Annotated in this window: 41 protein-coding genes and 1 riboswitch (1 of these 42 only partly in view); of the genes, 21 read left to right on the top strand and 20 right to left on the bottom strand. The window is 68.0% G+C overall.

Annotation, left to right across the window (positions count from 1 at the left end; genetic code table 11):
• The first annotated feature begins 298 nt into the window (after positions 1-298).
• Positions 299-2,350 carry an MDR family MFS transporter gene (locus C5H89_RS16160; protein ID WP_104107978.1) on the top strand — a complete coding sequence of 684 codons (2,052 nt, stop codon included), beginning with the start codon at positions 299-301 and terminating at the stop codon, positions 2,348-2,350.
• Positions 2,351-2,817: 467 nt separating this feature from the next.
• On the opposite strand, the gene C5H89_RS19400 is transcribed toward C5H89_RS16160, so the two are convergent.
• The 4 genes from C5H89_RS19400 to ychF form a co-directional block, all read right to left on the bottom strand.
• Entirely contained in the window at positions 2,818-3,060 is a 243-nt protein-coding gene (locus C5H89_RS19400; RefSeq protein WP_104107977.1) for a hypothetical protein, read from the bottom strand.
• On the bottom strand, positions 3,057-3,416 hold the full coding sequence (locus C5H89_RS16145) for an Imm8 family immunity protein (protein WP_162799421.1): 360 nt from the start codon (positions 3,414-3,416) through the stop codon (positions 3,057-3,059). The genes C5H89_RS19400 and C5H89_RS16145 overlap by 4 nt, the downstream gene beginning before the upstream one ends.
• 2 nt (positions 3,417-3,418) lie before the next feature.
• Positions 3,419-4,018, bottom strand: coding sequence for a hypothetical protein (locus C5H89_RS16140; protein WP_104107975.1), 600 nt, complete (start codon positions 4,016-4,018; stop codon positions 3,419-3,421).
• A 278-nt stretch (positions 4,019-4,296) separates the two neighbouring features.
• A complete protein-coding gene (ychF, locus tag C5H89_RS16135) occupies positions 4,297-5,370 on the bottom strand; it encodes a redox-regulated ATPase YchF (RefSeq protein WP_104107974.1) in 1,074 nt (357 codons plus the stop codon).
• Between the two features lie 115 nt (positions 5,371-5,485).
• On the opposite strand from ychF, the gene C5H89_RS16130 reads away from it, so the two are divergent.
• The 3 genes from C5H89_RS16130 to C5H89_RS16120 are packed head-to-tail and all read left to right on the top strand — an operon-like array spanning position 5,486 to position 8,535.
• A complete protein-coding gene (locus C5H89_RS16130; RefSeq protein ID WP_240181910.1) occupies positions 5,486-6,034 on the top strand; it encodes a PH domain-containing protein in 549 nt (182 codons plus the stop codon).
• Complete coding sequence (locus C5H89_RS16125; RefSeq protein WP_104107973.1) at positions 6,031-7,665, top strand: PH domain-containing protein; 1,635 nt, start codon at positions 6,031-6,033, stop codon at positions 7,663-7,665. Before C5H89_RS16130 ends, C5H89_RS16125 begins: the two co-directional genes overlap by 4 nt.
• A 9-nt stretch (positions 7,666-7,674) precedes the next feature.
• Positions 7,675-8,535: an exodeoxyribonuclease III gene (locus C5H89_RS16120; RefSeq protein WP_104107972.1), complete on the top strand. Its 861-nt coding sequence runs from the start codon at positions 7,675-7,677 to the stop codon at positions 8,533-8,535.
• Between the two features lie 72 nt (positions 8,536-8,607).
• Here C5H89_RS16120 and C5H89_RS16115 read toward each other — a convergent pair whose 3' ends face one another.
• A complete protein-coding gene (locus tag C5H89_RS16115; protein ID WP_104107971.1) occupies positions 8,608-9,531 on the bottom strand; it encodes a hypothetical protein in 924 nt (307 codons plus the stop codon).
• Positions 9,532-9,548: 17 nt separating this feature from the next.
• On the bottom strand, positions 9,549-13,154 hold the full coding sequence (locus tag C5H89_RS16110; protein WP_162799420.1) for an N-6 DNA methylase: 3,606 nt from the start codon (positions 13,152-13,154) through the stop codon (positions 9,549-9,551).
• Between the two features lie 106 nt (positions 13,155-13,260).
• Here C5H89_RS16110 and C5H89_RS16105 point away from each other — a divergent pair, with 106 nt between their 5' ends.
• Positions 13,261-13,911: a hypothetical protein gene (locus C5H89_RS16105; RefSeq protein WP_104107970.1), complete on the top strand. Its 651-nt coding sequence runs from the start codon at positions 13,261-13,263 to the stop codon at positions 13,909-13,911.
• A gap of 448 nt (positions 13,912-14,359) precedes the next feature.
• Here the strand turns inward: C5H89_RS16105 and C5H89_RS18995 are convergent, their stop codons facing one another.
• The 3 genes from C5H89_RS18995 to C5H89_RS16095 form a co-directional block, all read right to left on the bottom strand.
• Positions 14,360-15,112, bottom strand: coding sequence for a hypothetical protein (locus tag C5H89_RS18995; RefSeq protein WP_162799419.1), 753 nt, complete (start codon positions 15,110-15,112; stop codon positions 14,360-14,362).
• Between the two features lie 443 nt (positions 15,113-15,555).
• Positions 15,556-16,710 (bottom strand): hypothetical protein, encoded by a 1,155-nt coding sequence (locus C5H89_RS16100; protein WP_104107969.1) that lies wholly within the window; start codon positions 16,708-16,710, stop codon positions 15,556-15,558.
• 1,982 nt (positions 16,711-18,692) lie between these two features.
• Entirely contained in the window at positions 18,693-20,279 is a 1,587-nt protein-coding gene (locus C5H89_RS16095) for a recombinase family protein (RefSeq protein WP_162799418.1), read from the bottom strand.
• A gap of 3 nt (positions 20,280-20,282) precedes the next feature.
• On the opposite strand from C5H89_RS16095, the gene C5H89_RS19395 reads away from it, so the two are divergent.
• From C5H89_RS19395 to C5H89_RS16075, 4 genes are read left to right on the top strand one after another with little or no spacing between them, the layout of a single operon-like run.
• Positions 20,283-20,573 carry an endonuclease/exonuclease/phosphatase family protein gene (locus C5H89_RS19395; protein ID WP_240181909.1) on the top strand — a complete coding sequence of 97 codons (291 nt, stop codon included), beginning with the start codon at positions 20,283-20,285 and terminating at the stop codon, positions 20,571-20,573.
• A 39-nt stretch (positions 20,574-20,612) separates the two neighbouring features.
• On the top strand, positions 20,613-20,984 hold the full coding sequence (locus tag C5H89_RS16085) for a VOC family protein (RefSeq protein WP_104107967.1): 372 nt from the start codon (positions 20,613-20,615) through the stop codon (positions 20,982-20,984).
• A gap of 60 nt (positions 20,985-21,044) precedes the next feature.
• Entirely contained in the window at positions 21,045-22,202 is a 1,158-nt protein-coding gene (locus C5H89_RS16080; protein ID WP_104108017.1) for a DNA recombination protein RmuC, read from the top strand.
• 23 nt (positions 22,203-22,225) lie between these two features.
• Positions 22,226-22,729, top strand: coding sequence for a DUF6542 domain-containing protein (locus C5H89_RS16075; protein ID WP_205305073.1), 504 nt, complete (start codon positions 22,226-22,228; stop codon positions 22,727-22,729).
• Here C5H89_RS16075 and C5H89_RS16070 read toward each other — a convergent pair.
• Both C5H89_RS16070 and C5H89_RS16065 read right to left on the bottom strand, forming a co-directional pair.
• The gene (locus C5H89_RS16070) at positions 22,675-23,298 is read right to left on the bottom strand and encodes an L-threonylcarbamoyladenylate synthase (RefSeq protein WP_104107966.1); all 624 of its coding nucleotides are present in this window, start codon (positions 23,296-23,298) and stop codon (positions 22,675-22,677) included. The genes C5H89_RS16075 and C5H89_RS16070 overlap by 55 nt on opposite strands.
• Positions 23,298-24,302: a 4-hydroxy-3-methylbut-2-enyl diphosphate reductase gene (locus tag C5H89_RS16065; protein ID WP_104107965.1), complete on the bottom strand. Its 1,005-nt coding sequence runs from the start codon at positions 24,300-24,302 to the stop codon at positions 23,298-23,300. The genes C5H89_RS16070 and C5H89_RS16065 overlap by 1 nt, the downstream gene beginning before the upstream one ends.
• Positions 24,303-24,450: 148 nt before the next feature.
• Between C5H89_RS16065 and xseA the strand changes: the two genes are divergently transcribed.
• Together xseA and C5H89_RS16055 are read left to right on the top strand one after the other, a co-directional pair.
• A complete protein-coding gene (gene xseA, locus C5H89_RS16060; protein WP_104107964.1) occupies positions 24,451-25,770 on the top strand; it encodes an exodeoxyribonuclease VII large subunit in 1,320 nt (439 codons plus the stop codon).
• Positions 25,763-25,981 carry an exodeoxyribonuclease VII small subunit gene (locus tag C5H89_RS16055; protein WP_101523743.1) on the top strand — a complete coding sequence of 73 codons (219 nt, stop codon included), beginning with the start codon at positions 25,763-25,765 and terminating at the stop codon, positions 25,979-25,981. The genes xseA and C5H89_RS16055 overlap by 8 nt, the downstream gene beginning before the upstream one ends.
• Positions 25,982-25,988: 7 nt before the next feature.
• On the opposite strand, the gene C5H89_RS16050 is transcribed toward C5H89_RS16055, so the two are convergent.
• Positions 25,989-26,537, bottom strand: a complete 549-nt coding sequence (locus tag C5H89_RS16050; RefSeq protein ID WP_104107963.1) for a DUF4245 family protein — start codon at positions 26,535-26,537, stop codon at positions 25,989-25,991.
• 111 nt (positions 26,538-26,648) lie between these two features.
• Here C5H89_RS16050 and C5H89_RS16045 point away from each other — a divergent pair, with 111 nt between their 5' ends.
• The 10 genes from C5H89_RS16045 (at position 26,649) to ugpC (ending at position 36,354) form a co-directional block, all read left to right on the top strand.
• Positions 26,649-27,044: a TOBE domain-containing protein gene (locus tag C5H89_RS16045; protein WP_104107962.1), complete on the top strand. Its 396-nt coding sequence runs from the start codon at positions 26,649-26,651 to the stop codon at positions 27,042-27,044.
• Positions 27,041-27,817: a molybdate ABC transporter substrate-binding protein gene (gene modA, locus C5H89_RS16040; protein WP_205305072.1), complete on the top strand. Its 777-nt coding sequence runs from the start codon at positions 27,041-27,043 to the stop codon at positions 27,815-27,817. Before C5H89_RS16045 ends, modA begins: the two co-directional genes overlap by 4 nt.
• Positions 27,814-28,614 carry an ABC transporter permease gene (locus tag C5H89_RS16035; RefSeq protein WP_104107961.1) on the top strand — a complete coding sequence of 267 codons (801 nt, stop codon included), beginning with the start codon at positions 27,814-27,816 and terminating at the stop codon, positions 28,612-28,614. The genes modA and C5H89_RS16035 overlap by 4 nt, the downstream gene beginning before the upstream one ends.
• A 56-nt stretch (positions 28,615-28,670) precedes the next feature.
• Positions 28,671-29,735 carry an ABC transporter ATP-binding protein gene (locus tag C5H89_RS16030; RefSeq protein ID WP_205305071.1) on the top strand — a complete coding sequence of 355 codons (1,065 nt, stop codon included), beginning with the start codon at positions 28,671-28,673 and terminating at the stop codon, positions 29,733-29,735.
• A gap of 10 nt (positions 29,736-29,745) precedes the next feature.
• Positions 29,746-30,768 carry a class II fructose-bisphosphatase gene (gene glpX, locus C5H89_RS16025; RefSeq protein ID WP_104107959.1) on the top strand — a complete coding sequence of 341 codons (1,023 nt, stop codon included), beginning with the start codon at positions 29,746-29,748 and terminating at the stop codon, positions 30,766-30,768.
• 137 nt (positions 30,769-30,905) lie between these two features.
• Positions 30,906-31,823 (top strand): alpha/beta hydrolase, encoded by a 918-nt coding sequence (locus C5H89_RS16020; RefSeq protein WP_104108015.1) that lies wholly within the window; start codon positions 30,906-30,908, stop codon positions 31,821-31,823.
• A 243-nt stretch (positions 31,824-32,066) separates the two neighbouring features.
• Positions 32,067-33,308: an extracellular solute-binding protein gene (locus C5H89_RS16015; protein WP_162799417.1), complete on the top strand. Its 1,242-nt coding sequence runs from the start codon at positions 32,067-32,069 to the stop codon at positions 33,306-33,308.
• Positions 33,305-34,249 carry a sugar ABC transporter permease gene (locus C5H89_RS16010; protein ID WP_240181908.1) on the top strand — a complete coding sequence of 315 codons (945 nt, stop codon included), beginning with the start codon at positions 33,305-33,307 and terminating at the stop codon, positions 34,247-34,249. The genes C5H89_RS16015 and C5H89_RS16010 overlap by 4 nt, the downstream gene beginning before the upstream one ends.
• Before the next feature lies 1 nt (position 34,250).
• Positions 34,251-35,090, top strand: coding sequence for a carbohydrate ABC transporter permease (locus tag C5H89_RS16005; protein ID WP_104107957.1), 840 nt, complete (start codon positions 34,251-34,253; stop codon positions 35,088-35,090).
• Positions 35,091-35,094: 4 nt separating this feature from the next.
• On the top strand, positions 35,095-36,354 hold the full coding sequence (ugpC, locus tag C5H89_RS16000) for a sn-glycerol-3-phosphate ABC transporter ATP-binding protein UgpC (protein WP_104107956.1): 1,260 nt from the start codon (positions 35,095-35,097) through the stop codon (positions 36,352-36,354).
• 94 nt (positions 36,355-36,448) lie between these two features.
• On the opposite strand, the gene C5H89_RS15995 is transcribed toward ugpC, so the two are convergent.
• The 8 genes from C5H89_RS15995 to C5H89_RS15960 form a co-directional block, all read right to left on the bottom strand.
• Complete coding sequence (locus C5H89_RS15995; protein WP_104107955.1) at positions 36,449-37,102, bottom strand: DUF1707 domain-containing protein; 654 nt, start codon at positions 37,100-37,102, stop codon at positions 36,449-36,451.
• Between the two features lie 42 nt (positions 37,103-37,144).
• On the bottom strand, positions 37,145-38,002 hold the full coding sequence (thiD, locus tag C5H89_RS15990; RefSeq protein ID WP_104107954.1) for a bifunctional hydroxymethylpyrimidine kinase/phosphomethylpyrimidine kinase: 858 nt from the start codon (positions 38,000-38,002) through the stop codon (positions 37,145-37,147).
• The gene (locus tag C5H89_RS15985; RefSeq protein WP_104107953.1) at positions 37,999-38,622 is read right to left on the bottom strand and encodes a thiamine phosphate synthase; all 624 of its coding nucleotides are present in this window, start codon (positions 38,620-38,622) and stop codon (positions 37,999-38,001) included. The genes thiD and C5H89_RS15985 overlap by 4 nt, the downstream gene beginning before the upstream one ends.
• Positions 38,619-39,383 carry a thiazole synthase gene (locus tag C5H89_RS15980; RefSeq protein ID WP_104107952.1) on the bottom strand — a complete coding sequence of 255 codons (765 nt, stop codon included), beginning with the start codon at positions 39,381-39,383 and terminating at the stop codon, positions 38,619-38,621. The genes C5H89_RS15985 and C5H89_RS15980 overlap by 4 nt, the downstream gene beginning before the upstream one ends.
• Entirely contained in the window at positions 39,380-39,568 is a 189-nt protein-coding gene (gene thiS / locus C5H89_RS15975; RefSeq protein WP_104107951.1) for a sulfur carrier protein ThiS, read from the bottom strand. Before thiS ends, C5H89_RS15980 begins: the two co-directional genes overlap by 4 nt.
• The gene (locus C5H89_RS15970) at positions 39,565-40,632 is read right to left on the bottom strand and encodes an FAD-dependent oxidoreductase (protein ID WP_104107950.1); all 1,068 of its coding nucleotides are present in this window, start codon (positions 40,630-40,632) and stop codon (positions 39,565-39,567) included. The genes thiS and C5H89_RS15970 overlap by 4 nt, the downstream gene beginning before the upstream one ends.
• 10 nt (positions 40,633-40,642) lie before the next feature.
• Positions 40,643-41,245: a thiamine phosphate synthase gene (gene thiE, locus C5H89_RS15965; protein WP_104107949.1), complete on the bottom strand. Its 603-nt coding sequence runs from the start codon at positions 41,243-41,245 to the stop codon at positions 40,643-40,645.
• Positions 41,244-41,353: riboswitch (TPP riboswitch) on the bottom strand. (Overlaps the previous gene by 2 nt.)
• Before the next feature lie 39 nt (positions 41,354-41,392).
• On the bottom strand, positions 41,393-41,815 hold the 3' portion of the coding sequence (locus C5H89_RS15960; protein ID WP_104107948.1) for an ABC transporter ATP-binding protein. 633 nt of this gene lie beyond the right edge of the window; 423 of the gene's 1,056 nt are visible here — the last part of the coding sequence; its start codon lies beyond the right edge, outside the window; its stop codon occupies positions 41,393-41,395.

Raw genomic sequence — 41,815 nt, 5'->3', positions numbered from 1 at the left:
CTGGCCATTGGCGGGAGCCGCTCGCGGCGACAAGAGGAACACTAGCACCACCTCGCCGCCCACCCCCAAATCGGGGGTCCCTAACCACGTTTGCCCAGGTCAGAGGCTTGCCCGTTGCCGCGTGCGCACCAGAGGAGGCTCTGGACCTCGTCGGCCCCGTACGGCTGAGTGGGAGCACGGCCGTCCCGGCGTCGCACGCTCCCCGTCGTGCGTCCCAAGGAATCGGGCACAAAGGCACGTTCCTCAATCCACTACCAGCTTGAAACTGTTGGTGCCCCGTCTCGAAGGAGGCGCCCCTTTGTCCGCCACCACCGCCACGCCGGCGCCTGCGCCGGTCGCAACACGGGCGCTCACCGGCCGGCGCCGGATCGCGGCGTTCGCGACCATCGGCCTGGGCATGCTCCTGGCCGCGCTCGACGCGACGATCGTGTCCACGGCGCTGCCGACCATCGTCGGCGACCTCGGCGGCGGCACCCACGTGTCCTGGGTGGTCACCTCCTACCTGCTCGCCCAGACCACGGTCACCGTGCTGGTCGGCAAGCTCGGCGACCAGTTCGGCCGCAAGCTCGTCTTCCAGCTCAGCGTCGTCGTCTTCATCGTGGGTTCGGCACTGTGCGGCCTGGCCGACGGGATGGTCTGGCTGATCGGCTCCCGGGCGCTGCAAGGGATCGGCGCCGGCGGTCTCACCGTCACGGCCACCGCCCTGATCGCCGACATCATCCCGCTTCGCGAGCGCGGAAAGTTCCAGGGTGCGCTCGGCGCCGTCTTCGGCCTCGCCACCGTGATCGGACCGCTGGTCGGCGGGCTGCTGACCGACAACGCCAGCTGGCGCTGGTGCTTCTACGTCAACGTCCCGCTCGCCGCCATCGTGGTCGTCGCCGCAGCCTGGACCATCCCCCGCGTGGCCGGCGGGGCCAAGCCACGCATCGACTACCCCGGCATGGTCGCAGTCGCAGTGGGCGCCTCGATGCTGGTGCTGGCGACCAGCTTCGGCGGCACGACGTACGCCTGGGGCTCGTGGCAGATCATCAGCCTCCTCGTGGGCGGCGTCGCGGTCCTCGGGATCTTCGTGCTCATCGAGCGGAGGGCGGCGGAACCGATCCTGCCCCCGCGCCTGTTCGGTGCCAGGGTCTTCACCGTCTGCTGCGCGCTGAGCTTTGTCGTCGGCTTCACGATGCTCGGCGCGATGACCTTCCTGCCGACGTTCTTCCAGTACGTCGAGGGCGTCTCCGCGACCGAGTCGGGCTTCCGCCTGCTGCCGCTGGTGGTGGGGCTGCTGATCACCTCGGTCACCGCCGGCAACATCGTCAGCAAGACCGGGCGCTACAAGGTCTTCCCGGTCCTCGGCAGCCTGGTGATGGCTCTCGGGCTCTTCCTGCTCTCCCAGATGGATCCGTCGACCCCCCTCGCAGTCTCCTCGCTGTACCTGTTCGTCCTGGGCCTCGGCATCGGCATGAGCATGCAGGTGCTCACGATCGTCGTGCAGGGCTCGGCCCAGTACAGCGACCTCGGGGTCGCCACGTCCGGGGTCACCTTCTTCCGCACCATGGGCAGCGCGTTCGGCGCGGCCATCTTCGGGACCCTCTATGCCAACTTCCTCCAGGACCGGCTGCCCGCCGCGGTCGCCAGAGCACGCGGCGTCACACCCGCCGACCTAGCGACGCCGGAAGCGCTCCATGCGCTCCCCGACCGGGTGATCGCGCCGATCGTCGGCGCCTACTCCGAGTCGCTGACCCACGTGTTCCTCTGGGCGGTCCCGGTCGCCGTGGTCGCCTTCGTCCTGGCGCTCGTGCTGCCGCAGGTCAAGCTCGCCGACAACGTGGCTGACGCTGCCCAGGACCTCGGTGCCGGCTTCGGTGCCCCTGACTCGCCGCCCAACGAGGAGGTGCTGTCTCGCCGGATCACGAACCTGCTCTATGGCCGGCGCCGCGACCGGGTGCTGGACCTCTTGCAGTCCTCCGAGGAGGATCTCGACGCGGCCGGGGTCTGGGCGGTCGTCCAGGTCTACGGGCTCACCGCCGCCGGTCATCGCGCCGACGTAGGTCAGATCGCGTGGTCGCGTCAGCTGCCGACCGCGGTGATCGAGCCGATCTTCCGCCAGGTCATCTCCGCCGGGTACGTCGAGGGCGACCTCGAGAACTTGACCGTGACCGCCCGGGGCTCGGGCGCGGTCGACCGACTCCGGGACGACCTCACGGCGTGGATCGCGGCCCATCTCGAGGGGGTGAGCGACACCTCGCCGAAGGTCATCAGCACCGCGATCGCCTCCGTCGTACGGCGCGTCGTGGTGGAGCGGGCGGAGGCGGACTACTCCCCGGCCGAGGAGCCGGTGGTCGGCGCCGGCCGGTGACCGGGCTGCTGCCGGTTACCTACACCCGCTCTGCCTGAGCAGACGGTTGTCCATCAGACGTTGAAGCGGAACTCCACGACGTCGCCGTCGTCCATGACGTAGTTGCTGCACAAGCCAGCAAGTGACGGGAAACGTGTTGTTCGTCGACCGGCAACGTCGACCAGATGGGCACCTCGCATCGTCTAAGACGACCGGCCCTGTCGTCCTACCGGACTGGCTTGCCAATCGCTACCGCGACCACGACTTTGAGCGAGCAGCGAACACGGTGTACGTCGGCATCAGGCGGGCTGGCAGACGGGCACAGCTTGAACTCCGACCCCACATGCTTCGACATGCCTTCGCTACGAACCTCGTCGCGGCAGGAGCTGCGCCCGAGGTACTACGTCGCCAGATGCGTCACCACGACGTGGCGTCAGCCTTCGCTACTACGTCCAGACGACCACCGACGACGTTGCCGCGACCGTCGTTTAATGTACGCCGTCATCTCGCACCCGCGCTCTCGCGCTCGCCAGCAAGTCGGCATAGTCGGGTCGAAGAGGCGCCGACAAGACCTTCTCCAACATTGCTTCGAGGTCCCAGAGCACCCGCTGCTCGGCTTGGTCCTCGAACGCGCTGTCCCCGTTGTTGAACCTCGCTAGCCACTCGAAGAGCACCAACGCCTCGTCGCCAGTCAGGCCCAAGGCCACGTCTGACTCGCGCTTCTCGGTCATCGCCGGTAGTCCTCGAACTCCCACAAGCCGAGACGGCTCAGTTTCTCCCCTACCTCAGCCCAGTTGTCACCCGAGACAGCCTTAACGCGCTTCTCCAGCCATGAGCGCAAGGCACCCTGGTCGAAGTGCGCCACATCAACCACAAGGTGATGACGCGCATCGAAGAAGCCGCCGTCTCGACAACGTGCAGCAAGCCACTCTGGAGAACACACCGTGACGTCGAATGACTCCTCGCCAGGACCATCAGCAGGACCGGCGTACAGACGAGCGAGGAGGCAGAACTCCTCCGCCCTGGCGAGCAGCGAAGACGGCTCCGGCTCCAAGTCGATGCTCCTCAGCAGTGCGTGCACAGTCATACTCACCATCCGTTGTCGAGACTCGTTCGCAGCGAGCGCCACGACGTGTATGTCCTCGCTGCGAAGCTGGCATCTCCTGAGGAGGGCGTCACCCGGCCGACCAGCGTGAACCCAACCTCCCGCCAGTCCTCATCCTTCTTGCGATGCCGCGCGACCCGGAAGAGGGCGAACTTGCCGTCAGGCAACGTGTAAGCGAGCACGTCGCCCGAACTTAGGTCGGTCACATCAGACCAAGGGCGGCGGACCTTCGTCGGAGGCTTCTGCGGTCCTGTGAGGGTGGCCCGCAACTTGCTCAGCACAGCCTTCCTCTTGGCCAGCTCCTGGTCCCCGGCCTCCGCCCACAGCTCCAACCCAACCCCCGCATCGATGACTCGAAGAGCCTCGAGCTTCACCGAGTCTTCAAGGCGCCCGAGGCCCGACTGTGCAGCCGCAAGGGCCAAGTACGGGACGTGTGCCTCGTCGTGGGCCAGGTGCTGGTAGTCCGCGATGACCCGCTGCGTCGCCTCTGCGTCATCGACACCATCCTCGAGCAGTTCGCGGTAGTCGGACCTGATGTCGCATGCCGTGTCGTCGGAGAAAATGGCAGGACCCCAAGCACCCATGCGTGGATTCCACCATGAACGCGAGGTCCCGTGCGCACTAACCAGAGCGGTCGAGGCCGATTGAGCGACTGTTCATGCGTGGTCGACGTGTTTATGCATTCTGGCCCTCGAAAGAAGACCCTTAGATGGCGTTAAGAGAGGGCGACTACAACGACCAACCAGCAACGTCGTACGGACGGAGCCCAGAGCGTCCAAACCGCCTGAAACCCGCACAGAACTGGCTAGAATCGGCCAAATCCATCCGGAGTACCCCTCCAACGTCACATGAAGGCAAACCCTCAGACGTTGAAGCGGAACTCCACCACGTCGCCGTCGGCCATCACGTAGTCCTTGCCCTCCATGCGAACCTTGCCGGCCTCCTTGGCCTTGGCCATGGTGCCCGCGGCCACCAGGTCGTCGAAGGAGACGATCTCGGCCTTGATGAAGCCCTTCTGGAAGTCGGTGTGGATGACACCGGCGGCCTCGGGGGCCGTCGCCCCCTTGGGGATGGTCCAGGCGCGAGTCTCCTTCGGGCCGGCCGTCAGGTACGTCTGCAGCCCCAGGGTGTCGAAGCCGACCCGGGCCAGCACTTCGAGACCGGGCTCGGTGACGCCGGCCTCGGCAAGGAACTCCGCGGCCTCCTCGTCGTCCAGCTCGATCAGCTCGGACTCGAACTTCGCGTCGAGGAAGATCGCCTCGGCGGGCGCGACGAGCTCACGCATCTTGGCCTTGAGCTCGTCGTCGTTCAGCTCGTCGGCGTCGCAGTTGAAGACGTAGATGAACGGCTTCGCGGTGAGCAGCGACAGCTCGCGCAGCAGGGCCCGGTCGATCTTGGTGGCGATGATCGGAGTGCCGGACTCCAGCGCCTCCTTGGCCTCCCGCGCCGCCTCCAGGTTCGCGACCAGGTCCTTGACCTTGCGCGACTCCTTCTCCAGGCGGGTGATCGCCTTTTCGACCGTCTCCAGGTCGGCCAGGATCAGCTCGGTCTGGATAGTCGAGATGTCGCTGCCGGGATTCACCTCGCCGTCCACGTGGGTGACGTCGTCGTCGCGGAAGACCCGGGTCACCTGGCAGATGGCCGAGGACTCCCGGATGTGGGCCAGGAACTTGTTGCCCAGGCCCTCGCCCTGGGAGGCGCCGCGCACGATGCCGGCGATGTCGACGAACTCCACGGTCGCGGGCAGGATCTTCTCGGACCCGAAGATCTTGGCCAGCGTGGCCAGCCGCGAGTCGGGGACACCGACCACGCCGACGTTGGGCTCGATCGTCGCGAACGGGTAGTTCGCCGCGAGCACGTCGTTCTTGGTCAGGGCGTTGAAGAGGGTGGACTTGCCAGCGTTGGGCAGTCCGACGATTCCGATGGTGAGGGCCACGGGCGCCGAGTCTAGGTCCGGCGGGCGCGGCGCTCCCAATCAGTGGTGCCGCCCCCAACAGCAGGCCGCGACGAGACACCGCGAGCCGTCGGCACGCTGTGCAAGGCTCTGCGTCGTGACGCTCCCCCACGCCGACGCGCCTGCCCCGGATCCCGAGCCCGCACGGGACGACCTAACGCCCGTCGCGCTTCGCGAACCCGCCAACCAGGTCTCTCGCCGGGCCATCGGCTACTGGCTGGTCACCGCGTTGCTCGCCACCGCGGTGGAGGTCGCCGTGGGCGTCACCATCTACGTCCTGGTGCCCTCTCGCCCGTGGTGGGCGACCGCACTGCTGGTGCTCCTGATCGTCGTCAACCTGGCCTACAGCGCGCTGATGCCCCGGATCAGGTACCGCGTCCACCGCTGGGAGGTGAGCCCGGAGGCGATCCACACCCGGACGGGATGGCTCACCACCGAGACCCGCATCGCTCCGCTCAACCGGGTGCAGACCGTCGACTCCCAGCAGGGCCCGGTGATGCGCCTGTTCCGGCTCTCCTCGATCACCGTCACCACGGCCTCGGCGGCGGGACCGATCACGATCGACGGTCTGGACCAGCAGGAGGCCCGAGAGCTGGTGGCCCGGCTGACTGCGATCACCGCTGCCAGTGAGGGTGACGCCACGTGAGCCTGGACGAGCCGTCGGCGCCACCGCCTGAAGGAGACGTCGCCGTACCGTGGCAGCGGCTGGATCCGCGCAAGCTCCTGCTGGACCCGGTCAAGGCGCTCGGGCAGCTGATCGTGCCGATCCTGGCCATCGTCGTGGGCGTGGGCAGCCGTGACTCCCGTTTCTTCCTGGCGACTCCGGTGATGATCCTCGGAGCGCTGGCCGTCGGCGCCATCCCCTGGCTGACGACGTACTACCGGATCACCGACGGCCAGCTGCAGCTGCGCCGCGGACTCCTGAACAAGAAGAGCTCCACGGTGCGCCTGGAACGGGTCCGCAGCGTCGACCTCGAGGCGTCGCTGCTGCACCGGGTCCTGGGGCTGCGCAAGGTGGAGATCGGCACCGGAGTCGATGACGAGCGGATCGTCCTCGATGCCGTCTCGGTCCAGCACGCGGCCTCCTTGCGCGCGCTGCTGCTCACCGCACGTGCCTCCGCGGGCGAACCAGCGCAGCCCGGAGCTGCCACCGGGCCCGGCACGGCTCAGGACCCCTGGGGCCAGGGGCTCGCCGGGGCGGCGTCCTCATCGCCGGCAGACGCCGAACCGACCGGGATGCCGACGCCGGTCGAGTGGCGGGCCCACCCCGAGGAGGAGCTCGCCCGCATCGACTGGACCTGGCTGCGGTTCGCCCCGTTCAGCCTGGCCCGCCTGGTGATCGTGGTGGGCGCCGTCGGCTTCGTCTCCCAGTTCACCGACGACCTCCCGTTCCTGGACGGCGAGCACATCCGCGACGCGTGGGGCTGGATCACGGGGTTCGCGCTGGCCTCGGTGGTGGCCGGGCTGCTGGTGGCCGGCCTGCTGGGCTGGCTGCTGATCTCCGTCACCGGGTACGTCGCCCAGTGGTGGGGCCTGCGACTCACCCGGGGAGACGGCTCCCTGCACCTGACCTCGGGCCTGTTCACCACCCGCTCGATCAGCGTCGAGGAACAGCGGGTGCGTGGGGTGCTGCTCACCGAGAAGGCGCTGCTGCGGCTGGTTGGCGGGGCGGAGCTCGCAACCCTCGCCACCGGGGTGGCTGGCGGCGTCACCACGATCCTGCCTCCGAGCCCGGTCCGAGTGGCCGCCGATGTGGCCGGCACCATCGTCGAGGACGAGCAGGCAGTACGCACGCCGTTGCTCCCCCACGGGCCGGCAGCGCGGCGGCGGACCCACGTGAGAGCCCAGTTCACCAGCGCAGGCCTGGCACTGCTGCTGGTCGCCCTGGCGGTCCTCAACCGACCGTGGGAGTTCCGCGACCTGGTCCCGGGCTGGGTGCCGCTGGCTCTGGTCCCGGGTTGCGTCGCGGTCGCCGCCGCCTGCGCGGAGGCGTCGTACGCCCACCTGGGCAATGCGCTGACCGAGCGTCATCTGGTTGCAGGCAGCGGGATCACCGCCCGCAACCGCACCGTCCTGGAGACCGACGGGATCATCGGCTGGGTGGCGCGGCAGTCGCTGTTCCAGCGCCGGGCCGGTCTCGTCACGCTGACCGCGACCACGGCCGCCGGCAACGAGCGGGTCGTGCTCCGCGACGTGCCGCACGACCGCGCCATGGCGCTGGTCCACGCCTGCACTCCGGCCCCCCTCGCGCCGTTCCTCGTCGCGGCTCACGACTAGGCTCCCCTGGTGCGCATCGCGACCTGGAACGTGAACTCAATCCGCTCCCGCATCGACCGCGTCGAGGCCTTCCTGCAGCGTCACGACATCGACGTCCTGGCCGTGCAGGAGACCAAGGCGAAGGTCGACCAGCTGCCCCTGATGGGCCTGCAGTCCCTGGGCTACGAGGTCGCCGCGGCGGGGACCAGCCAGTGGAACGGGGTCGCGCTGATCAGCCGGGTCGGCCTCGAGGACGTGCAGGTGGGCTTCGAGGGCATGCCCGGGTACGGCGACCCCGTGGTCCCCGAGGCCCGCGCGATCGGCGCCGTGTGCGGCGGCGTACGCATCTGGTCGTTGTACGTCCCCAACGGGCGCAAGCCCGACGACCCCCACTACCGCTACAAGCTCGCCTGGCTGGCCCAGCTCCGCGCCCAGGCCGTCGACTGGCTCGGCGAGGACTGCGCCCTGGTCGGGGACTGGAACGTCTGTCCCACCGACGAGGACGTCTTCGATCCCGCCCAGTTCAAGAACTCCACCCACGTCACCCCCGCGGAGCGCGCGGCCTTCCAGGCCTTCCTCGACGACGGGTACGTCGACGTGGTGCGCCCCTACACCCCCGGGCCGGACGTCTACACCTACTGGGACTACTACCGTAACCGATTCCAGAGGAACCGAGGGCTGCGGATTGACTTCATCTTGGGTTCCCCCAGCCTCGCCAAGCGCGTCACACACGCCTTCATCGACAGGGACGAGCGCGACCCAGACCAAGGGACGAGTAATCCGTCAGACCATGCACCGGTTGTCGTGGACCTGGACAAGACAACCTTGTGCTCGGCCGGGGCGAGCAACGAATCGGCAGGAACATTGCCTCCTGCGAACGTTCGGCGCTAGAGCCATACCTTCTTTCCGGTTCGGATCTAAGCGTGTGCGCGCCTACCCTTGTCCCACTCATGCGTCGTTGACTCAGAACGAAACCCCAGGGAAAGTCATGCTAATCAAGGCAACTATCCCGGTATAGGCGGCATTGCCCGAGATACCACCTGCCAAGACGTAAGCCCCGCCCCGCACGCGATCCAGCACGGATCGGGTCGCAGTCGCGGGTTCGCCCCCGTCTCCCTCCAATGCCTCCGCTAGTGCCTCAACCCCTTCGTCAGTTAGCAGGGACCGAGCTGCCTTTAGCAGGCCGCTCATATCGCCTACCTTTACATGCGTCAGAGAGGCGTTGTCCCCGATCACGACCGAAGAGTCGGTGGCGTAGATGCTCTGCATATGGACCGTCACGGCGGCCTGCAATCCAGGTTCCGTGGCCACCGTGGGACCACCCGCTGCCCCAGCTTCCAGTGAGACGTCCTCAAGGCCCAGGGCCAAGTCCAATGCGACCGACTTAACCCGGTCCAGGATGCCGCGAAGGTGCGTCCTAGGTAGCGTGAGGCTGGCGCCATTGAGGACCATCATCGGCATGTACGGGACAAGATCCTGCTGCACCAGGCCTCGGTACACCTCGACCCATGCCATGGGTAGTTGCATGCGCGGCTCGGACTCAGTCGACGGGTCGCAGAGAGCATCCAGTTCAGCGACAGGCTGCCTCAATGCGCCATCCGAAAAAGCGGACCTGAGGGGATGTGGCAGATCCCCTGGTGACACGCTGAGCGTGTTGTGGGTCCCCCCGTAGCCGTCGAACTTCAGGGCAACAGGCAGATGGCCAGTTTCCCGATACTGCGGGACATCTTGGCCCTCGGTGTAGCCGTCGAGTTCGGACCTAAGCCAAGCTGAAAGGTCGTGCGCAGAGATGCGGCGACTCACCACGAACAGCCCGCGTAGGGCGTCGGCGATAGAGACGTTCGGGTCGGACAGTGAGTCGATTGCGCGCTCAAGTGGCGTGGACATTGCTTGCGAACCGTCCTCTACGCCTGAGCCCGCAGGTGGTCCCGAAGCGCCTTGGTGGCCCTCGTGTCGTCTTCGTTGTAGCGAAGCAATGTGTCCCAAGCACCGTCATCGCCATTACGAGCCCGAGCAATGAGGTCGTAGGTGTCAGCACCAGTCATGCCGTCCGCAGACCACTGGAAGTCCGCCAGCGGCGCGAGGCGCTTGAGGGAGTACCCAAGACCTGAGAAGTAGTTGTCGCGCACGACACTGAGCAGGTCCGTGGCAATCGTCAGGAGCGGAGCCGCGTCGCTTCCCAGCAGGTTGGCGAGGTGAGTCGGCTCAACGTGGCCGTAGTGATAGAGCCGCACTGATCGACCGGCGTCGTTGGCCTGCTGCACGAGAGCGCTCAACTCGTCCTTGAATTGGCGTGCAAGCGATATGGCGTTGAGGCCAGCCTCCGGGTTTCCGACTGAGTGATAGGTCGGCTCGTCCGGCCCTGACTGCGAAACCAGATAACCCCACAGGTACACCTGCCGGGCATGGTCAAACTCAATGTCAAGGTCAATCTCAATGTCTGCAGAGTCAATGGACAGTGGGGATGACGTGAGACGGATTAGGCCAGCGGGGGGCAGTTCGCCCCGCTCCCCCAGCGGGGGTTCCCCCAGAAGTTCAGCAACGAGCTCATCTAGCCGCTGTCGCTGGGAAACCAGCCCACGCACTACCCGTCGCTGGGTTACAAAGTTGCTGGAATCGAAGTGCAGGTCCGCGACCTGCTCCGTCAAAGACTTCCCAATCTCCTCAATCTCAGCGTGAACTGGGTCGGTCGGATCGAACAACGGAATAGGCAGTTTCCAGACGTGCTTGTGGATGTCTCGCTCGTCTTTGCCATACGACATCAGCGGTCGCACAAGGACGGTCGCGATCGGTGCGTTCAGCACCGCTGTTAGGTAATAGCCCTCGGCCTGAGTGGCGACGGTGGCCCAATAGAGTTTCGAGTCGATGATCGCCTGAGGGTCCTCGATCATAGCGGCCGCGATGTGCATGCCCGAAGTGGCGTAAACCACACGCCTAGGAGCGATCGGAACTTGTTGGGACAGTTTGCCCATGTAGTCGATCTGTTCAATGAGCGTCAGGTTGCCAGTGCCGTGGGCATTCCAGATGCTTTCGGCGTTCCTAACCCAAGCAGCGAGCCCCGGGTACCCATCGATCTTCGAGTGATCGCCTCCCATCACGTCACCAGCTCCGGTGATGGGGATGACGAAGGTGTCCGGGGTCAAAGTGCGAAACGGCAGAACATGTTCACCGAGGTAGGTGGGATAGAGGAACTGTCGTTCGACCGTGCCTGTCACGTCGGGCAATGGCTTCCATGGCTTCTTCTCTGACACAGAACGAGCCGACTTGATCGACGTCATGCCACCAGCAACGCCTAGTGCGCCACTGGTGACCTCTTGGACCCGCATGAGCATGCGTGGGACGAGGATCGCCCCTTGGGCGAACCGTGTGTGGTACGGGGACAACTCGTCTTCGTCGCTGACGATGCGCAACGCCTGCAACTCTTGGGTAAGTCCGGGCGCATAGTCGGACGCAGCGTGACGCCTTGGCACGCGCCCCTTCCACACGACCGCCGAGCGGGGCATCTCACGTGCTTCGGTCGAGCGTTCCCCAAAGATGACCGCAGACCCCCGAGGGAACATGTGCGGACGTACCCGCCGAAGATCCCAGGGCGTATCGAAACGCACTCCAGCAGCGTCAAAGCGTCCGCGACGGAAGCCACCCCAGTAGTCCCGGTCAACGACCGAGTTCGGCACGACGAACCCCAAGCGCCCCCCTGCCTTCAGGTAGCGCTCGACTGCACGAGCGACAAATAGTCCTGCTAGGTCCTGATGCGTAGCGGTGTTCTCTCGACGCCAGAAGCCACGGGCGCGCGAGAGTGCCTTGAACTTACGCTGCATTTCGCCCGTCATGTGGCGGTACGAGAGCCACGGAGGGTTACCGACTAGCACATCAACGCGGTTCTCAACGCGGCTGAGCCAGGTGGGCCGCGAGACATTTCGCACGTAGTAGGACCAGATGTGGTCTCGATTGTCCTCATGCAGTTGCTTGAGTCGCCGGAAGTTCTCATCAAGCAACAGAAGGTCCTCCTCGGTGAGCCCTAGTCGCCGCGCTGCGCCGGAACTGAGGCCCGTGGTTCCTGTGCCCTTCGCACGGCCAGACTCCTCCACCAGGGTCTCGACGATGCGGTCGAACCGCGCCGCATCCTGCAACAACTCGTCAGGAAAGCGCAGTGGCTCTGAGAACAGTTGATCACCGACCTCTGTTGGAATGACGAGCATGTCCACAGAGAGAATGTCCTCGGCTTGCTGCCAGCCGAGAGAGTCCCCTAGGTAGACGGGCACCGAAAGGGTCCCGCGATCCTGAGCAGTCAGACGCTCTCGTCCAATCGCGAGCAAGTAGGTGACCCGCGCCAATGCGACGGCCACGGGGTGCAGGTCAATCCCCATCACCCGCGAGCTGACGAGACTCATTGAATCCGCAAGCGACAATCCCGCCGCGTCTGCCGCCTCAAGGAACCGGCGAACGCCGTAGAACACGAACGTCCCTGAGCCGCAGGATGGGTCTAGGACCCGCTGGTTGAGGGGGTCCGTCACAACCTCTTGGACCACGCGGTTCGCCAGCCAATCAGGGGTGTAGTACTCCCCCAGGCTTTTGCGGACCTCCGCCGTGATGACCGACTCATAGAGAACCTTCAACACATCGTGCTCGACTGCCGACCAGTCGAACCGAGACAGACGTCGAGCAAGCGCCTTAATGAACCCGTCGCCCCCAGGAACCTCGAGAACCCAGTCGAAGAAGTCACGGTCGACAACGCCATAGAGACCAGCAGCCGTGAACTGGTCCCCCGCCAGCAGCGTGGTCGGGGACAGCAGTGACGTATCCACACCCAAGACAAGGTGAGCAATGATTTCTGCTGAGTTGACCAGCAACGTGTGCTCAAGGAAGAGGTCGTCGTCGTCGGTGAATTGCGTACCCAATGCCGACTTGAGCAGGTTGGCCCAGAGTTCCCGCTTGAGCATCACGGTCGGCTCGTTCCCGTGATCTTCGTACAGCGCCTTGAGCGTTGCGAAGTCGAGGGCGTGACTCGAGCTAGACGCCCCCAGCCGATCGTGAATCTCATCCGGCGTCGGACGCACAGAGGTCTTCGTCGCCAGCACACCTTCCAGCCAGGTCACAAGGGGTTGCAGCCCCGACGCACCGGCACCCGCCGCGTGGCGGGTGGCCTCAACCAGTTCCCCATCCACCTCATGGAAGGCGATCCACAGCGCCCCGTCCGTCAAGATGCCGACGTATCGCTGACCCATCTCGGATTGGCGTGTCACGACGTAGCCAGCCAGCTGACCGCGGGCCGCCGCAACGGCGGTCTCGCTGCTCAATGACCGCTTGACCTCAATGACGGTGCAGCCGACCTCAACGTCAATGCGCCGGTGCTGCTCCCCGACCTGAGCCTCAAGTTGGACGTCCGCGAGACCCAAGTCGCTGTCGAGCAGGAGCATCCGAACATCGCTTTGGATGGTCGCCTCAGAGCGCACGCCACCAGACTTGTTCACCAATCGGTCCATGAGGTCCGCGCGCGCATCTGTAGTCACGGGCTCACCGTACCGACGACCACAGGCGTAGACGTGTCTTCGTCGCAGACTCGTCGGTTTTGACCACAACGGCGGGCATCCCCGTCCGGTGCGGCACAGTGGCGCAATGAACTGGTGGCAGACCCTTATCGTCGCGGTCGTACCCGTGCTCGTGACACTCATCATCACGAACGTTGCCGAGAGCAAACGGCGCAAGCAGGACGCTGCTCAACGCGAGCAGGACTGGGCCGCCGAGCGGAACGCCCACGCGGACGCGCGTCGCGCCAGCATTGAGGATCATTGGCGTAATGAAAGACTGACGCGAATGACGGCACTCGTGGATGTCGTCAGCGACCTTACTCGCCTCGCCATCGACGCGAAGACCACCGTCACGTGGGCAGACGGCGAGCACCAGGACCTACTGGCCCCGCTCGCTACGGAAACACGCGGGGCCGTGCTGATGTTCTCGAAGCGAAAGGAGTCCGACCTTCCGCAAGCAGTAACGCAGGTTGCAGTAATCGCAAGCCAGCGGTTTTATGTTCATTCCATGGCGATGCTCGACGAGATCCGCCAAGGATTCAAGCCGGTGCTAACGACAACCGTCAACAACCTGCGTACCGCCCAAGACTTTGCGACCGCATCCCCCACCCTCGTAGATTTCGCGGACGACATGGCGCTAATCAACACCCGGTTGATAAATTTGGTTCGGGAGGAATTGACTGGGGACTCGGACTCTTTCATCCGGAACAGTAGTCAGGCTCTAGAACAACTGCCGTGAGCGTGTTGGCGTTTCAGAGGGATGACTGGGGGTATGACCCCCTTCGCCTCACCCTCCGGGATCGGCAGTTGATAGCTGGGCGCATTACGCCCCATAAATAGGGTATATCCACGCTTATTGCCGTACTCGACCTCGAACCCAATAAGGCCCCCACCCGAGATGGGTGGGGGTACTTATTGCTAGCAAACCGTTTCCAATTGCGGAGTGACCTGCCAAAAATTAGGGCATGGTCAGGATGTCTCATCCTCGATTAGTGCAGGGTGGCCCTTGTGCGCTCCGCATGAACGGGTGCGCCCTCGCCTAAGGTCGCGTGCCTCTACAAAGCGCGTCTCGCTACATTCACATACAACCTGGATGACGCCATTGGACATTACGTCGGTCACCTCCCATAGGCCGAACTCCATTCCGACCTCGACGGGGAATTTGGGTGCTGGTCCACGCCTACCCACTAGGCAGCCCTCGGAGCGAGCATCTTGTAATCCCCAATCGAAATGACCATTAGATTGTTGCTATCAATGATTGCACTGTGACAGTTGCGGCACGCAGGCTCGTAGCATTCGGCGTGCGTGCAGAAAGCCATTCCGTCACCATCGCCACCCATCTGAACTCGGGCATCGGGGCAAGCGTTGCTGAATGCCCAGTCTTTGGCCTGATTGCCACAGTTGAAACACGGGTACTTCTTCGCGGCCCCCTGCCAGCGTTTGAGCCGCGAATGGGCACCGGAGTACGAAACCGTGTCGCCCTTCCAATTGTGATGAACTTCTTTCTTGATCCCGTAGGACGGGTGCAGCGCACCAGTCTTCCCCTTGTTGGTACTGGCTCCCATTGCGGACGCCTGCTCACGGTTGAGACAGCCGCAGGAGCGGCGCATGCCGTAGCGGACCCCCTGCGCCCTGACACTCACGCCAGTACGGCCACAGGTGCAATCCACAAACACATTGCCGTCATTTTCCGTGTCGAGGCCCGTCACGATCAGACCGCCGAATGTCTGCCTAAGCATCATTCGATCTTGGTGCCCCTTTCTGCAGGTCATGTTAGGCCGACGACGAATGTCGCTGCCCGCCGCCTCAAAGGTCTTGCCGCAGTCGCACTCAAGCACCCAGCGAGTTGCACCCCCGCCTGTATTTCCAGAGCGCGTGACGACGCGCGCGTTCTGGGTTCTATAGCCGACCATGTCGCGGAAATTGCCCCGTCCAGCCACTACGCGGCCCTCGACTCAGAATTGACGATGTGGTGGGCACGCTTGCCCAGACCACTTCCATCGGGCCGGGAGCGCAGCGACCAAGCACCGCCTGAGTGTCTATACGTCTTGACCGGTGCGACCACGAGTCCGCGAGTATGCAGGTGTGTAATCGGCGGCTCAGTCAGGCGGTTACGCCGGACGCCTTCCTCAATGGCGATGCGGTGACGCGCAGTCAGCGCTAGGTGGTTGCTAGGAACCCTGCTAGGGGTGATTGCTGTCATTAATGTCTCCTCTATTGAATGGTTTACATACGGGAACCACCCTCGTTGAATAAGGTGCCCGGATAAGGGAATGCATAGACGTGCTAGGAGACCCGTGGCGAGGCCTCCAAGACGCGCACAGCCTTAGCCAGGGGAATCCCCCAGCCTGGCACTAGTGCGCGTCTAGAGCCGCATAGAGCCTTACTCGATAGCGCTCGCGAAGACCGTCACGACGGCAACAACGTTGTTCCCGTTCAGGACACTGCCCGAACTACTCGGCTCAACCGACACGGAGGTTAATACGCCCATTCCGACATAGGAGCCGCCCACGTAGCCGTCGCCGCACTCCTGCAGTTGGTCCGCGAAGCCCATGGGTTCAATGTTGACGAGGTTGATCTTGTGGCGGACCGTTAGGGTGCGCTCATTGCCCTCAATCTCCTCGGTCACCTTCGGATGAGCAGACCGAGCAGTTGACCCCACACCATAGGCAAGTGCGAATGCCTCATGGTCACTCTTCGGCCTGTCGGAGACGCCAGCGGTCGCAATGCTCCCGGGGACCGTGAAGCCCGAGAGGACGTTCATGACCCACGTCTTGGGAAGGCCGCTGTTGGCCTTGGGCTCACGGATGACGGGGAGTCCGTCAAGGACGCCGGAGACCTTGACTGTCAGGTGATCAAACACGAGGGCGTTGACGTCGGTCTGGTTGCCGGTCGTGTCACCAGCAAGAGTTGCCCAACCGCCTTCGTCCCCGACGCGGTTGTTCGAGACCGACATTGAACAGGTGACCTTCCCGTTCCGGTGCGCGGCTTCAAGACTGGCAACGCTGATCGGTCGCATGAGGCCGGACCTGATGTAGTAGGCCTCCACAGTGCCCGAGAATGTCTGACGGAACGGGTCGCGCTCCACCTTGGGAGCGACACACAGGATCACAGCCGTTGTGCCCTCTGGGACGTTACTGCGCCAGGTCTTGAGGGGGGCCACGGTAGTGATCAGCTCCACTCCAGGGATGACCGACTTGAACGCGGGAGCGATCCTGTCCGCTAGGACTGTGCTCGGCGCCGGGAGGCGGCTCTCAAGTGCGTCAATGCGAGCCTCCGTCGTGGTCAGTCGGTACTCGGCAATCTCGTCCTCTGCCCTGGCAAGGACAAGGTCGATTGCTGGGACATCTTCCCCGCGCTTGAGGCGTACCTTGACGTCAGCCTCAGCGGAGAGATCGTCCTTGAGGTCAGCGACCTTCTCACGGAGCTCCGGGAGAGCCTCGGAGGTCTTAGTTAGTTCGGACATGACGATCGCCGCGTCCTGGTTGATCTTCTGCTCGGCGGTCGTGATGACGCGCTGGATCCTCGTGTGACTCATTCTTTGCTCCTTAATACGTACAGGCCCGCCCTGTTGACGGGCCTTCCTAGTGGTTCGGTAATTGCTCAGTGAGTACCGCCACGCCGGACTGGCAGGGCGGTCGACACTGGTCAATACCTCTACGGCTCTCATACGCCGGAGATAGAGATGGGGCTGGGCGCCAGCCCCAAGCCCCCAACAGACACCTTTGTTCAGAGGTGTAGATGAGCGCCCCTGGCGGGGCGCCTCGGAGCACATGAAGTTCCTTACGAAATAGGTCGGGCGGACCGTTAGGTCCGTCTCAGCCCTCTATTTCTTTCATTGTGCTCCGGCGACTTAGACCAAAGGTCGATTGGCAGCAATTACTGACCGACTGGCGAACCGGAGGGGCGCGCCGTCATAGCAGTGGGCGCTAGTTATCGAAGCCTTAGAGTCATATTTCAGGTGGGCTCGAATATGACACCGTTCGGTTCGCTTCGCTGCCTCAGGTGTGCATAACTCTTATATATGTGCCCGATTTTTGTGTTACGTCAAAACACCGGCGTTGACGTGTCCCCATTCCAATTGGGCAGACCCTCGGGCCAGAACACATTGCGACCCACGACACGGGCCAAGGTCGCTTCCCGCGCTGGCATCGGGGCGTCATACAGACAAACCCACCCCTTCCTGTCGGCGGCTTGGAGTCGCCGCAGAGCCGTCTCACGCTTGACCCCGAGTCGTCTGGCGCAGCCGCTGATACTTTGGGGCCTGCTATCGAAGTAGGCAATGGCAGCGTCCCGAGCCTTCTCATCGAGCGGACTCGTGAGCCTGAGGGCCTTCATTTCACTCAGCCACATATCGGTGAAATCGTCACCGTCGTAGTCGCCCTGTTCAAGAAGATGCCCTTCGGGACTAGAGGCTGTCACCCTTAGCCGCCTGTTGCTTCAACTGCTCAATGAGCGTGGACGCCTCAGTCTTGGGTAACTTCCGCGCCAGTCCCGCAATGTAATCAGTCTGCGCCTCGGACGCTTTGGGTCCAGCTGGTAGCCGGACCAGTGCGGAACTTTTGTAACTCTGTGCAATGCGGCATTCACCATCAGGACCAAGTGCTCTGCATTCGCTGCACCCGCAACCCACCTGTGTGACTGCACTAGCAGGCTTTACGCTCATCTGCCCTCCTTCTTCGGATATAAGAAAACCCCGGCCTCCTTGGCTGTTGGCTGCTACCTCAGTTCTATCACTCATGCGTTCCGTAACCCGTCACTCCCAATGCGTAGTCCAACCCACTTCCAATGCGCTGAATGAAACGATTACATCCTGGACATGGCATCGAGCATGTGTCTCCTCTTATGTGCGCTTTGGCATTGAAAGTCCGTCGGACTCATTGCACGCGATCATTGCAATCGTGAGCAACCCATCGCCGTTCAGGATGGCTAGGCGCTTAATGACAGTGTGTTCGGACACGCCAAGCATTGAGGAAAGTGCTTTGTGCTGGTTCGTATCCCGGTGCCGTCCTCGGTCGCGAAGGACGCCAGCAAGAGCCCGAGGGCCCTTGGGGTAGTCCTCTGCCCCGATAGCCGAAAGGAGCGAGTCCACATGATCTTCATTGAAACCCTCGCCTGAGGCCGATGCTGATCAAACTTCGCCTCGGTCAACCGGCGCTCGTGTTTGTCAGCAAAGGACCAAGCGAGCCACAGGGAGCTCGTCGTTACGGCAGGCGCCGACTTGGTCGGTGACGCGGTAGGGACCAATGCGTTGCCCTCGACGGGACTTCGTCGCCAGCCCCATCCCAGCCTGGTCATGTCGTGCTGCGCCTCAAAGGCTTCTACGTCGCTCCGGCTGTAGATTACTGAGCGGCCGGAGCACCCGACAGGGCGAGGCCCGGCTTGCCAGCGCTGGTTCCTGTTGGACAACCTCCAATCGGGGGTTTGTTTTCACCTATCTGCTCGTGACCTCCTAGACACCACGGAAATCCCAGGTCTCATCACTCCCCTATGGCGTCATTCAATTTGCCCCGCAGGGCATCAGGCAACGTCCTCAAGGGCACTCAGAACACCCTCGGACACGATCAGTCCGCTCATGCCCTCGACCTCCGGCGGGAGGCCCTGAGCGACTCCCTGCCCTTTGACGACAGTCCCGGCGTCGGCCTCACCCCAGCCAATTTCGATCCTGTCGAAAGCACCCACGGGAAGAGCCATGGCCATGTCTCGCATGTCACCCAGCGAGTCGCAGTCGCGGCCACTGAACTCTCTGCCCTCGTAGGGGGTGACCACGCGAATGCGATCAGGTTCATACGTGTTTCGCCCCGGCTTGGTTGTGGGAGCCACAAGCACGGCTGTGACGTGCTGGCGGATGACTGTGCGCTTGGCCGACAAGTCGGCACCCGCATAGTCCTCGACGTGCTTCCACGTTTCGTCATCAGCAATCGCGGCCTCAGCAGCCCCAAGGGCCTTAGCCCGTTGAGCCCTCAGGGACTTGAACATAGGAAGGGCATCAGCCAGATCCAGAGCACCCGAGGTACTGGCCTCCTGCACCTCAGCGATCTTCCGGTCAATCTCCTCAACGGCAGACGATAGGCTCGCAGTCGCGTCGCCGACGACTGCAGCGCTGGCGCTCTGGCGCTTCCAGGTCATCAGAAACCAGACCGCTGCCTCGACAGCGTCGTCTAGCCACACGGCCTTGATGCGGACCCTGCCGCATCCACCCTGAATCGGCGCACAGCGATAGCCCTGGCCATCCCTGTTCATCGGGGTATGACAGGCCCCGCAAACCGCGATACCGGAGAGCAGACCACTACGGGTGTTCCAGGCCGCCTTGCGCTCACGCCCCTGACATGCATGGAAAAGTGCCTCAGAGACAAGGGTCGGAACCCGGGACGGTCCAGCGTCCTGCCCCTTGTAAGACAATCGCCCCGCGTAGATGGAGCTCTCAAGCATTCGGGTCGTTGCTTGGTAGCGCCATACGTCCCCAGAAACACGGCGTATGCCACGGGCAACCAGGTCATTGGTCACGGCATTGACGGACTCGCCACGGGCCACCCGCTCAAAGACCTCACGGACGATGACGGCCTCCCCTTCTATGACGTCCCAGGCCCGGGTGTAGCCAAAGGTCCGGTATCGAGAGCCGGGAGGCATCCCAGCCTCAAGCCGCTGAGCCTTCTGACGCTTGACGCGCTCCCCGATCCGGTCGGCCTCCTGTCTCGCCACAGCCCCTTTTATGCGGGCCACCATTCGCCCCGAGGCAGTGGAAAGGTCCACGTCGCCAGCGACGTTCGCCAGGGCGATACTCAGCCGGTCTGACAGGTCAATGAAGGTCTCTAGTTCGGCAGGCTTCCGAGTGAGACGGTCTAGGTCGTAGACCACCACGGCGTTGATCCGGCCAGCCTCAAGGTCGGCCAGAAGCCGCATGTACTGGGGGCGCGACACGTTCTTTGATGCGCTCACGTCGTTGTCTACATAAACGTCCGTCACGAACCATCCCAGAGCCTCAGCCTTGCGTCTGCAGTCGGCTTCCTGACGGGCAACCCCAAGGGCCTGACCACCCACGTCAAGGCTGATCCGGGCGTACACGCCTGCCCTAGTGCCCTCCGTACTTGCCATGTTGTGTGCCATGCGATGCCCCTCCCTGTCGAGGGCACGCACAGCGCGCCCTGCCTACGGTCCTGTTCTGGTCCCAGTCACGAGGCAGAGCCTACGAACGTTCTGTTCCGGAACTCTTGGGCTCTGTTCCGCTACTGGGACTACTACCGGCAGCGCTTCGAGCGCAACCGAGGGCTGCGCATCGACTTCATCCTGGGCTCACCCTCGCTGGCCGCCCGGGTGAGCAACGCCTTCATCGACCGCGAGGAGCGCGCCGGCACCGGCGCCTCGGACCATGCGCCGGTGATCGCCGACCTCTCCGGCTGACGCCGCCCCAGCCCTGGACACCGGGGCTAGGGTCGAGGGATGGAGCGCGTGACCGGGATCGGCGGTCTGTTCGTCAGCGCCCAGGATCCCGGCGCGTTGGCCAGCTGGTATGCCGACCATCTCGGTGTCGACCACCCCCCGCCGACCTACGAGCACTCCTCCTGGCGCCAGGAGGCCGGTCCCACCGTCTTCGCACCGATGCCGACCGACTCCGGCCACTTCCACGACCGGTCGTGGGCGGTCAACTTCCGGGTGCGCGACCTGGACGCGATGGTGGCCCAGCTGCGCGCCGCCGGCATCGAGGTCTCGGTGGACCAGGCCGACTACCCCAACGGCCGTTTCGCCGACCTGAGGGACCCAGAGGGAAACCCTGTCCAGCTGTGGCAGCCGGATGGCGCGGATCGGGTCTGACTCGCGGGTCGAGCCGTCACCGCCGCCGTCCTGTCGGTGGCGGCAGCCATCATGGCCTCCATGGAGATCACGACGGTCCTGACATTGGTGCTCGGCCTGCTGCTCGGGCTCGGTCTGGGCGGGTTGATCGGCTGGCTGTGGGCTCGCGCTCGCGGTCCCCAGGAGCAGGTCCTGGCCACGGCCGAGATCCGGGCAGCCGACCAGGCCGTGGTCAGAGAGGGGCTTGAGCGGCTCGCCGACCAGCTGCGCGACCTTCACCACGACCGCGCCACCTGGCAGGGCGAGTTCAACGCGCAGGTCCAGGGCATGCGGCTGAGCACCGAGTCGCTGCGCCGTGAGACCGCATCGCTGTCCACGGCACTGCGTAAGCCGCAGGTCCGTGGCCGCTGGGGCGAGATGCACCTGCGCCGCGCGGTGGAGCTCGCAGGTCTCGTGGACCGGTGCGACTTCACCGAGCAGGCCAGCATGGCCGACGGTGCGCTCCGTCCGGACCTCGTCGTCCACCTGTCGGGCGGGCGGCAGATCGTCGTCGACGCCAAGGTCCCTCTCGACGCCTTCCTGGACGCGACGGCTGCCTCCGACGACGAGGCCCGCGAGGCCCACCAGACCCGGCACGCGCGGCAGCTGCGCACCCACGTGAACATGCTCAGCGAGAAGGCCTACTGGAAGTCGCTGCCCGAGACCCCGGAGTTCGTGGTGATGTTCGTCCCGGCCGAGGCGTTCCTCTCGGCCGCGCTCGACACCCAGCACGACCTCCTGGAGTACGCCGCGGAGCGGCGCGTCATCCTGGCCACGCCGACCACGTTGATCGCCCTGCTGCGCACCGTCGCGCACGGGTGGAGCCACGAGACGCTGGCCTCGCAGGTCGAGGAGGTGCGCCGACTTGGCCGGGAGCTGTATGACCGCCTGGGCACCATGAGCGACCACTTCTCCCAGGTGGGCCGGGGGCTCACCAACGCGGTGAAGGCCTACAACCAGGCGGTCGGCTCCCTGGAGGGGCGGGTGCTGGTCACCGCGCGCCGGTTCGAGTCCCTGGGCGTGACTGACAGCAGCCTCCCCGAGGTCTCGCAGGTCGAGCTGACCGCACGGGAGATGGCCGCTCCGGAACTAGCAGCGCTGGACGAGCCGGACCCGTTCCCCGGGCTGGAGCGGCTGAGCAACCCCACCGGGACCGTACGCCGGCAACCGGACCCGGCGCGCCGCGCCGAAGGCGCATGACTCACCTCGGTAGGTTGACGCTCGTGACCCAGGTCCGGGTGCCGTGGCTGCACCGAACCGAGTCCGAGCGCCAGGTGGTGGCCCTCGGCGTCGCCGTCACGCTCAGCGCCGTTGCACTGGACGTGGCCATGGGCGAGCGACTGAGCCTGTTCTTCGACCTCTGCTTCATCACCCTGTGCCTGGTGCTGGCGTCCCGGATCGCGCCGGGCGGCTTCTTCACGGTGGCGTTGCTCCCGCCCCCGCTGATGATCGTGGTGTTCGCACTGGTCGGCGCCATCATGCCCGGTGCGATCGCTGACCCCCGCGACGGCATCGTCCAGGCCGTGGTGAGCGGGCTGGCGCACCACAGCACCGCACTGTTCGTCGGCTACGTCCTGTGCCTGCTCACCCTGGAGTACCGGCGCCGCCTGCTGGCCGTCGTACCCGGGCGCTCGCTGCCTGCCGGCACCGCGTCACCCGCGGTGCCGACGGCTCAGGACTCGAACCTGGACGGGTCTCCGGCACCTACCCGAAGCACCTCGGGATAGCCCTGGGACCAGTCCACCACCGTGGTCGGTTCGGCGCTGGTCTCCCCCGCCTCCACGACGATGTCGATCTGGTGGTCGAGCTCTTCCTTGATCTCCCAGCCCTGCGTGCGGGCGGTGTCCTCGCCGGGGAGCATCAAGGTGCTCGTCAGCATCGGCTCTCCGAGCTCCTGCAGGATGGCGCAGGCGACCGGATGGTCGGTGATCCGGACTCCCACCGTCTTCTTCTTGGCGTGCATCAGCCGACGCGGCACCTCGCTGGTGGCCGGGAGGATGAACGTGTACGGCCCCGGGGTGGCTGCCTTGATGGCGCGGAACGCCGTGTTGTCCAGCTTGACGAACTGCCCCAGCTGCGCGAAGTCCTTGCACATCAGGGTGAAGTCGTGGCGCTCGTCCAGCTCGCGCAGTCGCAGGATCCGGTCGCGGCCCTCACGGTTGCCGAGCTGGCATCCCAACGCGTAGCCGGAGTCGGTCGGGTAGGCGATCAACGCGTCGTCGCGCAGCGCAGCCACGATCTGCCCGATGGTACGAGCCTGCGGGTTCTCCGGATGAACGTCGAGGAAGCGTGCCATCAGGATCCCTGCTGCGCCTTCCGCAGGTCCCGACGCAGCTCCGGCGGCAGGGCGAAGATGAGCGACTCCTCCGCAGAGTGCACGGCCTTGGCGTCCGGGAAGCCCCGCTCGGCCAGAAAGGCCAGCACTCCGTCGACCAGGTCCTCGGGCACCGAGGCACCCGAGGTCACCGAGACCTTCTGGACGCCCTCGAGCCAGGCCTCGTCGATCTCGGAGGCGTCGTCCACCCGGTACGACGTCTTCGCGCCCGCTTCCAGGGCGACCTCGACCAGACGCACCGAGTTGGAGGAGTTGCCCGAGCCGACCACGATCACCAGGTCGGCGTCGGTCGCGATCTCCTTGACCGCCAGCTGGCGGTTCTGGGTCGCGTAGCAGATGTCGTCCGAGGGCGGGTCGAGCAGTAGCGGGAAGCGCTCCCGGATCGCGGCCACCGTCTCCAGGGTCTCGTCGACCGAGAGCGTGGTCTGGGAGAGCCACGCAACGCGGGCGGGGTCACGCACCACGATGCCGGGCACGTCGGCGGGCGACTGGACGAGCTGGATGTGCTCGGGAGCCTCGCCCGCGGTGCCCTCGACCTCCTCGTGCCCCTCGTGCCCGATCAGCAGGATGTCGTAGTCGTCCGCGGCGAACCGCTTCGCCTCGTGGTGCACCTTGGTCACCAGAGGGCAGGTCGCGTCGATCGTCTTCAGCGCCCGCTCCTCCGCCTGCCGGTGCACCTCCGGGGAGACGCCGTGCGCGGAGAAGACAACCGTCTCCCCCTGCGGGACCTCGTCGAGCTCCTCCACGAAGATGGCACCCCGGGACTCCAGGTTGGCCACCACGTGCTTGTTGTGCACGATCTGCTTGCGGACGTACACCGGGGCGCCGTACAGGTCCAGGGCCTTCTCCACCGTGATGACCGCGCGGTCGACGCCGGCGCAGTAGCCGCGCGGCGCAGCGAGAAGGACCGCCTTCTCCGCCTCCGTCGGGGTGAGGAAGGACGGAGTGCCCAGGTCGGTGCTCATGGCCCCGAGTGTAGGGGGCGCCGCATGAATCCCCGCTCAGGCGGGGTTCCTGCGGGTTAGGGGGGCATGCAACCCCCACTAACCGTAGGGAACCCCGCCTAGGCGGGGTTTCCGCAGGCCGTCGGTGGCGTGACCTAGGCTCACCGCCGTGGCCCTCGAGACCTCCTCCGACTCCCCGGCGCCGGTCCGGCAGATCGCCAATGCCATCTCCGGATGGATCGACCGGCTGGGCGCGATCTGGGTGGAGGGGCAGATCGCGCAGGTCAGCCGCCGGCCGGGGGTGCAGACGGTCTTCATGACCCTGCGCGACTCCGTCGCCGACATCTCGGTGCCGCTGACCTGCTCCCGCACGCTGTTCGACTCCCTCAACCCGCCGCTGGTCGAGGGCGCGAGCGTGGTGGTGCACGCCAAGCCGAGCTACTACGCCAACCGCGGGTCGCTGTCGCTGTCCGTGCGCAGCATCCGGATGGTCGGTCTTGGCGAGCTGCTCGCCCGGCTGGAGCGACGGCGTCAGCTGCTCGCCGCGGAAGGCCTGTTCGCGCCGGAGCTCAAGCGCCCCCTGCCCTTCCTGCCGGGCCTGGTCGGACTGGTGACCGCCCCCAACTCCGCGGCGGAGCGGGACGTGCTGGAGAACGCTCGCCGCCGGTGGCCGGCGGTGCGCTTCAAGGTGGTGTATGCCGCGATGCAGGGCCAGCGCTCGGCGACCGAGGTGCTGGAGGCGCTGGACCGGCTGGAGCGCGACCCCGAGGTCGAGGTCGTCGTGGTGGCGCGCGGCGGGGGCTCGGTGGAGGACCTGCTCCCGTTCAGTGACGAGGCGGTGATCCGTGCGGTGCACAAGATGCGCACCCCGGTGGTCTCGGCGATCGGGCACGAGCCCGACCAGCCGCTGCTCGACCTGGTCGCCGACGTCCGCGCCTCCACCCCCACCGATGCCGCCAAGCTGGTGGTGCCGGACATGGCCGAGGAGCGCAACGGGGTGGTCTGGGCCCAGCAGCGGATCCGCGCCCTGGTACTCGGCCGGATCGAGCGTGAGCAGTCCGGGCTCGACGGGCTCCGGTCCCGGCCGGTGCTGGCCGACCCCCGCACCCTGCTCGACACCCGGGCCGAGGAGGTGCACGGCCTGCTCGAGCGTGCCCGCCGTACGTTCTCCCACCGCCTCGACCGCGCCGCGGACGACATCGACCACCGCCGGGCACGCGCCCGCGCCCTCTCCCCCCTGGCCACCCTGCAGCGCGGGTACGCCGTGGTGCAGGACGCGCACGGACACGTGCTCACCTCGGTCGCCTCACTGTCGGCCGGCGACCCGCTCGCCGTGCGCCTCGCGGACGGCCGAGTGCACGCCGTCACCACCACGACCGAGACCACGACCGAGACCACGACCGAGACCAGGACCGAGACCACGAACGACACCGCCGGCGACACCGCAGGCGCCGGCGACACCCCTCAACCAGGAGCACCCGATGCCTGACGCCCCCGAACCGACCCAGGACCTCAGCTACGAGGAGGCCCGCGAAGAGCTGATCGAGGTGGTGCGCACCCTGGAGCAGGGCGGCACGACCCTGGAGGAGTCCCTCGCCCTGTGGGAGCGTGGCGAGCTGCTGGCCAAGATGTGCCAGCAGTGGCTGGACGGGGCTCGCACTCGCCTCGACGCCGCGATCGGCGCCGACGACCAGGACTGACCGGGACTCAGTCCCGCGGTGCCTCGGTGAGCTGCTCGGCGAAGTCGATGATGACCTCGCGCGGCGCGGAGCCGTAGACCAGCAGCACGTCGTCGCCGCGCTCCAGCACGAAGGCGGTGTCCCCGCCCTCGTCGGTGTACGTCGACCAGGTGCCGCCGAGGTCCCCGCCGATCTGAACCGGGTCGCCCTCCTCCGCGTCGTCGTCGACGTAGGTCTCGACCAGGTCCCGGACGGACTCGTCCTGCTGCCGGAGTCCGACGAACGCGCCGGTGTCGGTGAGCATGCCCATCGCCCATGTCGGAGGATCAGTGGGCTCCAGCTCGACGCTGGTGACCTTCCACCCCGCGGGCAGCCTGGCGGGGTAGGCAACCTCGAGGCCGGTGTCCTGGGCGCCGGCGACCGCCGACTCCCACTCCAGCGCGTCCGGGCTGGTCTCCGCGCTCTCGCGTCCCAGGTCGCGCAGCAGCACGACGGCGAGGACCGCCGCCACGAGCACGATCATCGCGCCGATCATCCCCGCCATGGAGGTCTGGTGACGCGCCGGCTTCCCACTCACCCGGGAATCCTCTCAGGCCCGCCCCAACCTGGAGGATGCGGCCCGAGCGGCCCCCGCCCGGATTTCGCCACGGGTCTGGCAGCGATTCCGCATCTGCGTCACACTGTCGGCGTGACGACGTACCGAATTGCGGAGGCAGCAGCGCTCCTGGGTGTCAGCAACGACACCCTGCGTCGCTGGATCGACGGCGGGCGCGTGACGACCCTCGCGAGCAGCGGCCCCCAGGTCATCGAGGGCACCGACCTGGCCGCGCTGGCCGAGTCCCTGGCCGACTCCCCGGACCGGGAGCAGACCCGGGCCGCCTCGGTGAGCGCGCGCAACCGCCTGCCCGGCATCGTCACGCGGGTCAAGCGGGACACCGTGATGGCCCAGGTCGAGATGATCTGCGGTCCCTACCGTCTGGTCTCCCTGATGAGCAGCGAGGCGGCCGACGACCTCGGCCTCGAGCCGGGCGTGCGGGCCATCGCCTCGGTCAAGTCGACCAACGTCGTCGTCGAGGTCCCGTGAGACCACGACTCCTGCTCCCCGCGCTCGCCGCCCTGCTGCTGACGGTCAGCGGGTGTGGCCTGGGCCAGGGGGGCGAGCCGGACGAGCGCAGCCTCACGGTACTCGCGGCCGCCTCGCTCACCGAGACCTTCACCCGGCTGGGAGACACCTTCGAGGCGGCGCACCCGGACGTGGAGGTCAGGCTCGCCTTCGACTCCTCCGCGACCCTGGCACAGCAGGTGACCGAGGGCGCCCCGGCCGACGTGCTGGCCACCGCCGACGAGCGCTCCATGAGCCTGGCGCAGGACGCGGGCGGGGTGGCGGACAGCCCTCGACTGCTGGCACGCAACACCCTGGTGCTGATCACCCCGGCCGGCGATCAGGCCGTCGACGACGTCTCCGACCTCGAGGAGCCGGACGTCGACTTCGTGACCTGCGTGCCGACCGCACCGTGCGGCGCGCTCGCCGCGGAGGTGCTGAGTCTCAACCACGTAGCCGCGGCCCCGGCCAGCCAGGAGGTCGACGTCAAGGCCGTGCTCGCCCGGGTGACCAGCGGCGAGGCGGACGCCGGGCTGGTCTACCGCAGCGACGCCGTGGCTGCCGGGGATGGGATCGAGGTCGTCCAGCTGCCGGGAGGGGCGAGCCGGCCCACCGACTACCTCGTCGCCGTGCTGGCTGGCGCCGAGGAGCCCGACCTGGCGCGGGAGTTCCTCGAGCTGGTGCTGGGCCCTGAGGGCCGCCGGGTGCTCACCGACGCAGGGTTCACCGACCCGGGCAGCAAGCCGGACAGATGAGCACCTCGCGCACGTCGAGCCTGGGCCGTCCGCCGGTGGTGCTGCTGGCCCCGGCCGCCCTCGCGGTGGCGCTGCTCGTCGTACCGCTGGTGGCGTTGGTGGCGTCCACCGATGCGGACGCCGTCGGGGCGCACCTGCGCGACGAGCGGGTGCTGCGTGCGCTCTGGCTGACCACCGTGGCCAGCGGCGCCACCGTGGTGGCCTGCCTGGTGCTGGGCACTCCCCTGGCCTGGGTGCTGGCCCGGGTGGAGTTCCCCGGGCGATCGGTCCTGCGCGCCCTGGTGACCGTGCCGCTGGTGCTCCCGCCCGTGGTCGCGGGGGTTGCCCTGCTCAGCGCGCTGGGCCGCACCGGCCTGGTAGGGGCCCCGCTACGCGACCTGGGGATCACCATCCCCTACACGACCTGGGCCGTGGTCATCGCCCACACCTTCGTGGCGATGCCGTTCTACGTCCTCTCGGTCGAGGGCAGCCTGCGCACCGGCGGGGATCACCTCGACCGGGTGGCCGCCACCCTGGGGGCGACCCGCCTGCTCACCTTCCGCCGAGTCACCCTGCCCCTGGTGCTGCCCGGCATCGCGGCCGGCTCCGCACTGGCCTGGGCCCGTTCCCTGGGCGAGTTCGGCGCGACGATCACCTTCGCCGGCAACTATCCGGGCACCACCCAGACGATGCCGTCCCTGATCTACGCCGAGCTCCAGGCCGACGTCGAGGTGGCCCGCACCCTGAGCCTGGTGCTGCTCGCGGCCTCCCTGGCGGTGCTGGCGCTGCTCCGCAACCGCTGGCTGGTGCGACCGTGACCACTCCCTCACCAGCGGGACCACCAGCGGGGCGACCAGTAGGCGGGGCGTCCGGGTTGCTGGCCGAGGTCGTGGTGCCGGGGCGCGTCACGGCGGGTCTGCAGGCCGGGCCCGGCGAAGTGGTGGCGGTGATCGGGCCCAACGGGGCCGGCAAGTCGACCCTGCTGCACGCGGTCGCCGGGCTCGTGCCGATGACCGGCCAGGTCGTGGTGGACGGGACGGACTGGGCGTCGCTGCCGGTGCCGGCGCGCCAGCTCGGCATGGTGTTCCAGGACCGCTCCCTGTTCCCCCACCTCAGCGTGTGCGACAACGTCGCCTTCGGGCTGCGTGCCCGGGGGGTTCCGCGCCGGGTCGCCGACGCCACGGCACGCGAGTGGCTGGAACGCTTCGGCGTGACCGAGCTGGCCCGCCGGCGGCCCGGACAGCTCTCCGGCGGCCAGGCCCAACGCGTCGCGATCGCCCGGGCGCTGGCCTGCCGGCCACGGCTGCTGCTGCTCGACGAGCCGTTCGCCGGCCTCGACGTCACGGTGGCCGCCGCGCTGCGGCTCGAGCTGGCCGAGCACCTCGCCGGCTTCAGCGGGGTGACGCTGCTGGTCACCCACGACGCCCTCGACGCCCTGACCCTGGCGTCGCGGGTCGTGGTCGTCGACGGCGGCACCGTCGCCCAGACGGGTACGCCGCGCCAGGTCGCCGCCGAGCCGCGAACCGAGCACGTCGCCCGGCTGGTGGGGATCAACGTGGTGCGCGACGGGACCGAGCTGGTGGCCTTCAGCCCGACAGCGGTCACCGTCTCCCTGGCCCGCCCCGAGGGCTCGGCGCGCCTGAGCTGGCACGGTGCGGTCAGCACCCTGACCCCGCACGGGGACGCGCTGCGGGTCCAGGTCGCCAGCTCGCCGCCGTTGCTGGCCGACGTCACCCCGGAGTCCGCCCGGGAGCTGGCCCTCGCCCCGGGGCGCCCGGTCTGGCTCAGCGCCAAGGCCACCGCCGTACGCCGGTATCCCGCCGGGCCGGACGTCGGGCCGGACGTCGGGCCGGACGCTGGGCAGGACGCTGGGCCGACCGCCGGGAACCCGTCCCAGGAGCGCCAGTCGCGTCACGGCACCCCCACTGGCGACCGATAACATACGCGGCATGACGCCCGCGGACCTGACAGTCGCCCCCGAGGCCCCCGATCGCAACCTCGCCCTGGAGCTGGTCCGCGTGACCGAGGCCGCCGCCCTGGCCGCTGGCCGCTGGGTGGGCCGCGGCGACAAGAACGGCGCCGACGGGGTGGCCGTCAACGCGATGCGCGTGATGATCGGCTCGATCGGGATGAACGGCACCGTGGTCATCGGCGAGGGCGAGAAGGACAACGCCCCGATGCTCTACAACGGCGAGCAGGTCGGCGACGGCACCGGACCCGAGTGCGACGTCGCGGTCGACCCCATCGACGGGACCACCCTGGCCGCCAAGGGGATGGCCAACGCGATCGCCGTGCTGGCCGTCGCGCCGCGCGGCACCATGTTCGACCCGTCCGCGGTCTTCTACATGGAGAAGCTGGTCACCGGTCCCGAGGCCGCCGGCGCCGTCGACATCCGGCTCCCCGTCGCGGAGAACATCCGCCTGGTCGCCAAGGCCAAGGGCAGCCGCCCCGAGGACGTCACCGTGGTGCTGCTCGACCGCCCGCGTCACGAGAGGCTGGTGGAGGAGATCCGGGCCACCGGCGCGCGTATCAAGTTCATCAGCGACGGGGACGTCGCCGGCGCGATCATGGCTGCCCGCCCCGGCACCGGCATCGACCTGATGCTGGGCATCGGTGGCACCCCGGAGGGGATCATCGCGGCGTGCGCGATGAAGTCCCTGGGCGGTGTCATCCAGGCCCGACTCTGGCCCACCGACGACGCCGAGCGCCAGAAGGCGCTGGACGCCGGCCACGACCTGGACCCCGACCACGTGCTGGCCACTGATGACCTGGTCACCGGCGAGGACTCGTTCTTCGTCGCCACCGGCATCACCGACGGCGAGCTGATGCAGGGGGTGCGCTACAAGGCCAACGGCGCCGCCACCACGCACTCGCTGGTGATGCGCTCGCGCAGCGGCACGATCCGCAACATCATCTCCGAGCACCAGCTCGGCAAGCTGGGCGATTACTCCGCTATCGACTTCGGCAAGTGACCCCGGGGCAGGTCGCGCGAGCGCCTGCTTGACGACGTCGATGACCCGTGGGTCCACCACCATGCCCAGGTGCGAGGCGGGTGACCTCGATACTGGCGGTGATCGAGGCCCTGCCCCCGATCGTGTTGACTGAGTCCATGCCGTCCCGCAGGAAGGAGCCCGCTGTCCCGGTCTCCGCGGAGCTTCTCGCCCCGGTCAGCCCGGACGTGGAGATCTGCTACCAGACCTTCGGCTCCGCCGAGGGCGACCCGCTGCTGCTGGTGATGGGACTGGGCGGACCGATGACGTGGTGGGACCCCGCGCTGTGCCGCCAGCTCGCACGCGCCGGCTTCTACGTGATCCGCTACGACAACCGGGACACCGGTCGCTCCACCCACTCCGAGGCCAGGGTCAGCCGAGCCATGCTGGTGCGCGCCTTCGCCGGCCGCCGGGTGCGGGCGCCGTACTCGATCAGCGACCTGGCCCAGGACGCCTTCGGCCTGCTCGACCACCTGGGGCTGCGCTCGGCACACGTGGTGGGGATCTCGATGGGCGGGATGATCGCCCAGAGCATGGCCATCGAGCAGCCTCGCCGGGTGCGGTCACTGACCAGCATCATGTCGACCACCGGGCGGCGTACCGTCGGCTGGCAGAGCCCGAAGCTGCTGCCCGCCCTGATCGCCCCGCGGTCGGGGCGCGAGGCCTACGTGCGGACCAGCGCGCTGCTGTGGAAGATGATCGGTTCCCCGGGCTACCCCATCGACCACGACGAGCTGGCGGTGCGCGCGGGCGAGACCTACGACCGGGGGTTCGACCAGCGCGGAGTGCTGCGCCAGATGCTGGCCGTGCTCACGCAGCCCGACCGCACCCTGCGGCTGCGGTCGCTGCGGATGCCGACCCTGGTGATCCACGGACTGAGCGACAAGATGGTCCACGTCTCGGGCGGTCGCGCGACCGCGGCGGCAGTGCCGGGCGCCGAGCTGCTGCTGATCGACGGCATGGGCCACGACCTGCCGGCGCCGCTCTTCCCCACCGTGGTCGACGCGGTACGACGGACCGCGGACCGCGCGGCCTGACCGACGCTGCGGCACCTGTGGGAGCGAATTTCCCCCCGCTGGTGCGGCATCACTCACACCAAAATTGGGTACCCGGGCCTCACGCCGGTGACTACTCGTGGGGCCGATGGGGTTGCCAAGCACCGTCCCGTGCACTACATGTGATCTAGACCACAACAGGGAAGGGAGCTCATGGCATCGCTGCGGAAGGGCTCAAGACGACGTGCGGGGGTCGCTCTCGCGTCCCTGGCCCTGTGTTCGAGCATGCTCGCCGCTTGCGGCGGCGACGACTCGGGCAAGGCGACACTCAACTGGTACATCAACCCCGACGGCCAGGAGACCCTCAACAAGCTCGCGGTCGACTGCAGCACCGATGACTACGACATCGCGATCCAGCTGCTCCCCTCCAGCGCCACCGATCAGCGCACCCAATTGGCCCGCCGGCTCGCCGCGGAGGACACCTCGACCGACCTGATGAGCCTGGACCCGGTGTTCGTGGCGGAGTTCGCCAATGCCGGCTGGCTCGCCGAGTTCGACGGCGACCTCGCCGGCAAGGTCCTCGACGACGACGTCCTCACCGGCGCCGCCGACACCGTGATGTGGGAGGACAAGGTGATGGCCGCGCCCCAGTGGGCCAACACCCAGGTGCTCTGGTACCGCAAGTCGCTGGCCGAGGCCGCCGGGCTCAACGCCGACGAGCCCTGGACCTGGGACCAGGTGATCGACGCGGCCGCCGAGAACGACGGCACGGTGGGCGTCCAAGCCAACCGCTACGAGGCGTACGTGGTGTGGATCAACGCACTGATCCTCGGCGCCGGTGGTGACATCGTCACCGAGACCGAGTCCGGGCGCGACGCCCAGGTCACCATCGACTCCGACGCCGGACGTGACGCGGCCCGGATCATCGCCAAGCTCGCCGACTCCGGCGCAGCCCAGCCCGACTTCACCGTCTCCAACGAGGGCACCAGCCTGGGACAGATGTTCCCCGAGCAGGGTGCCGGGGAGTTCATGGTGAACTGGACCTTCGTCTACAAGAACTACGAGGCCCTCATCGAGACCGGGGCGCTGACCCAGGAGCAGTTCGACGACCTCGGCTGGAACCGCTACCCCGAGACGGTCGAGGGCGAGGAGTCCCGTCCGCCGATCGGCGGCATCGACATCGGGGTCAGTGCCTACTCGGAGAACGTGGACTGGGCCAAGGAGGCCGCGGTCTGCGTGTCCAGCGCGGACGCCCAGAGCCAGCTCGCCGTCAACGAGGGCCTGATGCCCTCGCGCGGGTCGGTCTACGACTCCGACGAGCTCACCGACGCCTACCCCGCCGACCTGCTCGACCTGTTCCGCCAGAGCATCGACAGCGGCGGGCCTCGTCCCAAGAGCGCCTACTACAGCCAGATCTCCAGCGCCATCCAGTCGGTCTGGCACTCGCCCACCAGCGTCAACGACGACACCCCTGAGGAGTCGGCGAAGTTCCTGGCGGACATCCTCGCTGGAAGGAGACTGCTGTGACGAACACCGTCGTCGCACCCGACGCGAAGGACGACCGCGCCAAGACCGCCCAGATGAGCGACCGGAGCAGGGCCGAGCAGCGGCTCGGCCAGAAGCTCGTCCTGCCCGCGATCGCCGTCATGCTCCTGGTGACCGCGTTCCCCATGCTCCGGGCGATCTACCTCAGCACCTTCAACTACAGCCTCACCGCGCCGGACGACCGCGAGTTCGTGGGCTTCCAGAACTACGTGACGGCGCTGACCGACTCGCTGTTCTGGGAGACGACGCTCAACACGGTCTTCATCATGGTCGTGACCGTGGCGGTGGAGCTGGTGATCGGCTTCGTCTTCGCGATGGTGATGCACCGGGTGATCTTCGCCCGCGGGGTCATCCGGACCTCGATCCTGATCCCCTACGGCATCATCACCGTGGTCTCCGGCTTCGCCTGGCAGTTCGCCTTCAGCAACAGCAACGGCTTCATCAACGAGTGGCTGCCCTGGGTCTCCGACAGCTTCAACTGGTTCGGGCAGTACGGCTCGGCGATCGCCGCGATCATGGTCTCGGAGATCTGGAAGACCACGCCCTTCATGTCGCTGCTGCTGCTGGCCGGGCTCGCCCAGATCAGCGAGGACATGCTCGAGGCCGCCAAGGTCGACGGCGCCACCTGGTGGCAGCGCCTGTGGAAGGTGATCCTGCCCAACATGCGCTCGGCGATCATGGTCGCGGTGCTCTTCCGGGCACTGGACGCCTACCGGATCTTCGACAACATCTTCGTCATGACCGCAGGGGCACAGGGCACCGAGTCGGTCTCGTTCCTCACCTATCGCCAGGTGATCGAGCAGTTCCAGCTCGGGATCGGATCCGCACTCTCCGTGCTGCTGTTCCTCTCGGTCCTCATCATCGCCGGCCTGATCGTGAAGATCTTCCGCGTCGACCTGGCCGCCGCCCGGCAGGAGAGCTGACATGAACGCCAAGAACAAGGCCCTCACCGTGGTGGGCGCGATCCTGATCCTCGTCTGGTGCCTGCTGCCGGTCGCCTGGATCATCTCGCTCTCCTTCAAGTCCCAGGAGTCCATCACCACCGGCAGCCCGGGCTTCCTGCCGGCGGAGGGTGGCCGCGCCGGCTGGCAGAACTACGTCGACGTGCTCAACGACGAGCAGTTCCGCCGGGCGATCTTCAACTCCATCGGGATCTCGCTGATCGCGACCGCGCTCTCGGTGATCCTCGCGACCCTCGCGGCGTACGCGATCGCCCGGTTGGAGTTCAAGGGCAAGAAGTTCGTGCTCACCACCGCGCTGGTGATCGCGATGTTCCCCGTCGTCGCCCTCGTCGGCCCGCTCTTCGACATGTGGCGCACGTTCGGGATCTACGACACCTGGCTCGGCCTGATCATCCCCTACATGTCCTTCACGCTGCCGTTGGCGATCTGGACCCTGTCGGCCTTCTTCCGCGAGATCCCCTGGGAGATGGAGCAGGCCGCCCAGGTCGACGGCGCCACGTCGTGGCAGGCGTTCCGCAAGGTCATCGTCCCGCTCGCCGCGCCCGGCGTCTTCACGGCGGCGATCCTGACCTTCTTCTTCGCCTGGAACGACTTCGTCTTCGGGATCTCGCTGACCTCCACCGAGGCGGCGCGACCGATTCCAGCGGCCCTGTCGTTCTTCGTGGGCCAGGACCCGTTCAACCGGCCGGCCTCGCTGCTCGCCGCGGGAGCCGTGGTCTCCACGATTCCGATCATCATCATCGTCCTGCTGTTCCAGCGCAAGATCGTCGCCGGGCTCACCTCCGGCGCAGTGAAGGGTTGATCCCATGGCCGCCATCACCATGAAGAACATCGTCAAGAAGTACGGCGACGGGTTCCCCGCCGTGAACGACGTGAGCATCGACGTCGCCGACGGGGAGTTCATGATCCTCGTCGGCCCCTCGGGCTGCGGCAAGTCCACGCTGCTGCGGATGATCGTCGGGCTCGAAGACATCACCGATGGCGACATGTACATCGGGGACAAGAGGGTCAACGACCTGGCCCCGCGCGACCGGAACCTGGCGATGGTCTTCCAGAACTACGCCCTGTACCCCCACCTGACGGTCTACGAGAACATCGCGTTCCCGCTCCGCCTGGCCGGCGCCAAGGAGGACGAGGTCGACCAGAAGGTGCGCGCGGCGTCGAAGACCCTCGAGCTCGACGAGCACCTGGAGCGCAAGCCGGGCAACCTCTCGGGTGGACAGCGCCAGCGGGTCGCCATGGGCCGCGCCATCGTCCGCGACGCCGACGCGTTCCTCTTCGACGAGCCGCTGTCCAACCTCGACGCCAAGCTGCGCGGACAGATGCGCACCGAGATCTCGCGCCTGCAGAAGCGCCTGGGCATCACCACCGTCTACGTCACCCACGACCAGACCGAGGCGATGACCCTGGGAGACCGGGTGGCGGTGCTCAAGCGGGGCATCCTGCAGCAGCTGGCCACCCCCCGCGAGCTCTACGAGAACCCGGGCAACCTCTTCGTCGCCGGGTTCATCGGCTCCCCGCCGATGAACTTCCTGCCCGCGGAGGTGGAGGGCAACTCCGTCAAGCTGCCCTTCGGCACCGTGCAGATCCCCGCCGACAAGGCCGCGCGAGCCCAGGGCCGGGGCCTCCTGATCGCCGGCATCCGCCCCGAGGCCTTCGAGGACGCCTCCGTCGTCGACGCCAGCCGCGAGGGGTCCACCTTCCACGCGAAGGTCGACGTCGTGGAATGGCTGGGCAACGAGGCCTACGCCTACATCCCGTTCGAGGCGCCGCCAGAGGTGCAGAAGCAGCTCGCCCAGCTGGAGAAGGACCTGGACGGCGAGTCGCTGCGCACCCAGCTGGTGATCTCCCTGGACGGGACCAGCCGGATCGCGGAGGGCGACGAGGCCGAGATCTGGGTGGACACCTCCAAGATGCACCTGTTCGACCCCAGCACCGGGGAGAACCTCACCGTGGACACCTCGCGCGCGGGGCGCATCCCGGAGCGGGACCACCCGCAGGAGCAGGAGAAGGCTGAGCAGATGGCCGCGGAGGGGGACGAGATCCACTCCGCTCCGGAGGCCTGAGACCACCGACGACGGGTTACGCACCACCGTCGGCTGGAAGGAGGCCCCACGACCGCCAGCTGGGTCGTGGGGCTTTCCCGTGTCAGTGTCCGACCTAGTGGCCCAGCATCTTGCGGCGCAGCGGGCCCGGCTCCCCCGGCATCGCCTTGCGGGTGACGGAAACCGCGCCCATCAGGGCGAACCCCTTGACCCGCACCACCGGGGCGTCGGGCCCGATGTCCGGCGCCACCTTGTCGCGCCCCTGCTCGAAGGCGCCCATGATGCCCACGCCGTCCACGATCACCCGGGTGCCGGCATTGACCAGCACGTCGATCCCTCCCCAGAACGTGTAGGCGTTGATCACCGTCTCGTGACTGGTGAAGCGCGCCTGCCTCAGGTCGATGCAGATGCCCCCCATCACCGCGACGGCGGTGTGGCTCTCCCCCACCTGCCACACGCCTTTGCGGTCGACGCCACCCATCACCGCGATCGAGGTGGGGTACTCCGCGGCCGGCAGCCCGTCAGGCACGGCCATCGGCCGTGGCTGTGGCTGTGGCTGTGCGGGCACCGGCAGCCGGCTGTCGCCGGGCAGGTCGATGGTGATCGGCACCAGGTCGGCGTACACCTTGGCGGCGTACGCCGTCTCCAGCCGCTCGTCCAGCTCCTCCAGGTCGATCCTGCCCTCGGCGGCCGCCTCGCGCAGCACCTCCGCGACCCGGTGTCGGTCCGCGTCGGAGATCCGCAGCTGGGAGGGGTCGTGCTCGCTCATGCGTCCCAGCCTAGCCACAGCCCTGGGTCGCCACCTACCCCGTCACCGCCCGGATCCCGGGCCCGGGGCGTCGTGGCCGCTGCCGCAGCGAGGTTGCGCGGCCACCGGCTGCGCCGCCGCGGCGGTGTGGGCCACGGGCCCCCGACCTCGGCCCAGCTCCCACTGCCGGCTGCGGCGCAGCGCGGAGGTGGTGAACTCGGCGGCCTGTGCCACCGCCTGCACCAGGTCGACGCCGGAGGCCAAGCGGGTGGCCAGCGCACTGCTGTGGGTGCAGCCGGTGCCGTGGTCGTTCGTCGTCGCGACCGCTGCGTGACGCAGCGACAGTGGCTCGCCGCCGGGTCTGGCGAGCCAGTCCGTGCCCTCGGGTCCACCGGTCACCACCACCGAGCACCCGAGCCTCGTCAGCGCCCGGGCCAGCTCGGGGGCGGACGCCCGGAGCCCGGCCAGGGCGGCCGCCTCGTCACCGTTGGGGGTGGCCACCGTGGCCACCGGCAGCAGGTGCTCCCGGTAGGCGGCCACCACCTCCGTGTCGCCGAGCACGGCCCCGCTGGTGGCCACCAGCACCGGGTCCACCACCAGGGGCAGCCCGAGGTCCCGCACCCGGGTGGCCACCAGCGCGACCACGTCGGCCGAGCCGAGCATCCCGGTCTTCACGCACGCCACCGGGAGGTCCTCCAGGACCGCGTCCAGCTGGGCCGAGACCACCGCCAGCGGCACCGGGTGGACCGCCCGCACGCCGGTGGTGTCCTGGGCGGTGACCGCAGTGACCACGCAGGCCCCGTGGGCGCCGAGCTGACCGATCGTGGCCAGGTCCGCGGCGACCCCGGCGGCGCCGCCGGAGTCCGTGCCGGCGATGGTCAGCACCACCGGCGGAGTGCCGCGCCCGCTTCTCGGCGTCACCGGGTGACCTCCAGCAGCCGGGCCACGACCCCGGCAGGATCGGCTGCCCGCATCACCTCGCCCATCACGGCCACCCCGTGGGCCCCGGCCTCCAGCGCTTGGCGGGCGTTGTCGATCCCGATCCCGCCGAGCGCCAGGACGGGCAGCGGGAGCCCGCGGTACGCCGTCCGCGGCACCGCAGGTCCGTACCCGGGCTTGCTCGCCGAGCAGGCGAACGGCGACAGGGTGGCCCAGCGCCCCCCGGCGCGCCGCACCGCGACGACCTCGGAGCGGGAGTGGCAGGACCGGCCCCAGGGACCGGCCGACTCCCCCAGCTGCTCCGGCTCCTGGTGGGCGGCGAGGTGGAGGCCGTGCGCGGCGGGATCCGCGAGGCGGGAGGAGACCACGACCAGGCCCGCCAGCTCGGCCAGCGCCGCGACCAGCGCCCGACGCGTCGCCGGCCGCAGGTCGTGCTCGCGCACGATGACCGCCCCCAACCCGGCACTCGCACACTCGGCGATCGTGCCGACCAGGTCTCGTCCCGGTGGCAGCTGGCTGCGGTCGGTGACCAGGACCAGTCTGGGCAGCGCTGTGGGACCCGCGGGACCGGGCCCCGGGGCGCGACGGGTGCGCGGGCTCATCCGACCCGCCCCTCGCGCGGGCTCGAGGCCCGGGCCGTGGCGCGGCGCGGGATGCGCCCGGCCTCCCGGGCGGCGTACCCCGCCTCCACCGCCAGGCGCAGCGCCCGCGCCATCACCGGCGGGGCGTCGGCCCGGGTCACCGCAGAGGCCGCGAGGACTCCGGCGCAGCCGAGCTCCATTGCCAGGGCCGCGTCGCTGGCGGTGCCGATGCCGGCGTCCAGCACGACCGGCACCTGGACCGCGGCCACCACCGACTCCACCGCGAACGGGTCCAGCACTCCCAGGCCCGACCCGATGGGCGACCCGAGGGGCATCACCGCGACGCAGCCGAGGTCGGCGAGCCGTCGGGCGAGCACGGGGTCGGCGCCCAGGTAGGGCAGCACCGCGAACCCGTCGGACACCAGCTGCTCCGCGGCCTCCAACAGCTCCACGGCGTCGGGCAGCAGGGACTCCTCGTCGCCGATCACCTCGAGCTTGACCCAGTCGGTCCCCAGGGCCTCCCGCGCCAGCCGAGCCGTCAGCACCGCCTCCCGGGCCGAGCGGCAACCAGCCGTGTTGGGCAGCACCCGGACCCCGTGCCGACCCAGGAGGCCCAGCAGTCCGTTCTGCGCACCGCCCCCGGCGCGCCGCATGCTCACCGTGACCAGGCCGGGACGAGCGGCCTCCAGCACGGGCTCGAGCAGCGAGAGCCGGGGCAGTCCCCCGGTGCCGAGCAGCAGTCGGGAGGTCAGCTCCACCCCGGCGACACGCAGGCCGGTCATCCGCCCTGCACCGCCGTCACGACCTCGACCACGTCACCGGGGACCAGCTCTCGACAGCCGACTGCCGCTCGAGGCACCACCTCGCCGTTGACGGCCACGGCGACTCCGGGACGAAGGCCGCCCAGCAGCTCGGCCACGGTGCCCGGCGGCACCTCGGCGGGCGAGCCGTTCAGCACGATCCTCATTGCGGCACGCTCCTGCTCTGCGCCGTCTGGGACGGCCCGGTCGGCGGGTGGACGGTGTCGAATCGACGTGGGTCCCAGGACGGCTCGCTCGCGCCGCCGTCCAGGTGGTCCGCGATCAGCACCGCGGTGAGCGGGGCCAGCAGCACCCCGTGCCGGTGGTGCCCCGCGGCCAGCAGCACCTCCGGCAGGTGGGTGGCACCCACCAGCGGACGGTGGTCGACGGAGGCCGGGCGGTCCCGGGCGACCGCCTCGCCGAAGGTGGCGCGGTCCAGTCCGGGCAGCAGGGTCCGCGCCGCCACCAGCAGGGTCGCCAGGCCCTCCAGCGTCACCACGGGCGGTGCGGCGTGCTCGCTCTGGGTGGCACCGATGACCACCTCGCCGTCCGGGCGGGGCACGACGTAGACCGGGGTGCCCCGCACCCAGCCGCGCAGGGTGCGGCGGGGCGGGTCGGGGCAGTGCGCCCGCACCACCTCCCCGCGCACCCCGCGCACCAGGTGGGCGAACGGCGGGGGCAGGGTGGTCCCGGTCGCCACGACAGTGACGTCGGCCGGCCCGGTGGCGGCCGGGACCACCCGGCACCGGCGTCGCAGCGCCCGCACCACGGCCCGGGGGTCCACGCTGTGGTCGCGCGGCAGCAGGGCGGCTCCCGCACAGCCTCGGGCCAGGGCAGGCTCCAGGACCCGGGCGTCGCGACTGGCGAGCCGCTCCACGGGCTCGCCGTGGTCGGTGAGGAGCGACAGCAGCCGACCCAGGTCCTCGGCGTCCCCGGCGTCGTGGGCCACCAGCATGGTGCCGACCTGCCGCAGCGGCACTCCCAGGTCCCGGGCCAGCTCCGGCCACAGGTCGGCACTGCGCCGACCGGTCCGGAGCAGGTCGGCCTCACCGTGCCAGGCCTCGCCGGCCGGGCTCAGCATCCCGGCCGCGGCCCAGGAGGCGCCGCTGCCGGGCGCGGGGTCGACCACCTCGACGCGGTGCCCGCGACGCCCCAGCTCCAGGGCACAGGTGAGCCCGATGATCCCCGCGCCCAGCACCCGGACCCGGAGCGTGCTGTCCTCGACGGTCATGTCGTGCTCCTCAGGCCGACGCCGTCACGAGCTCCTTGGCCGCGGCCACCGGATCTCGCGCGCCCCAGATCCCGGCGATGACCGCCACACCGTGCGCCCCGGCGGCACGCGCCTGGACCGCGCGTGCCGCGGTGACCCCACCGATGGCGAAGAGAGGCAGCACCCCCTGGGCGGACTCGATCGCCCCCGGTCCCAGGGGCGTGGGCAGTCCCGACTTGCTGCGCGTGCCCCACACCGGCCCGAACCCGGCGTACGTCGCCCCGTCGGCGCGCGCCTGCGCCACCGCCTGTCGATCCCGGCACGTCGCCCCCACCAGCAGGTCGGGCGCCAGCCGCCGCGCCACCGCGACTGGGAGGTCGTCGGCTCCCAGGTGCACCCCGTCCGCCCCGGTCGCCAGGGCGATGTCGACCCGGTCGTTGACCACCACCGCGGCGCCGTGGGAGCGGACGGCCGCGATGACCAGGGTGACCAGCGCCAGCAGCTCGCGGTCGCCGGCCCCCTTGGCCCGGACCTGGAAGCCGTCGACCCCGGCCCCCGCGAGGGCGGTGAGCAGGGTCAGGTCGTCGGTGGCCGAGACGAGGCAGAACAGACGGGGCAGGAGGGTGGGGTACACGTGAGCTCCTCGACGCTTCCTTCGCCGGCATGACCCGGATCAGGTTCGACGGTCGGAGCGGAACAGCTCCCTCTCAGCCCGCTGCCGCAGGCTCCCGTGGTGGACACCTCCGACGCTAGCAGCGCCGGGCGACCACGTCGAGACGGCTCAGCGACCCACGACGAGCACCGGCGCCGGGGAGACGGTCAGCGCCACCCGGTCACCGGGGCGCAGCTGCGTCGCGGCCGAGCTGGCCAGCTGCACGATGACGTCGGTGCCGTCCTCCAGCGCACAGTGCACCCGCGAGACCGGACCCAGGAAGCCGACGGAGGTGACCGTGGTGGTGGCTCCGGCATCCGCGACGAGCACGATCGACTCGGGGCGGACCAGCGCCAGCCCCTCGCCGGTGGCGGATCCGGGCAGCACGGGGACCCGCTGGCCGAGCACGACGGCCTCGGTGCCCTCCACGCGCGCCGGCAGCCGGTTGGAGAGTCCCACGAAGGCACCCACGAACGGGGTGGCCGGCGCGGAGTAGAGCTCGGTCGGAGGTGCCAGCTGCTCCAGCCGTCCCGCGTTCATCACTCCCACCCG

The organism is Nocardioides sp. 616, from assembly GCF_002930065.1.
Classification (GTDB): domain Bacteria; phylum Actinomycetota; class Actinomycetes; order Propionibacteriales; family Nocardioidaceae; genus Nocardioides; species Nocardioides houyundeii.
This window is presented reverse-complemented; position numbering and strand designations above follow the sequence as displayed.

Bases quoted from the DNA above. Each gene is read 5' to 3' on its own strand.
- C5H89_RS16095 (WP_162799418.1), bottom strand. From the start codon at position 20,279: ATGGCACACAACATGGCAAGTACGGAGGGCACTAGGGCAGGCGTGTAC.
- C5H89_RS16065 (WP_104107965.1), bottom strand. From the start codon at position 24,302: ATGAGCACCGACCTGGGCACTCCGTCCTTCCTCACCCCGACGGAGGCG.
- C5H89_RS16080 (WP_104108017.1), top strand. From the start codon at position 21,045: ATGGAGATCACGACGGTCCTGACATTGGTGCTCGGCCTGCTGCTCGGG.
- C5H89_RS15970 (WP_104107950.1), bottom strand. From the start codon at position 40,632: ATGACCGTCGAGGACAGCACGCTCCGGGTCCGGGTGCTGGGCGCGGGG.
- C5H89_RS16035 (WP_104107961.1), top strand. From the start codon at position 27,814: ATGAGCACCTCGCGCACGTCGAGCCTGGGCCGTCCGCCGGTGGTGCTG.
- C5H89_RS16140 (WP_104107975.1), bottom strand. From the start codon at position 4,018: ATGGGTGCTTGGGGTCCTGCCATTTTCTCCGACGACACGGCATGCGAC.
- glpX (WP_104107959.1), top strand. From the start codon at position 29,746: ATGACGCCCGCGGACCTGACAGTCGCCCCCGAGGCCCCCGATCGCAAC.
- C5H89_RS15985 (WP_104107953.1), bottom strand. From the start codon at position 38,622: ATGAGCCCGCGCACCCGTCGCGCCCCGGGGCCCGGTCCCGCGGGTCCC.
- C5H89_RS19400 (WP_104107977.1), bottom strand. From the start codon at position 3,060: ATGACCGAGAAGCGCGAGTCAGACGTGGCCTTGGGCCTGACTGGCGAC.
- C5H89_RS15980 (WP_104107952.1), bottom strand. From the start codon at position 39,383: ATGACCGGCCTGCGTGTCGCCGGGGTGGAGCTGACCTCCCGACTGCTG.
- C5H89_RS16020 (WP_104108015.1), top strand. From the start codon at position 30,906: ATGCCGTCCCGCAGGAAGGAGCCCGCTGTCCCGGTCTCCGCGGAGCTT.
- C5H89_RS16085 (WP_104107967.1), top strand. From the start codon at position 20,613: ATGGAGCGCGTGACCGGGATCGGCGGTCTGTTCGTCAGCGCCCAGGAT.
- C5H89_RS16055 (WP_101523743.1), top strand. From the start codon at position 25,763: ATGCCTGACGCCCCCGAACCGACCCAGGACCTCAGCTACGAGGAGGCC.
- C5H89_RS16005 (WP_104107957.1), top strand. From the start codon at position 34,251: ATGAACGCCAAGAACAAGGCCCTCACCGTGGTGGGCGCGATCCTGATC.
- C5H89_RS19395 (WP_240181909.1), top strand. From the start codon at position 20,283: ATGCCCCTCCCTGTCGAGGGCACGCACAGCGCGCCCTGCCTACGGTCC.
- C5H89_RS16145 (WP_162799421.1), bottom strand. From the start codon at position 3,416: ATGACTGTGCACGCACTGCTGAGGAGCATCGACTTGGAGCCGGAGCCG.
- C5H89_RS16015 (WP_162799417.1), top strand. From the start codon at position 32,067: ATGCTCGCCGCTTGCGGCGGCGACGACTCGGGCAAGGCGACACTCAAC.
- C5H89_RS16115 (WP_104107971.1), bottom strand. From the start codon at position 9,531: ATGTCCACGCCACTTGAGCGCGCAATCGACTCACTGTCCGACCCGAAC.
- C5H89_RS16100 (WP_104107969.1), bottom strand. From the start codon at position 16,710: ATGAGTCACACGAGGATCCAGCGCGTCATCACGACCGCCGAGCAGAAG.
- thiS (WP_104107951.1), bottom strand. From the start codon at position 39,568: ATGAGGATCGTGCTGAACGGCTCGCCCGCCGAGGTGCCGCCGGGCACC.
- C5H89_RS15995 (WP_104107955.1), bottom strand. From the start codon at position 37,102: ATGAGCGAGCACGACCCCTCCCAGCTGCGGATCTCCGACGCGGACCGA.
- C5H89_RS16105 (WP_104107970.1), top strand. From the start codon at position 13,261: ATGAACTGGTGGCAGACCCTTATCGTCGCGGTCGTACCCGTGCTCGTG.
- ugpC (WP_104107956.1), top strand. From the start codon at position 35,095: ATGGCCGCCATCACCATGAAGAACATCGTCAAGAAGTACGGCGACGGG.
- C5H89_RS16070 (WP_104107966.1), bottom strand. From the start codon at position 23,298: ATGGCACGCTTCCTCGACGTTCATCCGGAGAACCCGCAGGCTCGTACC.